This is a genomic window from Pseudoalteromonas sp. SG41-5, from assembly GCF_014164495.1.
Taxonomy (GTDB): domain Bacteria; phylum Pseudomonadota; class Gammaproteobacteria; order Enterobacterales; family Alteromonadaceae; genus Pseudoalteromonas; species Pseudoalteromonas rhizosphaerae.
Genome location: NZ_JACJFH010000015.1, coordinates 1 through 57671, shown reverse-complemented (window position 1 = coordinate 57671; position 57671 = coordinate 1). Strand labels below are relative to the sequence as shown.

Annotated in this window: 58 protein-coding genes (1 of these 58 running past the window's edge); 27 read left to right on the top strand and 31 right to left on the bottom strand. The window is 40.5% G+C overall.

Features of this window, described 5'->3' with window-relative positions:
• Positions 1–1443: the 5' portion of an aerobic respiration two-component sensor histidine kinase ArcB gene (gene arcB / locus H5232_RS06370; protein WP_182717014.1), read on the bottom strand. Its footprint begins 882 nt before the window's first position; only the first 1443 of its 2325 coding nucleotides appear in the window; its start codon is at positions 1441–1443; the stop codon falls past the left edge of the window.
• Positions 1444–1656: 213 nt separating this feature from the next.
• Here arcB and folE2 point away from each other — a divergent pair, with 213 nt between their 5' ends.
• The 4 genes from folE2 (at position 1657) to H5232_RS06350 (ending at position 5021) form a co-directional block, all read left to right on the top strand.
• Positions 1657–2577, top strand: a complete 921-nt coding sequence (gene folE2, locus H5232_RS06365) for a GTP cyclohydrolase FolE2 (RefSeq protein ID WP_182767522.1) — start codon at positions 1657–1659, stop codon at positions 2575–2577.
• Between the two features lie 91 nt (positions 2578–2668).
• Entirely contained in the window at positions 2669–3262 is a 594-nt protein-coding gene (locus H5232_RS06360) for a DUF2726 domain-containing protein (RefSeq protein ID WP_145237569.1), read from the top strand.
• 102 nt (positions 3263–3364) lie between these two features.
• On the top strand, positions 3365–4072 hold the full coding sequence (gene mtnN, locus H5232_RS06355) for a 5'-methylthioadenosine/S-adenosylhomocysteine nucleosidase (protein WP_182761647.1): 708 nt from the start codon (positions 3365–3367) through the stop codon (positions 4070–4072).
• A 1-nt stretch (position 4073) separates the two neighbouring features.
• Positions 4074–5021 (top strand): cobalamin biosynthesis protein, encoded by a 948-nt coding sequence (locus H5232_RS06350; RefSeq protein ID WP_182830661.1) that lies wholly within the window; start codon positions 4074–4076, stop codon positions 5019–5021.
• A gap of 63 nt (positions 5022–5084) precedes the next feature.
• Here H5232_RS06350 and tyrS read toward each other — a convergent pair whose 3' ends face one another.
• Positions 5085–6284 carry a tyrosine--tRNA ligase gene (gene tyrS, locus H5232_RS06345; protein ID WP_145237578.1) on the bottom strand — a complete coding sequence of 400 codons (1200 nt, stop codon included), beginning with the start codon at positions 6282–6284 and terminating at the stop codon, positions 5085–5087.
• Positions 6285–6434: 150 nt separating this feature from the next.
• Between tyrS and H5232_RS06340 the strand changes: the two genes are divergently transcribed.
• Positions 6435–7748, top strand: coding sequence for a peptidoglycan DD-metalloendopeptidase family protein (locus H5232_RS06340; RefSeq protein WP_182717010.1), 1314 nt, complete (start codon positions 6435–6437; stop codon positions 7746–7748).
• Between the two features lie 208 nt (positions 7749–7956).
• The gene (locus H5232_RS06335) at positions 7957–8451 is read left to right on the top strand and encodes a tetratricopeptide repeat protein (protein ID WP_182717009.1); all 495 of its coding nucleotides are present in this window, start codon (positions 7957–7959) and stop codon (positions 8449–8451) included.
• Positions 8452–8722: 271 nt separating this feature from the next.
• Here the strand turns inward: H5232_RS06335 and H5232_RS06330 are convergent, their stop codons facing one another.
• From H5232_RS06330 to H5232_RS06315, 4 genes are all read right to left on the bottom strand, one after another.
• Positions 8723–8899 (bottom strand): hypothetical protein, encoded by a 177-nt coding sequence (locus tag H5232_RS06330; RefSeq protein WP_167542971.1) that lies wholly within the window; start codon positions 8897–8899, stop codon positions 8723–8725.
• Between the two features lie 401 nt (positions 8900–9300).
• A complete protein-coding gene (locus H5232_RS06325) occupies positions 9301–10431 on the bottom strand; it encodes a sodium ion-translocating decarboxylase subunit beta (protein WP_145237582.1) in 1131 nt (376 codons plus the stop codon).
• An 11-nt stretch (positions 10432–10442) separates the two neighbouring features.
• Positions 10443–12227, bottom strand: coding sequence for a sodium-extruding oxaloacetate decarboxylase subunit alpha (gene oadA / locus H5232_RS06320; RefSeq protein WP_182830660.1), 1785 nt, complete (start codon positions 12225–12227; stop codon positions 10443–10445).
• Positions 12228–12237: 10 nt separating this feature from the next.
• Positions 12238–12486 (bottom strand): OadG family protein, encoded by a 249-nt coding sequence (locus tag H5232_RS06315; RefSeq protein WP_182717007.1) that lies wholly within the window; start codon positions 12484–12486, stop codon positions 12238–12240.
• Positions 12487–13004: 518 nt separating this feature from the next.
• Between H5232_RS06315 and H5232_RS06310 the strand changes: the two genes are divergently transcribed.
• The 3 genes from H5232_RS06310 to H5232_RS06300 all read left to right on the top strand — a co-directional run bounded on the left by H5232_RS06310 (position 13005) and on the right by H5232_RS06300 (position 16645).
• Complete coding sequence (locus H5232_RS06310; RefSeq protein ID WP_145237585.1) at positions 13005–13178, top strand: DUF1328 family protein; 174 nt, start codon at positions 13005–13007, stop codon at positions 13176–13178.
• 54 nt (positions 13179–13232) lie between these two features.
• Positions 13233–13424 (top strand): hypothetical protein, encoded by a 192-nt coding sequence (locus H5232_RS06305; protein ID WP_149980895.1) that lies wholly within the window; start codon positions 13233–13235, stop codon positions 13422–13424.
• A 257-nt stretch (positions 13425–13681) separates the two neighbouring features.
• Complete coding sequence (locus tag H5232_RS06300) at positions 13682–16645, top strand: TonB-dependent receptor domain-containing protein (RefSeq protein ID WP_182717006.1); 2964 nt, start codon at positions 13682–13684, stop codon at positions 16643–16645.
• Between the two features lie 70 nt (positions 16646–16715).
• Here H5232_RS06300 and pdxJ read toward each other — a convergent pair whose 3' ends face one another.
• From pdxJ to rpoE, 10 genes are all read right to left on the bottom strand, one after another.
• On the bottom strand, positions 16716–17447 hold the full coding sequence (gene pdxJ / locus H5232_RS06295) for a pyridoxine 5'-phosphate synthase (RefSeq protein WP_182717005.1): 732 nt from the start codon (positions 17445–17447) through the stop codon (positions 16716–16718).
• 62 nt (positions 17448–17509) lie between these two features.
• The gene (recO, locus tag H5232_RS06290; protein ID WP_145237591.1) at positions 17510–18199 is read right to left on the bottom strand and encodes a DNA repair protein RecO; all 690 of its coding nucleotides are present in this window, start codon (positions 18197–18199) and stop codon (positions 17510–17512) included.
• A 17-nt stretch (positions 18200–18216) separates the two neighbouring features.
• On the bottom strand, positions 18217–19149 hold the full coding sequence (gene era, locus H5232_RS06285) for a GTPase Era (RefSeq protein WP_145237593.1): 933 nt from the start codon (positions 19147–19149) through the stop codon (positions 18217–18219).
• Positions 19139–19816 carry a ribonuclease III gene (gene rnc, locus H5232_RS06280; RefSeq protein WP_145237595.1) on the bottom strand — a complete coding sequence of 226 codons (678 nt, stop codon included), beginning with the start codon at positions 19814–19816 and terminating at the stop codon, positions 19139–19141. Before rnc ends, era begins: the two co-directional genes overlap by 11 nt.
• 2 nt (positions 19817–19818) lie before the next feature.
• Positions 19819–20754 (bottom strand): signal peptidase I, encoded by a 936-nt coding sequence (gene lepB / locus H5232_RS06275; RefSeq protein ID WP_149980897.1) that lies wholly within the window; start codon positions 20752–20754, stop codon positions 19819–19821.
• A 39-nt stretch (positions 20755–20793) separates the two neighbouring features.
• Positions 20794–22581: a translation elongation factor 4 gene (lepA, locus tag H5232_RS06270; protein WP_182830659.1), complete on the bottom strand. Its 1788-nt coding sequence runs from the start codon at positions 22579–22581 to the stop codon at positions 20794–20796.
• Between the two features lie 69 nt (positions 22582–22650).
• Positions 22651–23100 (bottom strand): SoxR reducing system RseC family protein, encoded by a 450-nt coding sequence (locus H5232_RS06265; protein ID WP_149980899.1) that lies wholly within the window; start codon positions 23098–23100, stop codon positions 22651–22653.
• Positions 23101–23112: 12 nt separating this feature from the next.
• Positions 23113–24069 (bottom strand): MucB/RseB C-terminal domain-containing protein, encoded by a 957-nt coding sequence (locus tag H5232_RS06260; RefSeq protein ID WP_149980900.1) that lies wholly within the window; start codon positions 24067–24069, stop codon positions 23113–23115.
• A 4-nt stretch (positions 24070–24073) separates the two neighbouring features.
• A complete protein-coding gene (locus tag H5232_RS06255; protein WP_149980901.1) occupies positions 24074–24685 on the bottom strand; it encodes a sigma-E factor negative regulatory protein in 612 nt (203 codons plus the stop codon).
• 1 nt (position 24686) lies between these two features.
• Positions 24687–25268: an RNA polymerase sigma factor RpoE gene (gene rpoE, locus H5232_RS06250; protein WP_064666393.1), complete on the bottom strand. Its 582-nt coding sequence runs from the start codon at positions 25266–25268 to the stop codon at positions 24687–24689.
• Positions 25269–25531: 263 nt separating this feature from the next.
• Between rpoE and nadB the strand changes: the two genes are divergently transcribed.
• Positions 25532–27157 (top strand): L-aspartate oxidase, encoded by a 1626-nt coding sequence (nadB, locus tag H5232_RS06245; protein ID WP_182717003.1) that lies wholly within the window; start codon positions 25532–25534, stop codon positions 27155–27157.
• Here the strand turns inward: nadB and H5232_RS06240 are convergent.
• Positions 27117–27488 (bottom strand): hypothetical protein, encoded by a 372-nt coding sequence (locus H5232_RS06240; protein WP_310736225.1) that lies wholly within the window; start codon positions 27486–27488, stop codon positions 27117–27119. The genes nadB and H5232_RS06240 overlap by 41 nt on opposite strands.
• A gap of 40 nt (positions 27489–27528) precedes the next feature.
• Complete coding sequence (locus tag H5232_RS06235) at positions 27529–27780, bottom strand: succinate dehydrogenase assembly factor 2 (protein ID WP_054205400.1); 252 nt, start codon at positions 27778–27780, stop codon at positions 27529–27531.
• A 130-nt stretch (positions 27781–27910) separates the two neighbouring features.
• Between H5232_RS06235 and ygfZ the strand changes: the two genes are divergently transcribed.
• Complete coding sequence (gene ygfZ, locus H5232_RS06230; protein ID WP_182717002.1) at positions 27911–28822, top strand: tRNA-modifying protein YgfZ; 912 nt, start codon at positions 27911–27913, stop codon at positions 28820–28822.
• 12 nt (positions 28823–28834) lie between these two features.
• The gene (locus H5232_RS06225; protein WP_182717001.1) at positions 28835–29320 is read left to right on the top strand and encodes a peptidylprolyl isomerase; all 486 of its coding nucleotides are present in this window, start codon (positions 28835–28837) and stop codon (positions 29318–29320) included.
• A 69-nt stretch (positions 29321–29389) separates the two neighbouring features.
• Here H5232_RS06225 and H5232_RS06220 read toward each other — a convergent pair whose 3' ends face one another.
• The 5 genes from H5232_RS06220 to H5232_RS06200 all read right to left on the bottom strand — a co-directional run bounded on the left by H5232_RS06220 (position 29390) and on the right by H5232_RS06200 (position 35458).
• Positions 29390–29842 carry a hypothetical protein gene (locus H5232_RS06220; protein ID WP_182717000.1) on the bottom strand — a complete coding sequence of 151 codons (453 nt, stop codon included), beginning with the start codon at positions 29840–29842 and terminating at the stop codon, positions 29390–29392.
• A gap of 16 nt (positions 29843–29858) precedes the next feature.
• Positions 29859–30674: a DUF481 domain-containing protein gene (locus tag H5232_RS06215; protein WP_149980906.1), complete on the bottom strand. Its 816-nt coding sequence runs from the start codon at positions 30672–30674 to the stop codon at positions 29859–29861.
• A 61-nt stretch (positions 30675–30735) separates the two neighbouring features.
• Positions 30736–31056 carry an HI1450 family dsDNA-mimic protein gene (locus tag H5232_RS06210; RefSeq protein WP_145237630.1) on the bottom strand — a complete coding sequence of 107 codons (321 nt, stop codon included), beginning with the start codon at positions 31054–31056 and terminating at the stop codon, positions 30736–30738.
• A 107-nt stretch (positions 31057–31163) separates the two neighbouring features.
• On the bottom strand, positions 31164–34280 hold the full coding sequence (locus tag H5232_RS06205) for an efflux RND transporter permease subunit (protein WP_182767520.1): 3117 nt from the start codon (positions 34278–34280) through the stop codon (positions 31164–31166).
• A gap of 11 nt (positions 34281–34291) precedes the next feature.
• Entirely contained in the window at positions 34292–35458 is a 1167-nt protein-coding gene (locus H5232_RS06200; RefSeq protein WP_182716998.1) for an efflux RND transporter periplasmic adaptor subunit, read from the bottom strand.
• A gap of 303 nt (positions 35459–35761) precedes the next feature.
• Between H5232_RS06200 and H5232_RS06195 the strand changes: the two genes are divergently transcribed.
• From H5232_RS06195 to H5232_RS06180, 4 genes are all read left to right on the top strand, one after another.
• Positions 35762–36553: a crotonase/enoyl-CoA hydratase family protein gene (locus tag H5232_RS06195; protein WP_182716997.1), complete on the top strand. Its 792-nt coding sequence runs from the start codon at positions 35762–35764 to the stop codon at positions 36551–36553.
• 97 nt (positions 36554–36650) lie between these two features.
• Positions 36651–37037, top strand: coding sequence for a CidA/LrgA family protein (locus tag H5232_RS06190; RefSeq protein ID WP_182830658.1), 387 nt, complete (start codon positions 36651–36653; stop codon positions 37035–37037).
• Positions 37030–37737: an LrgB family protein gene (locus H5232_RS06185; RefSeq protein ID WP_149980912.1), complete on the top strand. Its 708-nt coding sequence runs from the start codon at positions 37030–37032 to the stop codon at positions 37735–37737. Before H5232_RS06190 ends, H5232_RS06185 begins: the two co-directional genes overlap by 8 nt.
• A gap of 35 nt (positions 37738–37772) precedes the next feature.
• On the top strand, positions 37773–38609 hold the full coding sequence (locus H5232_RS06180; protein WP_182797427.1) for a mechanosensitive ion channel family protein: 837 nt from the start codon (positions 37773–37775) through the stop codon (positions 38607–38609).
• A gap of 64 nt (positions 38610–38673) precedes the next feature.
• Here H5232_RS06180 and H5232_RS06175 read toward each other — a convergent pair whose 3' ends face one another.
• Positions 38674–40833 (bottom strand): TonB-dependent siderophore receptor, encoded by a 2160-nt coding sequence (locus tag H5232_RS06175; protein ID WP_182830657.1) that lies wholly within the window; start codon positions 40831–40833, stop codon positions 38674–38676.
• 101 nt (positions 40834–40934) lie between these two features.
• On the opposite strand from H5232_RS06175, the gene H5232_RS06170 reads away from it, so the two are divergent.
• The 3 genes from H5232_RS06170 (at position 40935) to H5232_RS06160 (ending at position 44158) form a co-directional block, all read left to right on the top strand.
• Positions 40935–42077 (top strand): PepSY domain-containing protein, encoded by a 1143-nt coding sequence (locus H5232_RS06170; protein WP_182731867.1) that lies wholly within the window; start codon positions 40935–40937, stop codon positions 42075–42077.
• The gene (locus H5232_RS06165) at positions 42077–42544 is read left to right on the top strand and encodes a hypothetical protein (RefSeq protein WP_149980916.1); all 468 of its coding nucleotides are present in this window, start codon (positions 42077–42079) and stop codon (positions 42542–42544) included. Before H5232_RS06170 ends, H5232_RS06165 begins: the two co-directional genes overlap by 1 nt.
• Before the next feature lie 201 nt (positions 42545–42745).
• Complete coding sequence (locus H5232_RS06160) at positions 42746–44158, top strand: family 43 glycosylhydrolase (protein ID WP_182830656.1); 1413 nt, start codon at positions 42746–42748, stop codon at positions 44156–44158.
• Positions 44159–44202: 44 nt separating this feature from the next.
• On the opposite strand, the gene H5232_RS06155 is transcribed toward H5232_RS06160, so the two are convergent.
• Positions 44203–44940 carry an RIO1 family regulatory kinase/ATPase gene (locus tag H5232_RS06155; RefSeq protein ID WP_182716992.1) on the bottom strand — a complete coding sequence of 246 codons (738 nt, stop codon included), beginning with the start codon at positions 44938–44940 and terminating at the stop codon, positions 44203–44205.
• An 87-nt stretch (positions 44941–45027) separates the two neighbouring features.
• Positions 45028–45492 (bottom strand): MarR family winged helix-turn-helix transcriptional regulator, encoded by a 465-nt coding sequence (locus H5232_RS06150; protein WP_149980919.1) that lies wholly within the window; start codon positions 45490–45492, stop codon positions 45028–45030.
• A gap of 131 nt (positions 45493–45623) precedes the next feature.
• Between H5232_RS06150 and H5232_RS06145 the strand changes: the two genes are divergently transcribed.
• Together H5232_RS06145 and H5232_RS06140 are read left to right on the top strand one after the other, a co-directional pair.
• Positions 45624–46790, top strand: a complete 1167-nt coding sequence (locus H5232_RS06145) for a hypothetical protein (protein WP_182830655.1) — start codon at positions 45624–45626, stop codon at positions 46788–46790.
• 240 nt (positions 46791–47030) lie between these two features.
• The gene (locus H5232_RS06140; protein WP_182830654.1) at positions 47031–49007 is read left to right on the top strand and encodes a phytase; all 1977 of its coding nucleotides are present in this window, start codon (positions 47031–47033) and stop codon (positions 49005–49007) included.
• Between the two features lie 29 nt (positions 49008–49036).
• Here H5232_RS06140 and H5232_RS06135 read toward each other — a convergent pair whose 3' ends face one another.
• The 4 genes from H5232_RS06135 to H5232_RS06120 form a co-directional block, all read right to left on the bottom strand.
• Complete coding sequence (locus H5232_RS06135; RefSeq protein ID WP_182830653.1) at positions 49037–49621, bottom strand: YqaA family protein; 585 nt, start codon at positions 49619–49621, stop codon at positions 49037–49039.
• Positions 49622–49820: 199 nt separating this feature from the next.
• Complete coding sequence (locus H5232_RS24140; protein WP_259398212.1) at positions 49821–50714, bottom strand: GGDEF domain-containing protein; 894 nt, start codon at positions 50712–50714, stop codon at positions 49821–49823.
• A gap of 161 nt (positions 50715–50875) precedes the next feature.
• Positions 50876–51208: a PBPRA1643 family SWIM/SEC-C metal-binding motif protein gene (locus H5232_RS06125; RefSeq protein WP_145237663.1), complete on the bottom strand. Its 333-nt coding sequence runs from the start codon at positions 51206–51208 to the stop codon at positions 50876–50878.
• A 118-nt stretch (positions 51209–51326) separates the two neighbouring features.
• Positions 51327–52190, bottom strand: a complete 864-nt coding sequence (locus tag H5232_RS06120) for a PA4780 family RIO1-like protein kinase (RefSeq protein WP_145237666.1) — start codon at positions 52188–52190, stop codon at positions 51327–51329.
• A gap of 211 nt (positions 52191–52401) precedes the next feature.
• On the opposite strand from H5232_RS06120, the gene H5232_RS06115 reads away from it, so the two are divergent.
• From H5232_RS06115 to H5232_RS06095, 5 genes are all read left to right on the top strand, one after another.
• Positions 52402–52620: a hypothetical protein gene (locus tag H5232_RS06115; RefSeq protein WP_145237669.1), complete on the top strand. Its 219-nt coding sequence runs from the start codon at positions 52402–52404 to the stop codon at positions 52618–52620.
• A gap of 84 nt (positions 52621–52704) precedes the next feature.
• Positions 52705–53595, top strand: a complete 891-nt coding sequence (locus H5232_RS06110; protein WP_149980923.1) for a dienelactone hydrolase family protein — start codon at positions 52705–52707, stop codon at positions 53593–53595.
• Positions 53596–53727: 132 nt separating this feature from the next.
• On the top strand, positions 53728–54096 hold the full coding sequence (locus H5232_RS06105; protein ID WP_179959150.1) for a hypothetical protein: 369 nt from the start codon (positions 53728–53730) through the stop codon (positions 54094–54096).
• Positions 54093–54473: a hypothetical protein gene (locus H5232_RS06100; protein WP_149980924.1), complete on the top strand. Its 381-nt coding sequence runs from the start codon at positions 54093–54095 to the stop codon at positions 54471–54473. Before H5232_RS06105 ends, H5232_RS06100 begins: the two co-directional genes overlap by 4 nt.
• Positions 54474–54619: 146 nt before the next feature.
• Positions 54620–55186 carry a DUF2799 domain-containing protein gene (locus tag H5232_RS06095; protein ID WP_182830652.1) on the top strand — a complete coding sequence of 189 codons (567 nt, stop codon included), beginning with the start codon at positions 54620–54622 and terminating at the stop codon, positions 55184–55186.
• Between the two features lie 264 nt (positions 55187–55450).
• On the opposite strand, the gene H5232_RS06090 is transcribed toward H5232_RS06095, so the two are convergent.
• Complete coding sequence (locus tag H5232_RS06090) at positions 55451–56206, bottom strand: SDR family NAD(P)-dependent oxidoreductase (protein ID WP_182830651.1); 756 nt, start codon at positions 56204–56206, stop codon at positions 55451–55453.
• Between the two features lie 148 nt (positions 56207–56354).
• Here H5232_RS06090 and H5232_RS06085 point away from each other — a divergent pair, with 148 nt between their 5' ends.
• The gene (locus H5232_RS06085; RefSeq protein WP_182830650.1) at positions 56355–57248 is read left to right on the top strand and encodes a LysR family transcriptional regulator; all 894 of its coding nucleotides are present in this window, start codon (positions 56355–56357) and stop codon (positions 57246–57248) included.
• The last annotated feature ends 423 nt before the right edge of the window (positions 57249–57671 follow it).

The following is a 57671-nucleotide window of genomic DNA, read 5'->3' as shown; positions in this document are numbered from 1 at the left end:
TCCTTTCATTGCAGTAACCAATGCCTTAGTGACAGCTAAACCGATACCTGATCCTATCGCATTAGTACCATTTAAATCTGGCGCTTTATAATACATATCAAAAATACGATGTAATTGCTCTTGTGGAATACCTTGCCCGGTATCTGTTACTTTCATGACTAACCACGCGCCATCCGCACGGTTTTCCCGAACACACGCTAATTGAACTTTACCTTGTTGGGTAAATTTAACCGCATTATTTATTAAATTCCACACCACTTGGCGTAATCGGGTCGGATCTAGTTGCGCATAAATATCCAACATACCTTTGCGCTTAATTTCAAACTCTAGGCCTTTTTGTTCAGCAATTAATCCAGCAAAGTTAACCACATCATTAATAAAGTCGGAAACATTTATTGAGTCGGTAACAATATCGAGTTGCTCGCGGTCTATTTTATCTAAATCTATAATATCATTAAAAATATTTCCTAATGTTTCAGCACTAGAAAATACTGTATTACACCAACTACGTTGCTGCTTATCCAAGTCGGTGTCTAGCAACATCCGGGTTAAACCCACAATACCATTGAGCGGAGTTCGTAATTCATGACTTAGGGTGGCAATAAATTTCCCCTTGTCTTTATAAGCGGTTTCAAGTGCTTGAGCAGCTTCTTTACGGCTGGTGATGTCGCGGCCAAACGCTAATAAACCAATGTAGTCACCGTCATCATTAATAAATGGGAGCTTGCGCATTTCAAACCAACGGTTTTCATTGCCTACAGGGTATTCAACATCAAGCGTTAATGCGGCGTGAGTTTTTTCGACTTTGTTATCAGTTAGTAATACTTCCGGTAAGAATTGCGTTGGATAAATTTCCTCTGCAGTTTTACCTATTAACTCGTCACTTGATTTACCCATCACCTCTTCAAACATTTTATTACAACCGGCAAAAACACCATTGTTATCACGGTAATAAAATAAATCAGGCGATGAATCAACAATAGAGCGCAGTAACATGCCTTGTTGAGCAAGCTCTTGCTGGGTTTTTTTACGCTCGACGATTTCTCGTCTGAGTTCTTCGATTGCACGGTGTTTGGCATGAAATGCCATTTTACGTTCATCTATCTCTACATTTAAGCGATTGATATTATCTTTTAAAGTTTGATTTAATAATTTTTCTTGCTTGGTGGCACTATCTAAATACGCATAGGAAGCATCTAACTGGCGAATTGAATTGATCAACACACTGATAATAATGGGCGACACTACTGCAGTAAAAAACATTACGGCAAGCACATCAACGAGCATCACCTCGCCCACTGCAACATAATAAAACATACACGACAATATTAATGCCAAGACTAATAGTAATGCATAACAGATAGTTGCGGTTTTGAATTCACCGAATCGAGTAATTAAACTGGAAAGTGTTCGAGCCCATGGACTCAAAGAGGAATCGATCATATATAAATCTGTCTCTTAACTATACATATAAGTATATAAAAAATCAGCTGACTACACAGCTACAAAAAAACCACTAGTGCTAATATGTTAGCATTTTTGCATTAACTATTTTCATGTTCCGCGACGAAAACAGAAAATTTTCATCTACCACGTATTTTTTATTTATTTCGTGTAAAATATCGCGCTTTACAATTGCCAATAACGAGATTTTTCATGCAAAGCAACATGCCCGATATAGCAGATACGGCTCCCGCCTTACAAACAGGTAAATTAGACTGGGTTGGTATGGCTGATATTGAACTGCCTTTTTTATTTGAATCTCGTGATCTTGCGCCTATTAATGTCAACGCTAAAGCTCGTGCTTTTGTTAATCTTCACAAAGAAGACGCAAAAGGTATTCATATGTCGCGGTTATTTTTAGCGCTCGATACCCTGTCAACTGAGCAACACGTTAACCCGCAAACTATTGCACAAGCGCTCGATAGCTTTATCTCTAGTCACACAGGATTAAGCGACCAAGCTAAAATTGAATTTAAGTTTGAACTACCGCTGCGCAGAAAATCACTCCTTAGCGGCAAAGCGGGTTGGAAAAGCTACCCGTTGACCATAGTGGCAAAAATTGACCGCGGTGTACTTAGTTTTGAATTAAACCTTGATGTAACTTACTCATCAACTTGCCCATGCTCAGCGGCATTAGCTCGCCAACTTATTCAACAAGCCTTTGTTGAAAAGTTTCAGCAGCATACTCTTAGCCATGAAGAAGTGGTCAACTGGCTTGGCAGTACCGATGGCATAATCGCCACACCGCATTCTCAACGCTCTATTGCCAATGTAAAAGTCAAACTAGATAGCAGCATCCGTGAGTTTGATATTTTGAGCTTGATCAATACTCTTGAAGATGAGCTTAAAACCCCTGTACAAGCGGCAGTTAAGCGTGAAGATGAGCAAGAATTCGCCCGTTTAAATGGTCAAAATCTGATGTTTTGTGAAGATGCTGCGCGTAAAATCAAAGCCGTGTTAGAAGATGCACAATACGCCGATTACTGGTTACAAATAAACCATTATGAATCTCTGCATGCCCATGATGCTGTTGCGATTGCAGTAAAAGGAATTGCTGGCGGATACCAGCCATAACTTAGCTGTTATAAAGTGTAACTTCATTACAACTGGGCACGTAAATTGCTAAGTAATTTATAGTGTCAATTTGTTGTTGTGGAGTTACCGTATGGAATTCGCTTTATTATCAATTTTAGTATTAGTCGTAGGGGCATCTGTTGTTGCGTCAAAGTTTACCGATGATGGCGGAAACCCTTACCCATTCACGCGTAAAACCAGTGTATTTACGCAAGTTGAAAGCTCATTTTTAAACCTTTTAGAACGTGCTGTAGGCGATCAATATAAAATTGTTAGCCGTGTAAAATTAATCGATATCATTGATTGTAAAAAAGGTTTATCTGCTAAAGCTAAACGTGCTGCAATCGCTAAAGCAAAAAACAAACAACTGGATTATGTGCTGATTGATAAAGAAAAGATGACGATTGTGGCAGCGGTTGACTTAGTAAACAACGCCAATAAAGATGGTCATAAAGCCCAACGAGACTGGTTTGTTAATGGTGCACTTGAAGCTGCTGGCATTCCACATATCCGTATGAAAGTTAAATCTGGCTATCGGCCATCAGAAGTACGCGAAGCAATTATGTTTAAGCTTGGCAAGCCGACAGCACAAAGTAGTCGCCCGACACGCAACCGTGTTACTAAGCCGGCGGTACTATCTCCTTCGCAAGCTAAAGCCCATTCCACAGCTTTAGCTGAAATATAAGTTTTCTTAAACGATAAAATGCGAGCTTTTAAGCTCGCATTTTTGTTTTTTATCGCTAACTTCACGTATAATCTAAACATCTAATTAGAGGAATTTAAAATTATGAATGTCGGTATTATTGGCGCGATGGAGCCAGAAGTTAAAATTTTGCGTGAAGCAATGCAAAATCCACAAATTCTAACTAAAGCAGGTTTCACTTTTTATACAGGTGAATTAGCTGGTAACACTGTGACTTTAGTGCAATCAGGTATTGGTAAAGTCGCATCTAGTATTGCAACAACGTTATTGATTGATAATTTTCAACCAGACTGTGTGATCAACACAGGCTCTGCCGGTGGTTTTGATCCATCTCTGAGTGTTGGCGACGTGGTAATTTCATCTGAGGTACGTCATCATGATGTTGATGTAACCGCTTTTGGTTATGAAATTGGCCAAGTACCACAGATGCCTGCTGGTTTTGCCGCTCACCCTAAATTAATCGAGGCTGCACAACAAAGTGTTGAAAGCATCAGTGACGTGAAGACCCTGATCGGCTTAATCTGTACTGGCGATTCATTTATGTGTGATCCGGTGCGTATTGATAAAGCCCGTGCGGACTTCCCTACTATGTTAGCTGTAGAAATGGAAGGCGCTGCCATTGCACAAGTATGCTTTTCTTTAGCTACACCGTTTGTAGTGATCCGTTCAATGTCTGATATTGCAGGTAAAGAGTCACCACAGTCATTTGAAGAATACCTAGAAACCGCTTCAATAAACTCATCAAAAATGGTGATCGCATTACTAGAAAAGCTGACTACGGTAACGCTATAAGGTGTTACTCAATTTAGTTCAGCAACATTTGGACTTTATTGTATTTATATTAGCGCTCATTGCTGAGCGCTTTTTACCTTTGGTAAGCTGGTATCACCCAAATACATTTTTAATTGCGGTATTTAGAGCACTTGGGAAACGCGTTTTTCGAAAGAGTGAACCTGCAAGTTACCAATATTTGTCATCTTCGTTATGTTTCACCTTAGTCATTTTAGTGATCATGACCTTGGTAATCTTACTGCTTGAATTTGCATATTACCCTGAACTATTAGCTGGGTTAATTTTATACCTCAGCCTAGAGTGGCGAAGTGTAGAAAGTAAAGCGCTGCGTATTGCACGACTCGTTAAACAAAATCAAAAGTCTACAGCCCGAGAGTTATTAAAACCACTACTTGCTCGCCAGGTTGATAAATTATCAGGCCCTGGTCTTTGCAAAGCCATTATGGAAACGCTGATCTTAAGAGTGGCTCGTCATTACTTTAGCGTTATTTTCTTTTATCTACTATTTGGCCCTATGGCTGCACTGGCTTATCGCCTACTGACTTTGATCCACCAAGCTTGGCGCAAAGATATTTTGCCTAATAGCCCATTTTTAAAATCACTCAGTTGGCTATTATATATTCTTGAGTGGTTACCTACGCGGATATTGGCGCTGACTGTTGCAGCAAGTAAAGCCAGTAAATTGAGCGTTCATTATATTAAGCATTATGGACGGCATTTTTATCAAACAAATAGTGGCTGGTTATTAAGTTGTTGTTCGGCCTCTGTTGGTGTGCAACTCGGTGGCCCTGCCATATACCAAGATACTCGATTTGATAAAATGCGTATTGGTACTGAGCGTTTACCACAGGCTGATGATATTGCGGTATTGATCAATCGGCTAAATCAAGCGCGCGGCTTTTGGTTACTGGTTATATTTGGCATCGAAATCATTAAAACAATGTTGTAGATCACAAAGAGTAAAAAACCAGCCGAAGCTGGTTTTTAAAACTGAATTTTCATTCTTTACCTATTAAGCACAGGTAATATTTGCAAACTTACGTTTGCCAACTTGATAAATAGCTGTGCTGCCTTTTGCAATTTCAAGCTTAGTATCAGTGACCTTTTCTTCGCCATTGATTTTAACTGCGCCTTGTTTGATCATTCGCATAGCTTCTGACGTACTCGCAACTAAGCCTGCTTCTTTAAGCAAATTAGTAATAAATACGGTATCTTCATCAATCGTTACTGTCATATCTGGGATATCATCCGGTAACGCATTTTTTTGAAAACGTTTAATAAAATCTTCATGCGCACCAACAGCTGCTGCATCGCTGTGAAAACGAGCAATCATTTCTTTTGCTAAATCGATTTTAATATCACGCGGATTAGTACCTTGTGCAACCTTTTCTTTAAGCGCAGCAATTTCGTCAATTGATAAGCTACTTAGCAAATCATAATAACGCCACATCAGCTCATCACTAATAGACATGATCTTACCAAACATATCGTTAGGAGCATCAGTAATACCAATGTAGTTACCTAATGACTTAGACATTTTTTGCACACCGTCGGTGCCCTCAAGTAAAGGCATCATTAATACGGTTTGTGGCTTTTGGCCTTCGTCTTTTTGTAGCTCTCGACCCATTAATAGATTAAAGCGTTGATCAGTACCACCGAGCTCAACATCAGCTTCAAGCGCAACTGAATCCCAACCTTGCACTAATGGATACAAAAACTCATGAATCGCAATTGATTGTCCGCCAGCATAACGCTTTTTAAAATCATCACGTTCTAGCATACGAGCAACAGTTTGACGTGCTGCTAGCTTGATCATCCCTGCAGCGCCTAAATTCTCCATCCAAGTTGAATTAAAAGCAACCGTGGTTTTAGCCGGATCCAGAATTTTAAATACTTGTTCTTTATATGTTTCAGCATTTGCCAATACATCTTCACGGGTTAGTGGCTTACGAGTTACATTTTTACCCGTTGGGTCACCAATCATACCGGTGAAATCACCAATTAAGAAAATCACTTCATGACCTAAGTCTTGGAAGGTTTTCATTTTATTAATTAGCACAGTGTGACCTAAGTGTAAGTCAGGTGCAGTTGGATCAAAACCAGCTTTGATCTTTAGCTTTTTACCAGACTTTAGCTTTTCGACTAACTCGTCTTCAATTAATATTTCTTCAGCACCGCGTTTTATCTCTGCTAGAGCGGTTTGTAAGTCCACTATGTATTACTCCAAAAAATTCAGTCAATCTGGTGATTCTAGCGTAAATCCGCGCCAGTTTAAATCTACAAAACACTGGTATTAACGCTTTATTAAGTATATCCTGCAATATTAGTGATTAATTATCTTGACAGCAGGAAAAGGCACGTTATGGTTCGCGTTGTGCACACTCTCCCAAAAAAACACAAATTGCTTATTCTAGGCTTGGTTTCTGCTATTGCTGCTTTAACACTCATTCCTTCAGAAAAAGCCACCGCCTCTAAAGACAATAGCGCTGATGCGCTAGAAATTGGCAAGCGCTACGAATTACAAATTAAAGTTGATGATAACGAAAAATTAACTGAATTAAATTCGCAAGAAGATGCAGCAAAATTCCCAGAATACAATCTAGTCGATTTTGAAGTAAAGAACGGTGACAATTTAGCACTTATTTTCAAACGCGCCGGCTTTTCAGCGCAAACCGTTCATAAACTGCTTAATACCAATGCAGAAACACGTAAACTTAGTAAAATTCACCCTGGTGAAACATTAAGCTTTGCTACCGCCGAAGATGGTTCTTTGGCACAGTTACGTTATGTGATTTCAAAAACAGATACCCTATTCGTTACATTAAATGAAGAAGGTAACTACGATACGTCTATTGATAGTAAAGAAATTGAAACATTAACTAAATCAACAGGCGGAGAAATTACCAACAGCTTTTGGACCTCAGGTATTGCTGCTGGTTTAAGTGAACGGCAAATAATGAACTTTGCTGACATATTCGGTTGGGATGTGGATTTTGCCAATGATATCCGTAAAGGCGATCAATTTGGTTTAATCTATGAATCGCATTATGTTGATGGCGAGTTTATTGGCACAGGTAAAATTATAGCTGCTGAGTTTATTAACCAAGGTCAACGTTACGCGGCTATTCGTCACAGCGATGGTACTTTTTACACGCCTGAAGGGCGTAGTATGAAAAAAGCATTTTTACGTGCACCGGTTAACTTTAAATATATAAGCTCAAGCTTTAATCCGCGTCGCTTACACCCTGTAACAGGACAAGTAAGAGCACACCGTGGGATTGACTACGCAGCTCGTACTGGAACGCCAGTAGTTGCCTCTGGTAATGGTAAAGTAATTAAAGCCGGATACAGTAAGTATAATGGTAACTATATATTTATTAGTCACGGCACACAGTACGTCACTAAATACCTACACCTTAACAAGAAACTAGTTAAAACTGGTCAAAAAGTTAAGCAAGGTCAACAAATTGGTACTGTCGGCTCCACAGGTCGTGTAACAGGCGCACACTTACACTACGAGTTTTTAGTTAACGGCGTTCACCGTAACCCTAAAACGGTTAAGTTACCGAAGTCAGAGCCACTGCCTCGCGACGAGCTTGCTAAGTTTAAACCAATCGCAGATAACTTCTTAGCGCAGCTAGAGCGCAACCGAGAGCTACAGTTAGCGCTTAAGTAAAGCGGTCAGCGAAAAATATAAGCCGTTGTTATGTAAATAGCAACGGCTTTTTGTTGAACTGTTTGATGTGATGCGCTCCGGTTGTATTCGCAAATTAATGTTGCAATAGAACTTGCATGTGCTGCCTCATATCTACTTTTATAGTTTTGAAAGTTAAGCAAACGTCACCTGATAAACGGCTATGAGCGAAAATTGAATATTTTATTGATTGAAATTTAGCCATGCGATTATTAATATCGCAATTTTCTCCGATAACATTAGTGACCGCCGTTTTGGTGTGCTAAAAAACCACCAAAATGGGACAAATAGATTGTTACGTTTCAGAATGAGCATTGAAGATATAAACAAAAAAGCCAAATCATTAATAGATGAAACTTGGAAAGATAACTCCAAGTGGCATCAAAACTTTGATGAGGCAAAAAGCATTCTTGAGCAAGTCTTACATAACCATACTGATGATGAGCTAACTCTCATAAACTATGGAACTGTTCTATGTGATATGGGCAAACATCAAGAAGCGGCTGAATATTTTAAAAAAGCAATAGATCAAGGCAGTAATAACAAACATGCATTTTACAATTTAGGTGTAGCGCTTATGAATTGTTCAACTGACGAAAATGCAATGTTCTACATGAAAAAAGCAAAATCAAAACAAGCTTGTGCTCTAACCTGGGAGGCTTACTTTGATCCAATGGGGCACTAATAACTTAACAAGATGGGTTTATTATCCATACAAAGCGTTTAAACATCGTTCAGACCATGTGGCCTTCACGGGAAACCCAAAGCTGCGTGACTGTTGTGGGATCGCAGAGTAACGAGCATAGATAAATATTCAAAGATTGATATCTACCGTTACAATTTTTTCGTTGTGTTTCGCGGTGCTCAACCCAACCTACACAGTCCATTTAAACACGAGCTTATCACTTACAACTTAAAGCTTACCGCTCCTAGACCTTAAAACTGGCAGCTACGCTCTACCTCACCAACACATAAATCAATTGCACAACCAATGAAATCATCACTAATGGCCAAATGTATTTGGCGTATTTAGTCGCACCATCTAGGCCCATTTTAGACTGATACTTTTCAAGTAGTGGCACAAGAATGATTAATGCAACAAACAGTGAAATTAAAATCACGAAGATATTCATACCATTCCTATTTAATAAAATATCTATCGAGTATACCTAGGGTCTGTTTATCTTTCGAGGTTAAATTTGCAGCTGCGCGTTTGGTTTTTAGGCAAGGCAGAGCCTATGTAGTGTGGTTATTCCCCATAAATAGGAGATAACTCGGCATAAATGCCAAACACGCGCTGCCCGAAGGGTTCTGCCTAGGGGCGATTAACTCTTTGTTGCTCGATTTTTACTTAGCCCACTAGGTTACAAATCTCGCGCCGTGATTAAATCGCCCCTAGTTTGAACAAATTTTAACCCTGAAAGGTCAACAGACCCTAAGCGCAAAAAAAAAGCGCAGTAAATACTGCGCCAGTCGGTTGGAAGTAAAAGTTACCTCACCATACTCAGCTCGCTGGGTATGGTTTAAGATTTGTTTAACCTACCAGAGCTAACAAGATACCTGCAGCCACAGCACTACCCAGTACTCCCGCAACATTTGGTCCCATTGCATGCATTAATAAGAAATTATGCGGATTATTCTCCAGACCCACTTTATTAACTACGCGTGCAGCCATTGGCACAGCTGATACACCAGCCGCGCCGATGAGTGGATTGATTGGTGATTTAGAGAACTTGTTCATACCTTTTGCCATAAATACACCTGAAGCTGTACCAATTGCAAAAGCCAAGGCGCCGAGTACCAAAATACCAATTGTTTCTACGGTTAAAAACTTATCTGCAGCAAGCTTAGAGCCTACAGCTAAACCAAGGAAAATAGTGGTGATATTTATGATCTCGTTTTGTGCACTATTACTTAAACGGTCAACCACACCAGACTCTCGCATCAAGTTTCCTAAACAGAACATGCCTACCAGTGGCGTTGCTGCAGGTAAAAACAAAATCGTTAAACTCAATACCATTAACGGAAAAATAATTTTTTCCTTTTTTGATACGGTGCGTAACTGTGGCATTTGAATTTTACGTTCTTCTGGTGTGGTTAAAGCCCGCATAATTGGCGGCTGAATAATTGGCACCAACGCCATATATGAGTATGCAGCTACGGCGATAGCACCCAATAAATCAGGAGCAAGTTTTGAGGCTAAGAAGATTGCCGTCGGGCCATCTGCACCACCTATAATCGCAATTGCTGACGCATCTTGTAAAGAAAACTCAAAACCTGGTACATAGTTTAGTAAAATTGCGCCAAACAAGGTTGCAAAAATACCAAACTGAGCTGCAGCACCTAGCAATAACATACGAGGATTAGCTATCAAGGCACTAAAATCAGTGAGTGCACCAACACCCATAAATATTAATAATGGGAATACACCGGTATCAATCCCAATATGATAAACGTAATACAGCAAACCACCGGGGTCTGATAAGCCCGCTACGGGGATATTTGTTAATATTGCCCCAAAGCCAATTGGTAATAATAATAACGGCTCAAAGTTGCGCGCAATTGCCAGATACAACAATAAACACCCTACTGCGATCATAATAAGCGCAGGAAATGTAAAATTAGCAATACCTGTTGCTTGCCAGAGGTTTAATAATGCTTCCATCCTCTGAGCTCCTAAGCTAGTGCTATCATAGCGTCACCCGTTGCCACTGAATCACCTTCAGCAACAAGAATTTCAGCAATAGTACCGGTGTGGGTTGCACGAATTTCAGTTTCCATTTTCATCGCTTCCATGATGATCACTACATCGCCTTCATTTACCGTTTGACCCGCTTTCACCTTGATTTTAAAGATGTTACCAGCAAGTGGAGCGTTAAGTGTTTCGCCGGAAGCAACTGACGCCGATTGTGGAATATGCTCACTATCTTTAAGTGTTACTTCTTTAAGCTCACCGCCTTGTGCAACCACTACATCATAAACTTTACCATCTACTTTTACGCTGTACTGCTCTGCTTTTACTGTGTTGCTGTTACTTTTTTTATTGCTAACTGGTTGTTCTTTATTAGCAGATTCAGCACTTGGCACAGCTTCGAATGCATCTGGGTTATTACGATTCTTAATGAATTTCAACCCAATTTGTGGGAATAATGCATACGTTAACACGTCATCAATCTGCACATCCGCTAAGCTTAAACCTTGCTCTTGTGCTTCTTTTAATAGCTCAGCTTGGAGTATTTCTAGTTCTGGTTGCAATAAATCAGCTGGGCGGCAAGTAATGACTTCTGCGCCATTAAGTACGCGCTCTTGTAACTCTTTATTCATCGGCGCAGGAGTTACGCCATACTCACCTTTTAGCACTCCGGCAGTTTCTTTGGTGATAGTTTTATAACGCTCGCCCGTCAATACGTTTAATACTGCTTGTGTACCAACAATTTGTGATGTTGGTGTAACTAACGGTAAATAACCTAAGTCTTCACGTACACGTGGGATCTCAAGTAATACTTCATTCAATTTATCCGCAGCACCTTGCTCTTTAAGCTGGTTTTCCATATTAGTTAACATGCCACCAGGCACTTGCGCTAATAAAATACGGCCATCAACACCTTTTAAGCTGCCTTCAAACGCGGCATATTTTTTACGAACATCACGGAAATAAGCAGCAATCTCTTCGAGTTGATTTAAATCCAGCTCAGTATCACGTTCAGTACCTTCAACAATCGATACAATCGTTTCAGTTGCGCTGTGCCCGTAAGTCATACTCATTGATGAAATTGCGGTATCAAGCATATCAATACCAGCATCAATCGCTTTTTGGTAAGTAGCAGTACTTAAACCTGTTGTGGCATGACACTGCATTGCAATTGGGATAGAGACTGTTTCTTTTAACGCTTTGATTAACTCTTCTGCATCGTATGGTTTAAGCAAACCGGCCATGTCTTTAATACAAATTGAATGACAGCCTAACTCTTCAAGCTGCTTGGCAAGCGTTAACCACATATCAAGTGTATGAACCGGGCTTACTGTGTACGAAATTGTACCTTGTGCATGTGCGCCAACTTTAATTGCAGCTTTAATAGCCGTTTCAAGATTACGAACATCGTTCATCGCATCAAAAATACGAAACACATCAACACCATTTTTGTGCGCTCGCTCTACAAATTTTTCAACAACATCATCGGCATAATGACGATAGCCTAAAAGGTTTTGACCACGTAATAACATTTGCTGTTTAGTATTTGGCATAGCTTTTTTAAGAGCACGAATACGCTCCCAAGGATCTTCACCCAAATAACGAATGCATGAATCAAAAGTAGCCCCACCCCATGATTCGATCGACCAATAACCTGCATCATCTAATTTTTGTGCAATCGGTAGCATGTCATCCAAACGCATACGCGTTGCTAATAATGATTGATGCGCGTCCCTAAGTACTAATTCTGTTAATTTTAATTTAGCCACAAGTAACTCCTTATAGTTTTTGTTTATTTTTGTATTGAGCTATGGCTGCACTTATCGCAGCGATGTGTTCACTTGATACACCTGATGCTTTGATTGACGGTGTACGCGTTGGCGTTGTTGCAACCGGCTGTTCAAAACGACTCGCTAATTTAGACATAATGGTAATTGCTGAAATCAACAACGAAAGAAAAACGAAAACGCCCACCATCCCGGTGATCATTAAGTTTGCTGCTGTAGCAAGTAACTGACCTATATCCATCCTGCTCCCCCCTGATTATTTCCACCCAGCCCCGCTAGGTAAAAAATCACTTTATTTAAATAATTATGCAACAATCATAACAAAGAAAAAGACCAAGTCCAACACTTTGTAAATTGGTAAAACCAATTAATACAAAGCTAACATATGCTCAGCAAAGTTAACACTCTACATTTTGCTATAATTTCATAGGATATAGATGATAAAAATACTGAATATAGCTATAACTTATAAGTAAAAGCTTATCCGCAGCTGGAAAACCTACCGACTGAACGACTGAACAACCGCTTGATTAAATACAAAATGGCTCAAAAATGAAATTGGTCTTACCAAAAAACGACTTAAATATTGATTTTTAGAGCGTCGAGTATAAGTTACAGATAAAGCTGTAAATAATTCCCACCTAATTTATGAAGAGAAATGAAATAAACCCCTATGATATTGATAATAAAGGATTTAAATACATGGCATGTAACTAGCATTATTTACTCCGAACAAATTTACAAACCAAGGAGACGACAATGTTACGCTGGACAATTACATTTCTAGTTATTGCACTTATTGCTGCAGTGTTAGGTTTTGGTGGTATCGCAGGTGCCGCAGCAGGAATTGCTAAGATTATCTTTTTTATCTTTATTGTATTGTTAGTTATTTCACTCGTTTCAGGTGCATTGCGCGGCAATGTCCCTAAGTGATAACAATTTATTTTAAATAACAACACATTTATTATTTTTACAAGGAATTACATTATGAAATCGACAACTATTAAAACCGCTGTGATCGCTTTATTCGCTAGTTTTTTTATCATGGGTTGTGAAGACAATCATGCAGAAGAGGCCGGTGAGCGCATCGATGAAGCTGTTACCGACGTACAAAACAAAGTAGAAGACGCCTGTGAAGAAGTAAAAGAAGGCGTTAACGCTAAAGAGACTAACTGTTAATAAATATATTCAAGATTAAAAAGCGGCTTCCGAAGCCGCTTTTTTATTTAAGCTACTGTTTAAAAACAATCTTTTTATCTACCCTGCCGTATTTCATTCGTTTTACATTTCAAACTTTTCAAAATTTTATATTTTGACGCTTTAAATTATTTGTATGTCCCAACTTAATGACTATCTTTAAAAAGCTAAGAGGAAGCATCTGCAATGTGCTTCCTGTTGTATTTAGCCTAATTATTATAAATATTTGGGAGATTACAATGTTAAAAAGTAGAATTTCATCTGCAGTGAAATATGCACTTAGTGCAGGGGTTGTCTCAACCGCACTCATCTATTCACCACTTTCCACAGCACAAGAAACTGAAGTCGACAAAGACGTCGAAGTTATTTCTGTTACAGGTAGCCGTATTCGCCAACCAGGAGCTGTTTCCGCTAGTCCTATCATTTCCATTGGAGAAAAAGAACTTGGTTTTCAACAAGAACCTGAAGTTGAACAAATATTAAGAAACTTACCAGCAACAGTACCTGGTGATGGTAGTAACGTTAATAATGGTTCTGGCGGTGCAGCTACAATAAACTTACGCGGTCTTGGTGCTCAACGCTCATTAGTATTAATGAATGGCCGTCGTATGATCCCATATAACTATAATGGTGCCGTAGATAGTTCAACCATCCCCAGTGCATTAATTGAACGAATTGATATTGTTACCGGTGGAGCATCTGCCGTTTATGGTTCTGATGCAATAGCGGGCGCTGTCAACATAGTGCTAAAAGATGATTTCCAAGGGGTGGTTTTTGACGCCAAACATTCAGAAACTGGCGATGGTGACGGTGATAAAGACAGCTTCAGTATTACTCTGGGTTCTAATCTTGAAGATGACAAAGGTAATGTAGTGTTATCGCTAGGTTGGACACAACGAGATCAAATTTTATTAGGTGATAGACCATTAGGCCTGCTAGGAATTGAAACTAAAACGGGTGCTAACTATGAACAATTCTTAAATGGCGAGCCGCCAATCCCAGCTCCTGATGCATGTAGTGGTCCAAACTCCGTCGAAAGTGGTGGATCTACCACCGCTTTTCCTACTCGATTTACAATTGTTGGTGCTGGCGGTAATGGTAGTGGCCAATTCAGAAATGATGGCACATTAGCCGCTACTGAGTGTAGTGTATTCAACTTCAACCCATACAACTTCTATCAAACACCATCTGAACGCTATTCAGCAACAGCTATTGGTAATTACTACCTGACAGATGATCACCAAGTTTATTCATCTGTGAACTTTACTAATACCAGTGTTGATACCCAAGTAGCTCCTTCTGGTACTTTTGGATCTGTGTTCAATTTACCATTAGCCAATCCATTAATAGGCGATCAAGCAAGGCAATTTATGATCGATGGCGCTACGGCTGCTTTAGGTGAAGGAAGTTTAGATACATCTAATTGGCAAGACATAAATGGCAATGGTATTGTTGATGAAGCTGACTACCTGTCAGTTCAACTTAGAAGACGTACATTAGAGCTTGGCGCTCGAACAGAACGATTTGACAGCACTCAATTTCAAATGGTGACTGGGGTTACAGGTTACTTTTTAGATGATTGGCAATATGATGCAAGCTATCAATATGGTGAATCTAACCGAACAACTGTTCGTGGTGGTTACACCAACTTAACTAACATTCAAAACGCGCTTGATACTACAGATGGCGTTACTTGTAAAAATGGTGATTCTAGTTGTGTTCCTATCAACTTATTTGGTGGTTTTGGTTCAATCACCGAAGAAATGGCAGGTTATGCACAAGCAATTGCATTGCAACAACAAAAATACAGCCAAGAAGTTTTCACTGCTAGTGTAAATGGCTCATTCGACTTTATTGAAATTCCGGGCGCTGGCGCACCACTGGCAATGAGTTTTGGCTATGAAAAGCGTAAAGAAAAAGGCTTATTTGAGCCTGACGAATGTTTAAAGCTTGCTCCAGCAAGCTGCCAAGGTGGTGCTGGCGGTAATCAACTTCCAATCTCTGGCGGTTTCTCCGTTGATGAGTTATTTATGGAAGGCTACTTGCCGGTATTAGATGGGTTACCAGGTGCTGAAACGCTTGATGTTGAGTTTGGTTTTCGTTGGGCTGATTATGATACAGTTGGTAGCAATGAAACCTGGAAGTTAGGCTTTAATTGGCGTCCAGTCAGCGATATTTTAGTCCGCGTCATGCAACAACAAGCTACTCGTGCACCTAATGTTGGTGAGATTGCATCCCCTGTAGTCACAGGATTAGATAATGCTCAAAGTGACCCGTGTTCAGTAGCTAATGCAGGTAATATTGATGAAACATTAAAACAGCTTTGTATATCAACTGGAATGACTGAAGCGCAAGTTGGTAATGTGCAAAATGTTATTTCAGGGCAAGTACAAGTTATTAGCGGTAGTGATCCTCTGAATCCTCCGGGGGCCGAAGAAGCAGACACATTTACAGCAGGTATTGTGTGGACGCCTGAGTTTGATGCGCTTGAAAACTTTACAATCACATTAGATTACTATGATATTGATATTAGTAATATTATTGGCAACTTTTCTGCTCAAGAAATTCTTGATGCTTGTTATGTACTTGGCGATACCAATGAGTGTGCAAAAATAAATAGAATTGGTGGTGATTTAACAATTGCTGGAGCTGGTATAGAACAGTTCACCACTAACTTGAAAAGCCAACGTGCTGAAGGTATCGAACTTGGTTTTAACTTTGCTGTACTAATGGACGAAATGGGCGAATTGCAATTTTCAGGTAATATCAATAAATATCTAACACAGGAGTCACAAAGCTCAGACACAGCTAGAATAATCGATTGTAAAGGTTACTTCAGTACCAGTTGTGACCCTGTATCAGAGCTTCGTTGGGTGCAACGTACTAGCTGGGTATGGGAAGATTTAACAATGTCATTACAATGGCGTCATATAGATGGCGTTGAAGTAGAGCCGATTGAAGCCCCGAATGTTTTTGAAGATTTTAGAAGCATTGACAGCTACGACTACTTTGATTTATTTGCTAGTTATTACGCAACAGAAAACATTGTAGTTAATTTCGGTATAGATAATATTTTTGAAAAAGAACCACCTGTCGTTGGTGGTGAAGCTGGCGATACCAGCTCTAACTCAGGTAATACATTCCCAAGTAACTATGATGTACTTGGCCGCAAATTTAAAATGGGCATTAAAGTCCAATTTTAAATAAATCCTTTCAGTTGCATTAACATGCACCGCACTTTATGCGGTGCATGTTTATAATTTATTACAATGGCTATGCTCTCGCTTCTAGCATTAGTCGCTTCATGTCACGTACTGCTTTATCTAATCCATCAATGGCTGCGCGCGCTATAATTGCGTGACCAATGTTTAATTCGTAAATTTCTTTCATAGCAGCAATCGGTTTCACGTTATGATAATGAAGACCGTGGCCGGCGTTTACTATCAAACCCAAACTTGCTGCATACTTTACGCCTTGATGAATATGCTCAAGTTGTTTTTGTATCTCGGTATCAGTTTGCGCATCCGCATAAGCGCCAGTATGAATTTCAACATAAGGGGCATTACAGGCTTTAGCTGCATCTAGTTGTGCTTTGTCTGCATCGATAAATAATGATACTTTAATACCGGCGTCAGTTAATTTTGCTGTCGCGGCTTTAATCTTATCTAGATTACCAACAACGTCTAAACCGCCTTCGGTGGTCAACTCTTCGCGTTTTTCTGGTACTAAGCAAACATAAGCTGGCTTAACATCTAAAGCAATATCAATCATTTCATCTGTAACCGCTATTTCAAGGTTCATTCGTGTTTGGATTGTTTTAGCCATCACATACACGTCACGATCTTGAATGTGACGACGGTCTTCACGTAAATGAATAGTGATCCCATCAGCGCCAGCATGCTCAGCAACACTCGCAGCATGTACTGGATCTGGGTAATTTGTACCCCGAGCTTGGCGTAAGGTAGCAATATGATCAACGTTTATACCCAAAAGAATATCTTTCATTTTTTTACCTGTAAAAATAACGGTTAAAAATACCGTATTAAGATTGTTGGTGAATACCCAAACTATTTGGATATAAACAGCTCGCGACTTTTTAATGGTTTTTTGCCTAATAAAGGCTTCATTAAATGACGACTTAATTGTTTTGCCATATATAACACATCCGGCGCACTAAAGTCATGAGCTGCAATTGCATTTAACTGCGCGCCAGAAAAGCCACTGCCTTGATTTTCTTGGGCAACAAAGCCGTATTCAGCAAAGTAACTATACGTTTGCTCTGCCGAAATTGGATCGCCTGCGGCATCAAAACTAAAGTCAACGCCATAGCCTAATAATTCTAATAGTTGAAATTCATAAGAACGTAATACAGCTTGTAAATTAGGGTGCTGGTTAAGCTGTTGTAGGTGAGTTTTATACAATTGATAGGCATGATCAATCGGTTCATTAATTGGTACAATGCGGTTGGTTAGTTCATTGAGGTAAAACCCACAATAAAGCTGATCCCCAACTAGTGTGGATTGCGTGCCATGTAGTTCAAATCGTTGGATATATTTCAGGTCGTGTTTACCGGTATAATTTACCAGTAAGGCTTGGAAGGGTTGTAACTGAGCTTTGTATTTTGTTGCTTGGCGACCGCTAATTCGCGCCAGCATGCGCAACTGGCCAACGCCTTCTACTAACATATCAAGCATTACTTGTGAGTCACTAAAAGGACGTCGGTGTAATAAATATGCCGTGTAGAAGTCGCTATCCATAAATATCGCTTAGGCTATTAATCTTCACCATAGCCTAAACTGCGAAGTGCTCTCTCGTCGTCAGCCCAACCTGATTTAACCTTCACCCAAAGTTCTAAAAACACTTTATTATCAAGCATTTCTTCGAGATCTTTACGGGCTTCGCGGCCAATCACTTTAAGCTTTTCGCCTTTATTACCAATAACCATACGTTTTTGCGTTTCACGCTCAACTAAAATCAAGCCATTGATATGCCAAATGCCATTTTCTTGCCATTTAAATTGCTCAATTTCAACGGTAACTGAGTAAGGAAGCTCCTCACCCATAAAGCGCATCAACTTTTCACGGATCACTTCGGCTGCCATAAAGCGCATAGAACGATCTGTTACGTAATCTTCAGGGAAGTAAAATTCACACGGTGGTAAACGCTTAGTTACTTCATCTTTGATCAGGTTGATATTTTTACCTTGAGTCGCAGATACTGGCATAATGCCAACAAAATCAAACTTTTCGCCTAACCACTTCATATGCGGTAGCACAAGGTCACGGTCTTTTACTTGATCAATTTTGTTCATCACAAGTAATACCGGTTTGCCATTTTGCTTTACTTTGTTAAGCACCATTTCATCGTCAGCATTCCAATGAGTACCTTCAACAACAAAAATAACTAGCTCAACATCACCTAATGAACTTGAAGCAGCACGGTTCATTAAACGGTTAATGGCACGCTTTTCTTCAACATGCAGGCCTGGTGTATCAACATACACGGCTTGGTGCTTACCTACAGTATGAATACCCATAATACGGTGGCGTGTGGTTTGCGGTTTACGCGAGGTAATACTTACTTTTTGCTCAATAATTTCATTAAGCAAGGTAGATTTACCAACGTTTGGGCGGCCAACAATAGCGACCATGCCACAAAAAGTATCTAAATCACGCGTGTGCGGTTGGATCAATGTATCAAGATTCATTTTTAAGTATCTTCAACGCTTTTTCAGCGGCTTTTTGTTCAGCTTTACGACGAGAACTGCCAACTGAGATGATGCTATCCATACCTTCAACAATACATTCAACCGTGAACGTTTGATTGTGTGCCTGACCTTTAGTATCAACTACAGTATAGCCTGGCAAAGGTAATTTGCGGGCTTGTAAGTATTCTTGTAGCAATGTTTTAGGATCTTTTTGGTTTAAACCTGGCGAAATGGCATCAAGGCGAGATTCATACCACGCTAAAATCAAGTCTCCACAAACATCAATGCCAGCATCTAAAAATACCGCACCAATAATTGCTTCAACCGCATCAGCTAAAGTTGATTCACGTCTAAAACCACCACTTTTAAGCTCACCCGGCCCTAAGCGTAAGTAATCACCTAGGCCAAACTCTAAACCAAATTCAGCTAAGGTTTGTCCACGCACAAGCGTTGAACGCATGCGGCTAAGATCGCCTTCACGCGCTTTGGGGAACTTACTATATAAAGCATTGGCAATGACAAAGCTTAAAATGGAATCGCCCAAAAACTCTAAGCGTTCATTGTGTTGTCCTTTATGGCTGCGATGGGTCATCGCCTGCTCAAGCAATACTTGATCAATAAAGGTATACCCTATTTTGCTATATAACTCTGTTACATTTTTTTTCATTGTTACTGAATATTACCTAGGCGTTCAAAACGAACACCAGTTGGAACCCAGCCTGGTAAAATGTCATCTGGGCCATTCTCAAATTCAAAACTCATCCATATAAAGACAGCTTTACCCACCAAGTTTTCTTTTGGCACAAAGCCCCATACGCGACTATCTTGGCTGTTATCGCGGTTATCACCCATCATAAAATAATGATCAGCCGGCACTACCCATTCATCAGAACGTGTACCCGGTTGTTGATAGTAACGCCCTTTCATTTCCAGCGCTTCAGGGTTAATTAAAATATTATGTTTTAGCGTAGTCAAATTTTCATCTAACCGAACTAAATCCATAGAGCCTTGCTTAAATTCATCGCGATTAATGATCTCCATGTCAATTTTATTAAATTCATTACACAATAAGTCACCTTGTTGTGTTTGTCCTTGTTCGCAATTTGGCTGAATGTATAAACGCTTATCACGGTAAACGATTTTATCACCCGGTAAACCAATCGCACGTTTAATATAATCGATACTTTCATCTAATGGGTATTTAAATACCACAATATCACCACGTTCTGGCTCTGCCACATCAACTAATTGAGTACGCCAAACAGGGTCTTTCACGCCATACGAATATTTCTGTACTAAGATAAAATCGCCAACTAATAGTGTCGGCATCATTGAACCTGATGGTATTTGAAACGGCTCGAATATAAACGACCTAAAAATCGTAATAGCCGCAATCATCGGAAAAATTGATTTTGCCGTTTCAGTAATCGTCGGTTCTGGCGCAATTAGTGCTGCAGTTTCTTCATCTAGCTCGCCGCCAGCAGAACTTTGCGCAAGAGCTAAGCGTTGCTGCCTTTTTGGTGCAAACATAAAATGGTCAATTAACCAAATTAAGCCTGAGCCTAAAGTTAACAACACTAAAAATATTGAAAAATAACCTGCCATGCATTAAATCCTTTATCTTACGTAATTTGGTTAAAAAACTTACTTACCAACTTTAAGAATAGCTAAAAATGCTTCTTGAGGCACTTCAACATTACCTAGTTGCTTCATACGTTTTTTACCATCTTTTTGCTTTTGAAGTAGCTTTTTCTTACGACTCACGTCGCCACCATAACACTTCGCGATTACGTTTTTACGTAACTGTTTAACAGTGGTACGGGCAATAACGTGTGCACCTATTGCCGCTTGAATCGCAATATCAAACATTTGACGAGGAATAAGCTCTTTCAATGCATCAGCTAGTTGACGACCACGCGATTGCGCACTGTCTCTGTGAACAATAATCGCAAGTGCATCAACACGCTCACCATTGATCAAAATATCAACACGTACCATGTCTGATGTTTGAAAGTGCTTAAAGTTATAATCAAGCGAGGCAAAGCCACGACTGGTTGACTTTAACTTATCGAAAAAGTCCATCACCACTTCAGCCATTGGCAGTTCATAAGTAACTGCGACTTGTTTACCGTGATAGTTCATCTTGGTTTGCATACCACGCTTTTCAATACAAAGCGTAATAACACTGCCTAAATACTCTTGTGGTACAAGAATATTAGCTTCAACAACGGGCTCACGAATTTCTAAAATATCATTTACAGCAGGTAAATCAGATGGGTTATCAATCTGAATCGTACCTTCCTTAGTTACAACTTCGTAAATTACCGTTGGTGCGGTGGTAATTAAGTCAATATCGTATTCACGCTCTAAACGCTCTTGAATGATTTCCATGTGCAACATGCCCAAGAAGCCACAGCGAAAGCCAAAGCCAAGTGCTGTTGAATTTTCTGGTTCGAAGAATAACGACGCATCATTTAAGCTTAGTTTATTAAGCGCATCACGGAATGATTCATACTCATCCGAGGCAATTGGAAACATACCGGCATAAACTTGTGGTTTAATTTTTTGAAAGCCCGGTAAGCGCTCAGGTGCTGCATTTTTTTGATGGGTAATAGTGTCACCTACTGGCGCACCATGTATTTCTTTAATACCCGCAATAACAAAACCTACTTCACCAGTTCTTAAAATACCGGTGTTGGTTTGCTTTGGTGTAAAAACACCAACCTGATCTGCAGTGTGTATATGCTCGTTCGACATAATTTTTATCTTGTCGCCCGTTCTTAATTCACCGTGCTTAATACGCACCAGCGATACTACACCTTGATACGGGTCAAACCATGAGTCGATGATAAGCGCCTGTAGCGGCTTGTCTTTATCACCCTCTGGTGGCGGTACGTCCTTAACAATCATTTCAAGAACTTCGGCAATACCCACACCTGTTTTAGCGCTACATTGCACGGCATCTAGGGCATCGATACCAATAATATCTTCAATTTCTTCGGCTACACGAAGTGGATCAGCTTGTGGTAAATCGATTTTATTTAATACCGGAATTACTTCTAAATTCATTTCGATGGCGGTGTAACAATTCGCTAGAGTTTGCGCTTCAACACCTTGACCGGCATCAACAACTAATAATGCACCTTCACACGCTGCTAGTGAACGCGATACTTCATAAGTAAAGTCAACGTGTCCAGGGGTGTCGATAAAGTTAAGTTGGTAAGTATCACCATCGTTGGCTTTATAATTTAGAGTTACACTTTGCGCTTTAATGGTGATACCACGCTCGCGCTCAATATCCATTGAATCCAATACTTGCTTTTGCATTTCGCGGTCTGTTAAACCACCACAAACTTGGATCAAACGATCTGAAAGGGTCGATTTACCGTGGTCAATATGGGCGATGATCGAAAAATTACGGATATGCTTCATAAACTGGATTCTAAACTTCTATTTTAATGGACTGAGTGTATAAAGCCGTAATTTTACATTTAATTGGCTTCAATCACCATCTATTTGAGTTAAAGGAAGGCTAATAGGGTGAATTTTTATTACTTTAACATCATGCTTTAGGCTTTTCACTCGGCTTTTAGCGATGCCAAAGCCAGTAAAACCACCAGCTATAGCGGCAATGATTTGCAACCATTCAGGCACAGAAAAAACCTCAGCAGCCACTAACGCAAATACCAGACTTAACACCAAAGGCAACATATACACTGCAAAAGCATGCTTTACCATGTGGCTATCATCCAGTGCTAGGGTTACTTTTTGCCCAACCACAACAGGGATTTCAAATCGATAGGGGAAGGTTTTTTTAGCAGTGCCAAATAGCTTACTAAAAATTTGTGAACCACAACGGCCATTACACCCTTCACAGGCTTGCTTTTGCTGGGCTTCTAAATGCGCAGTGGCGCCTTGAATCGACACCACTGTAAGAGTTTGTTCTATCATTATCAGCTTATATTACAAGGGTCTTGCAACCGATTCAGCAATTGCTTTTGCAGTCATTGCTGGAATATTCCCCACCACTGACACATCAAAACTACCGCTATTATGCACATATACTGTCGTGGCACCGGATGACAATGCACCGCTTGGTCTGCGACCTGGTAATGGTCTTTGTACGAACACTGAAATTTCGACAAAACCATCTGAGTATAAATAATAATCCGTCAGTTCATTGTTCAAATCAAGCTTATGACGGTCTGATTTTAGTAAACTAAACCCCTCCGGTAACCAACCTATTTGCCAATTATTACTTCCTGTATTTGCTTCATTTTTGGTAATTGCCGCTGCCGGTAGTGGCGTTGGAAATTTACGATTAAGCATTTCAAGTAATAACGCAGCGGGCTCTTCGGTTACACTAATATGGGTTAACTGTAGTTGTTCTAACATCTCACCGGCATGATTAACATAAGCAGATTTTAGTAATAGTGATGACTCTGCATCAAGCCACAGCCAATAATTAAACTTATACTCGTCTTTTGATTCGATGCGCACAAGCTGCGCAGCACGCCCTGCAATACGGCCTTTACCACCGAGTACAAAATCGTAATGCTGACTTAAGCGCTCAACATCTTTGAATAACACTTCTGGGATTGGGCCTGCTATAGAATCAGTATCTATTGAATAAGGCTCAGACTGTGGCTCAAAATAAGTAACTTGGTCATCGATACGAACCATCTCAAGGCCTGCGCCATTGAGTAAGCTCAAATGTTCGAGTTCTGTATTACCTTGTTTTGCATGCAACCAACGATATGGTTCCATTGACTTTCCTTTAACGACCACAAATGATGCGTCAAAGTTACGATTATGAACGGCGTCAGCCATTTTGAGCAGTAGCTCTTTTGCGGGGTTTTCGTCGTCAGCAAAGGCTGGAGCCATTAATACCAACGACAAAATAAAAGTAATTACTTTCATTTAATTAGTTTTTTTCCTCTTCGGCTTGCGCCTCAGTGTGAGCTTTTTCTAATGAATATGCAACTCGTGCTTGGCGTTGATGTTCTAATACTAACGCGCCAATACGCTGTTGCTGTAACTCACGCAAACCTTGCTCTGCATTTTGTAAAGCGGGTTCTGACGAATAGCTAACTGGTGATGCCATTCCTGTTACTGGTGTTGTTTGTAACATCGGAATTTCATTGCTAGGTGAGTTTTCACCTTGTGGCAATGTTTGTACACCAACAATTGCAAACATGGCGACACTTGCTGCAATTGCAAGTTGTGCAACTGGTTTGCGCCAGTTAAATGCCACTACATTATCGGTGCCCGTTGCAGCCAATGGTGTTGGCTGTGCCGCTGGTTGTGTGAAATCAGCATAAACTGGCTCACTTTCCAGCGCTTGCGCAACACTATCGCTTATATCAAAGACGAACGCATCTTCTGACTCAGCACGCATTACGTCACCTATTAGCGCATAACGTCCTAAGGTTGCCGCATCTTGCTGGGCAATAACCTCATCAGTTAATGATTGTTCGCCGTCAAGTAATGCGGATAAATGCTGATTATCCAACTTGTTAACGTGTGCTTTTGTCATATTAAGACTCGCCTATTAATGGGTTTAATTTGTTATCTATTGCTTCACGGGCACGGAAAATACGCGAACGCACCGTCCCGACTGGGCAATCCATCACCACGGCTATTTCTTCATAGCTCATCCCTTCGATTTCTCGTAGAGTGATCGCGGTTTTAAGATCTTCAGGCAAACTATCAATGGTGTTAAAAATCACTGCGCGAACTTCTTCGCTTAATAACAAGTTCTCAGGGGATGCGTTTGAACGCATTGCATCAGCACCATCATAAAACTCTGCATCGTCAGCATCTATATCATTTGCTGGCGGTTTGCGGCCCTGAGCCACTAAGTAATTTTTAGCACAATTAACGGCGATACGGTATAACCAAGTATAAAAGGCACTGTCCCCTCTAAAGTTTGGAAGTGCGCGGTATGCTTTAATAAAAGCTTCTTGAGCAACATCAGCAATATCGCCTTGATTTGATACATAACGTGAAATCAAACCGGCTATTTTGTTCTGATACTTCTTTACTAAAAGATTGAAGGCATTTTTATCGCCCTGCTGGACCCTTTTTACTAGCGCTAAATCCAAATCCTGCTCGCTCATTCGAGCCGGTACTCCTCTGTCTGATTATTGCTTGTCATTCATATCCTGCCATTGTTTACAAATACTCTGACTGCTGCATGAATGAAAAGTTCTGTTTAATATTATTTTTTTATAAAATAGCATATAAATATATTGGCGAAAGTTGAAAATCACTAATAGTGTCGCGCCAAATATGATACATATACGCCTATCATAATATTATTATTTGCTCATTACTGTTTATACATTAGTATCTGGGCATTGTAACCGCAAAGACCACGGACATGAACCAAAATAAACACCATATCACGGATGTCGCTATTATTGGCAGCGGCGCAGCTGGCCTCTCATTAGCATTATCTTTAGCTAATCACTGTAAAGTTACCGTGATCAGCAAAGGTGAATTGACGGAAGGTTCCACACTTTATGCACAAGGCGGCATTGCTGCCGTGTTTGATAAAAAGAATGACAGCATTGAATCTCACGTACAAGATACCTTAGATGCCGGTGGTGGTTTATGTGACAAAACCGCCGTGCAATACACCGCAAGTAATGCCCATGACTGCTTGCAATGGCTAATCGAGCAAGGCGTGCCTTTTGATATGGAGTTTGATAGCAAAGGCAAAGAGCGCTTTCATTTAACCCGTGAAGGCGGCCATAGCCATCGCCGAATTTTACACGCTGCAGATGCCACCGGCCGAGCAGTGCAAACAACGCTAATAAGCCAAGTACAAGCGCACCCAGAAATTACCTTATTAGAACAATACAACGCGATAGATTTAATTGGTGATAAAAAACTAGGCCAAAACGGTAAACATATTCATGGCGTATATATGTGGAACCGAGCGGCAAAGAAAGTCGAAACAATTTCAGCTAAGTTTGTAGCCTTAGCAACCGGTGGTGCCAGTAAAGTATACCTTTACACATCCAACCCTGATGTATCCAGTGGTGATGGTATCGCCATGGCTTGGCGGGCAGGTTGTAGAGTAGCCAATATGGAATTTAACCAATTCCACCCGACCAGTTTATATCACCCAGAGCTACAAAACTTTCTGATCACCGAAGCGATGCGCGGTGAAGGTGCTTATTTAAAGCGCCCTGACGGCACACGATTCATGAAAGACTTTGACGAGCGTGAAGAGCTCGCACCACGCGATATTGTTGCCCGCGCTATCGATTTTGAGATGAAGCGCTTAGGTGCTAACTGTGTGTATTTAGATATTAGCCATAAAGATAAAGACTTTATTATTGAGCATTTCCCGACCATTTATGCAAAATGCTTAAGTGTCGGGCTCGATATCACTAAAGATCCAATTCCAGTGGTTCCTGCGGCACATTATACCTGTGGTGGAGTCATGACTGACTTTAACGGCAAGACCGATCTAGATAACTTATATGCGGTAGGCGAAGTCGCTTATACGGGGCTACATGGCGCTAATCGCATGGCCAGTAATTCATTACTAGAGTGCATTGTATTTGCTCACGCCGCAGCAAAAGATATTTTAGCAAAAATACAACATAGTCCAGCATTAAAAGTGCTGCCGATGTGGGATGAAAGCCGCGTAACTAACTCAGATGAAGAAGTGGTGATCACCCATAATTGGCATGAACTAAGACTATTTATGTGGGACTATGTTGGCATTGTGCGTTCAACTAAACGCCTAGAACGTGCGTTACACCGAGTTGAATTACTACAGCAAGAAATTCGTGATTATTATGCAAACTTCCGCGTTTCGAATAACTTGCTTGAACTGCGTAATTTAGTGCAAGTAGCAGAGCTTATAATTCGCAGTGCAATGGAGCGAAAAGAAAGCAGAGGCTTGCATTATACCATTGACTACCCGCAGTTAAATGATAATCCAACGCCCACTATTTTAACTCCGCTTGCTCATGACGAGCAGCCAAAGTAAGACGTTTCAAGCGCACAAAACTCAGTTCATCAACCCCGCTGGCATTAATAATCAGCCAGTGGGAGCTTGCAAAGCCATTAATATATAACCAAACACTGCTTTGATAAACACGGCTTTTGTTGCTGATATGGCCATTTATTTTTAGCGTATTATTTTCAAAACGACATTGCGTAGAATCTAATATAAAAACGCCTTGCTGAGGATGGGATTTTTTATACCAGTGCCAACTTACATAGCCAAAAATAGTACTACTGGCGACACAAATAAATTGCGCTAATACGCTAGTTAAAAATAAGCTATAACACACTGCGAACAAGCTAAAGTAGACCACAAAAGGTCTGTGGTCTGGAACATTATTAGTAACCCTAAACCTATACACGAACTCGGTCTAAAATCAGTTGTACCATCTGTTTAAGCTCAGGATCTTTACATTCTTGATGGCCCATAAACCACGCAAATAGATCGGGATCATCCGCTTCAAGCAAACGTTGAAGAACAGCTTGCTGCTGTACAGATAACGAATCAAATGCCTCATCTACAAATGGCATAAATAACACATCTAGTTCTAACATGCCGCGGCGACAAGCCCAGCGGATACGCGCTTTATTGTGAATTTCAGTCATTTTTTACCTCGTACTAAGTTGCTTAGCAGTTTAACAAATTGCACCTGAATAAACAGCTATTTATGCATCTATACCAGCAGCGCTAACTACGGTATTATACGCGCCTACATTTCTTGTAACGCAGGTTTTTATGTCAACAGTACACGCATGCCCTTTATCACATCAGCTGATCCGCATTAGCGGTGTTGATAAACTCGCCTACCTTCATGGCCAAATTACCCAAGATATTAATAAGCTCAACCAAACCAACTTCTTATGGGCTGGGCACTGTAATGCCAAAGGTAAATTATGGAGTGTAGCCAAGCTCTTTGCTTATCAAGATAGTTACTATTTAGCAGCATCAGCGGTTGAAACCGCTCAATCTTTAACTGAATTAAAAAAGTATGCGGTGTTTTCAAAAGTTGAAATACACGCTGCTACCAGCAAGTTAATTGGTTTAATCGGTGATGATCTAGCTGCAACCTTAAATGCGTTGAACATTCATTTTAATGAGCAAGATAGCGCTTGCGATTTTAGTCATGGTAAAGCACTAAAATTAGCAAAAAACCGCATTTTACTGATGGTTAATGACGAATTTTCACTGCCTGATGAGGTTATCGCCCTTGAAAACGACGCGCTGTGGCACCAACATAGTATTTTAGCGGGTGAGCCTGAGCTCAATGAAGCGGCACTCGGTGAATACGTACCACAAATGGTTAACCTGCAAGCTATCGGTGGAGTAAGCTTTCGTAAAGGCTGTTACACAGGCCAAGAAACCGTTGCCCGCATGAAATACCTTGGTAAAAATAAACGCGCTATGTATATCGTATCAGGGCACAGCGATGGAGAATTAGCTGAACCAGAGCTTGAAACCCAAATGGGTGAAAACTGGCGTCGTGCTGGCAAATTAATAAGCCAAGCCTACAATCAACAAAGTAAAACCTTATTTGGCCTTGTTGTGTTGCCAAACGACAGTGAAACTAGTCAGTTACTGCGTGCAAAACATGCCCCAACGGTAGAGCTATCAATCCTTCCTCTACCCTACTCTCTCGAAGACGAATAAATAGGAGTGACTATGATCGTTGCAACAAATAAAGTGGTAAAAATGCATTATTCAGTCATGGATAATGACAAAAACTCTATCGATAACTCATTTGATGGTGAGCCACTGATCTTTATCGTTGGTACCGGTTACTTAATTCAAGGCCTAGAAGATGCCCTGCAAGGTAAAAAAGCGGGCGACACACTCAGCGTTACTGTGCCACCAGAGCAAGGTTATGGCGAACGCCATGATGATCTGATGCAAGCAGTACCTAAGTCGATGTTTGAAGGCATGGAAATTGAAGTTGGTATGCAATTTCGTGCCTCAACAGATGACGGCGATCAATCTGTAATGATCATTGATATTCAAGAAGACGATGTAATTGTTGATGGTAATAATCCACTCGCTGGCATCACTTTAAACTTTGATGTAGAAATACTTGAAGTGCGTGATGCAACAGCAGACGAGCTAGAGCATGGCCATGTCCATGGTGATGGTGGCTGTGGTCACGACCACTAATATCGACTTAGTGGACTAAACCGACAATAAAAAAAGCGCTACTGCGCTTTTTTTATATCTATAATTTAATCAAACGGGTGTAGGCTCTGCTATTGGCTCACTTATCTTACCCGCCAACGCTGCCAGTAAACCATCTTGGTCGTTAGTTCCCAAGCGATATTGGCTGCCATCTTTTAAAGTTAGCTGTACCGCGCTAAATCCTGACACTGTGTATACCCAACCATCATGGGTAATACGTAAGCCAATACCATGACGAAAAGAGTTTTCTACCGCTTTAGCTTCAATAATATCCACTAACTGTAACTTATCACCAAACACACCAGGACCAAACCCCCAGCTAATTTGGCTGTCATCAACTTTAATGGTTAAACCATGGAACAAAAACCCCACCAGCACTAAAATCGCTGCAAATACCATTAACGGCATATCGGCACCAATTAAATACCAAGCTAAACCAACAAAGCTGGCAATCCAACTTAGAATAACAAAAATGAACAGTGCAAATTGCTTATGCTGATACATAACACTCTCTAAAATATTAAAAACTATAAACTAATGTCGCACTTAGTTCTGAATCAAACTTTAACTTATCGTCTTCCGGCTTAGAATTATAACGATATAAATAAGTAAACTTTAATGATACAGCGCCCATTAGTTGGCTGATCAGTGATGTTTCTGACTTTAATCGTGAGTTCAATCCTGACAATGACTGTTCAATACTTAAATCTTGATTGAAACGTGTTCGAGTCGAGACCGTACGCTCCCACTGCAGTGCTAAACGTAATAAATAACCGGTTTTGGTTTTGTCTTGCTCATCTTCAAGCTCAGCATCATCTTGTGCTACCGAGCGGTATAAACCAGGCCCTATATCAAAATCAACTTGGTTTTTTACCCCTTGATATAAACGATTACCATAACCTGCCGCAAGTGTGCTTTTAAACTCAAGACCACTGAATTCATCTTCTTCATAATCACCATACATAAAGAATGAGGCATTTTTTACCCCAACTTTATAGTTGCCCTGCGCAGAGAAAAATATACGGTTTGCCGAGACTTCATCATTGCCAGTGGTGTCGTTACGATCACGTTTATATAAACTATCTATTTTGAATTGATTACGCCAATTCTCAAGATCTTGATATAAGTTACCTTTGAACTTAAAACTGGTCGAATTAGTATTACCGCGACTAACAATAAATCCAAATTCAGTATCGCCGTATAATAGTTCGCCTTGATGGATTTTATGGATCTCTTCATCTGAGAGTTGACCATACTCATGAAAGTCTTCAAAAGGATCAACCGCCCAGACTCTAAAGCTAAGCAGACAGCCCAACAACAGCAGTAACCTAATCACTGTTCGCTCACTGTGTTGATATTTAAAACAAGGCTGTTTTCACTAAGATACTGCATCGAGATTATTCGCTATCTTTCCATAATATATGACAAAACGGCGCGTCTTTATCACGGCTAATCAAAATTTTAGCAAATAAAATATCTTGATTATCGAATTCAAGTCCCACTAACACCTGAATAAATAATTCTGGCTCTATTTCTAATGCGACAAAATCTTGCCATTGGTCATCAGGCTCACCTTCTTCAATAAAGCCAAGCTCTTCACGATGCTGGTTAAAATCATCAACATCTTGCTCACTAAGGTTATCTGGGGCTAACTCTAAAAAGATATCGTAAGCTTGATGCGTTACTTCTTCTTCACTGTATAAACGGGGTCCTGTCATTGCCATAAACCTTTCATGATGCTAATGCCAGATATAGTATCAAACCTCAGCAAATTTTTGACAAAAAAAAGCCAGGTTTCCCTGACTTTTTTTATACAGGGCTTATTTTACGTTTGCGTTGTCGCTGTGCCCTTTACTTTTTCGCGCATTGACTGCACCAAACTATAAAATAATGGCACCAGCAAAGTACCCAATATAGTCGCGGCTAACATGCCGGCTAGCACAGTGACACCAAGCGATACGCGGCTTCCAGCACCCGCGCCAGTTGCAAATACTAACGGTAATACACCTAATACAAATGAAAGAGCCGTCATTAATACCGCACGAAACCTCATTTTGGCTGCACTAAGAGCCGCATCAAAAATACTCTTGCCGGCAAGCCGTTCTTCCATCGCAAACTCTACAATCAAGATTGCAGTTTTGGTCGACATACCTATAAGCAGTACTAACCCCACTTGTGCATAAATATTATTTTCCATACCCAGTACGTATAACGCTAACATTGCGCCAAACATCGCCAGGGGAATTGCGGCTATAACTGAAAAAGGGATCGTCCAACTTTCATATTGTGCAACCAAGAACAAGTAAACAAAGATAACGGCCAAAGCAAATAGCAACGGTGCCATATTGCCAGCTTCAATTTCTTGTTTAGATTGCCCTGCCCATTCAAATACATAGCCATTAGGTAACTGCTTAGCTAGCTCTTCCATGGCAGCTATTGCATCACCACTTGAGAACCCCGCAGCTGCTTGACCACTGATACTCGCACTACGATATAAATTAAAGTGCTTAAGGGTTGTTGGCCCAAGAATTGGTTCAAGTTTAGCAAGTGTCGTTAATGGCACCATGTCGCCTTCATTATTACGCACAAAATAATGCTGTAAGTCGGAAGGATTTTTACGGAACTCACTCTCAGCTTGCATGATTACTTTATAAGTACGACTAAACTGATTGAAATCGTTAATATATAATGAGCCGAGCTGGGCTTGCAGCGTTAAGAATATGTCACTTAATGCAACCCCTTGAGCCTTTGCTTTATTGCGATCTATCTCTAAAAAGTACTGCGGTACATTTGCTCTAAAAGTACTGTACACATTACTCAAGCTTGGATGTTGGTTCGCTTCATATACCAGACCATTAAGTACTTGCGCCAATTCAGTCGGATCCCGACCTTCACTGTCTTGTAGGCGAAACTCAAAACCAGCGCTATTACCTAAACCAGGAATTGGCGGCGGGTTAAATACCATTATCTGCGCATCTGGCATGGCCCACATTTTCCCCATCAAACGACCAATCACTGACTTTAAGCCTAGTTCAGCACTAGTGCGTTCTTCCCAGTCTTTTAAAATAACAATACCTAAAGCATTATTTGAGCCCGCCCCGCCAATCAAAGAAAAACCGGATACCGCAATAAAATCAGTTGCTGCAGGTTCTTGTTTAATAATGTCACCTATTTTATGCATCACATCAGCAGTGCGACCAGAAGCCGCCGCATCTGGTAATTGCACATCTACAAACACAAAACCTTGATCTTCGGCTGGCACAAATCCTGTTGGAACGCTTTTAGCCAGCCAGCCTGCCGCCACAAAAATAACTAAGGCAAAAATACCCACTCGTGCCGAGCGTTTTAAAATAAAGTGGATGATTTTAGAATAGATGGAAGTTGATTTAATAATGCCTTGCTCAACTGGCGCCAGCCATTTTATCGGTTTCATTGACTTTTCTGTTAACAATAGCGCACATAAAGCTGGACTTAGGGTTAATGCGTTAACCGATGAAATTAATACCGCAAACGAAATCGTTACAGAGAACTGCTTATAAAGCTCCCCGGTAATACCAGGCATAAAGCCTACAGGCACAAATACGGCTAATAACACCAAAGTGGTCGCAATAATAGGCCCGGTTACTTGCTCCATCGCTTTAGTGACAGCCTCTTTGATCGGCAGCTTTTCTTCTTTGAGGATCCGCTCAACATTCTCAATTACAATAATTGCATCATCTACCACAATACCGATCGCTAGCACTAAACCAAATAAGGTGATTAAGTTAATTGAGTAACCCATAGCCATCATAAAAGCAAACGTCCCCACCAACGATACTGGAATGGCAATAGTTGGAATAAGTGTCGCGCGCCAGTTTTGTAAAAACAAAAACACCACTAAAACAACTAGGCCAACGGCTTGAAATAATGTGATAACCACTTCTTCGATTGAGCGATTGATAAACTCTGTCGTATCGTATGGTATTGAGTATTCAACACCATCTGGTAATTGCTTAGCAAGCTCTGCCATGGTGGCTTTAACATCACTTGCCACTTGCGTTGCATTGGCATCGGTTAATTGGTAAATAACTATAAAAGCGGTATCTTGCTGATTTAACTTAGCGTTAATACTGTAATCAGCTGAGCCAAGTTCGATGCGGGCAATATCAGTTAAACGTACAAAGTTACCATCTTGATTAGCACGAATAATTGTTTGGCCAAACTCTTCTGGAGTTTTTAAACGCCCTTTAGCTTGAATTGAATATTCAAACTGCTGACTTGGTAAACTCGGTGCAGCACCTAATTTACCAGCTGCCACTATGGTATTCTGCTCTTGTAATGCTGCTCTAACTTCGCCTACTGTCAGCCCTAACGCCGCCATTTTATCTGGACGTAACCACAATCGCATTGAATAGGTTTTCTCACCCATAACCTCAGCCGATGCCACGCCTTTAATTCGTCCCAGCGGTTCCGTTAAGTAATTTGTTGCATAGTTACTTAAAAAAATAGCATCAATGTTTGCTTGGCTAGAATACAAGTTAATACCCAATAACATTGAACTGGATTTTTTCTTAACCGATACACCTTGGCGTGTTACTTCGCTGGGTAACCCCGGCTCAGCTAACGCGACACGGTTTTGTACATTGACTTGAGCAATATCAGTATCCGTGCCCACCTTAAAGTATGCAGTTATCGTAGCAGTGCCGTTATTGCTGGAGCTGGACTCGATATACATCATATCTTTTACACCATTAACTTGCTCTTCAATGGGTCTGACCACAGACTCTTCCACTATTTGCGCACTGGCGCCAGGGTAAACTGCGGTGATCTGTATTTGCGGTGGAGTAATCTCGGGATACATATTAACTGGCAGCAAACCCATGGAAATCAAACCCGCTAGCGTAATCACTATCGAAATAACGAGGGCAAATTTAGGCCGCGCGATAAACGTTTTACTTATCATGTGCGTTTCCTTTAGTTTGCAGCGTCTGATTGACTAGAAATTGTACCAGTGGTGTGATCGACCTTTTTTTCAACTGGTTTAACTTCGACCCCTTGACGTACTTTTTGTAAACCTTCAACAATCACTTGCTCACCTTCTTCAAGGCCCGATTGAACGACCCACATCGCATTAATGCGCCGTCCTAGTTGCACAATGCGCGTAGCAACTTTGTTATCTTCACCCACCACGAGTACAAATTTACCTTGTTGATTTTCTTGTACTGCTGCTTGAGGAATAAGTGCTTGTAATTTCTTATCTTTACTTTCAACAATTAAGGTGACAAACAAGCCTGGCATTATAATGTTTTGTGGATTGGCAAATGTCGCTCTTAATTCAACAGTGCCAGTACTGCGATCAATTTTCGTATCGGCAAAATCTAACTGCCCTTTAGCCCCCAAGTCCGAGTTATTTGGCAAACGCAGGGATAAATCGATTGGTACATTTTGAGGGTTATTAGCACTGTCTTGATGTTTTTGACGATAACTAATGTAATCACCTTCTTCTACTTGAAAATTGACATAAATTGGATCCACATCGGTCAATTCCGCTAGTTCATTTGAGGAAGGACTAACAATATTGCCTACATCGTAATTAACCTTACCAATACGCCCTGCAAACGGCGCTTTAATTTCGGTGTAACTTAAATTTAATTTTGCTTTTTCAAGGCTTGCCCTTGCTGAGATAACAGCCGCAGCAGCTTGCTCATACTTAGTGGTTAATTTATCCAAATCAGATTGTGAGATAAACCCTTGTGCAGCAACTTCTTTACCGCGTTTTAAATCGCGAGATGCGCCATCTTCGCCAGCAAGCTTACTTTTTAAGTCCGCTTCAATTTCAGCAACAGAAGATTGATATTCACTTGGATCGATTCTCAGTAGTAGCTGTCCTTTTTCAACAAATGAGCCTTCATCAAAATGACGTTCTATTAATTCACCCTCAACACGAGCGCGAATTTTCACTTCCTGATGAGCTTCCGTGCGAGCAACAAACTCTCGATAATTCCCCACCTCTTGGGTAACAACATTAAATACTGAAACCGCAGGAGGCGGAGCGACTTGTTTGGTAGCATTATCATCTGAGCAACCAGCTAAAAAAGCGATTAATGTTGTACCAACAACCCCTTTGATCGCTAATGACATGTAAGTTCCTAAAATGCTAGGCGTGAACCTTTTTAGCATGGTTTATCTCCTTAGTAGCTGCGCGCACTACCTTTATATGTTTATTTTAAATTGTGTTTAAACGCCAAGTTACGTTCAGAGGCTATTATGGGTCGATCATATAACAAGCCACCCGATTAAAAATATAGACCACTTTGTAATCATTTGTATCTGAGGTTCACAATAACAGGCTATAAAATAGCTTGCTTTTCAAACAAGAAAGCCACGCTTTACATCAATTCAATTAGCTCGTAAGCTAAACTGAAACAGGTCAGAGGAGTTGACATGATTAATTTTGAAACACAGCAGGCTATCGCCTTCGTTACATTATCCCGAAAAGATAAACAAAATGCGTTGAATTTTGTCATGTTCAAACAGCTGACAAGTATCATTAAAAAAATTAAAAAAGACCCGACTATCCGCGCTGTCGTTATTCAAGGTGATGGTGAGCATTTTTGTGCTGGACTGGATGTTGCTGCCGTTATGAAAAGTCCCATAAATATTGCCAAGTTGCTATTTAAATGGTTACCGGGTAACTGTAATTTAGCGCAGCAAGTTGTGCTGGGTTGGCAATCACTAAGTGTGCCGGTATTCGCAGTTGTCCAAGGTAATTGCTTTGGTGGTGGCCTGCAAATAGCTCTTGGGGCTGATTATCGGATTGTGCACCCAGATGCTAAATTAGCCATTATGGAAGCGCGCTGGGGACTATGTCCTGATATGGGTGCAAATGTTGTACTACCTAGCTTACTAAAACGTGACGATGCCATGTGGCTTGCCAGTCATGCAGATCCTATTAGTGCTGATAAAGCGCTGCAATTAGGGTTAATAACCGAAGTAAATGCGGATCCAAAGCAACGCTGTTTAGCAATGATCAATACCTTATTAGCTCGCTCACCGGATACTTTAGCGGCAATCAAACGCGTTACCCAACAAAGTTTTAACACTCCAAGAAGACAAATTTTAGCAAAAGAAACCATTAGCCAAATTCGTCTGCTTATTAACAGCAATACAAAAAAGGCCATTGCAAAAGCCAAAGGCGCCGACAACATCGAGTATCAAAATAGTAAACGTTGGTAACAAATTCACTTAATATCAACGCTAAGCAATAAGTCGCATAGTTTTCAACAAGCAAATATGCTGAAGTATAATACGACCTGTAGTGAGTAAATAATCAATGGATCACCAAACCCCAGTGCTTAAAAAAATCTTTCCTTATTTACTCAGCAGCTGTTTGATTTTGGGTTGCTTGGCGATAGCAAAAATAATCATGCACTGGCTGCAAGGTAGCTTTCCAGCCCCCCTATTAGCGATGCTAATGCTACTTACGTTACTTTTAACAAACGTAGTTAAAGAGCATCACTTAACTCCCTGTGCTAAGCCATTATTAAATGTCATGCCGCTTTTTTTCATCCCTGCTGGGGTTGGTTTTATCGAACACCTTGAAATCATCGCCCTGCAATGGCAATTTCTCAGTGCAGTTTTCATTTTAGTGCCATTGACCAGCTTACTGCTTATCGCAGCAGTGATCAGTGTATTTAAAGGCAGGATTGAACATGATTGATCTATGGTGGTTAAGTATTCCTGTAATTATCACGCTGTTTTTAGGGTTAAGGAAGCTCAATACAACCATTAACAATCCTTTATTAAAAGCGCTGACTAATCCCGTTTTTATCACTATTACGCTTATAGCCATATTACTAGTGAGTTTTTCACTGCCTTATTCGCAATTTGCTAGCCATAGCCAGCTATTAAGCTATTTACTGGAGCCTGCCATTGTTGCGCTTGCATTACCGCTATATCAACAATTTGTGCATATACGAAGAAATCTCTTGCTGATTGTTGGCTGCTGTAGTCTGGGCATAATCAATGCCACTGTGGTTGCAACCTTACTCAGTGCTGCATTTAATGTGCCTACACAATTAGCAGCATCTGTTGCCGCTTTATCGGTCACTACTCCCATTACTCTGCTAGTCACTGATTCACTCGGAGGCATCGCTTCGCTGGCAGCTGCGATGGTGATTTTTATCGGCTTATTAGGTGCTTTGTTCGCGCTACTTATTCTTCGTCAGGTGGGCATTTATAACCATCAGGCACAAGGCGTTGCGATTGGTACTGCATTTCATGCAATAGGCACCGCCGCCGCACTTGTTGAGCATCCGCGTATTGGTGCATTTGCTTCAGTGGCAATGGCATTGAGCGCATTACTTACCGCTTTAATCGTACCATTACTTTATCCTTTTTTGAGTCAAGCTCTGCTATGATGAAATAGTTTAACCACTTTATTTATGGATAATAGATGATCAGTACAGAAATCCAACAAGTTGAAAAATACTACACCATGATCACTGAGTACCTCGTTAAGTACAGCATGCAATTAGTTGGCGCATTGTTGATCTTGATTTTTGGTTTGTGGGTGGCACAAAAAATATCTAAGATGATTGCCGCTTTAATGGCGCGTAACAATATTGATATTACTCTCACTAATTTTGTCAGTAATGTAGTGAAAGTATTGTTTATCGTTATGTTCATTATTATTGCGCTAGGTAAAATTGGCATAAGTGTCACACCTTTTGTTGCTGCAATTGGTGCCGCTTCTCTTGGCGCTGGTTTAGCATTGCAAGGGATGTTATCAAATTATGGCGCAGGCTTGGCTATTATTGCCACCCGCCCCTTTATTGTTGGTGACACGATTGAAGTTAAAAATGTCAGCGGTCAAGTAAAAACCATTGAGTTAGGCTACACCATTTTGATCAACGAAGAAAAAGTCGAAATTACTATTCCTAACAAACATATCGTTGGCGAAATACTACATAACTCATTTAATTATTCATTGGTCAAAGGTGAAATTGATATTGCCTATAACGCCACTGCTGAGCATGCTATAGAGCTTATAGAAGACGTATTGAAAGACCATGAGTTAGTCGCAAGTGAACCGCTATCACAAGTTGGCATTGAACGGTTTGCTGAAAGTGGAGTAACAATTAGTTACCGCTACTGGGTGCCGACGACGAAAATAATAGAAACCAAGCTGGCCGTAAACGGTGGCGTATATAGTGCGATTCAAGGTGCGGATATTGAAATTCCATTCCCACAACGAATTGTCACAATTAACCAACAAAGTATTGATAGCTAGGCTAGCAATACTGCAAATAAAGGGAGCTAATTGCTCCCTTTATTTATACTAAATCTTAACTTCATTAAAACTTATAACGTACATTCGCTGTTACTGTTCTGCGTTGACCATAGAAGCAATCTCCACGCGCTAAACATGAGGTGATCACGGTCTTATCAGTAATGTTTTGTGCTTGCAAACTGAAACTGTATTGCCCAAAATCATAGCCAATCATAGCGTCAAAGAGTGTGTAATCGGTAGTTTTAATTGGATCAACTACTAAGCCATCTCGCTCACCATAGACACTACCGTCAGATGTCTCTCCCACATAGCGCGCACCTAAGCCCATTTTAAAACCATGCATAGTTTCTGGTCGCCATGTCGTCCAAATTGATGCTTGCTGCTTTGGTAACGCTGCAAGTGTTGCACCATCTTCACGTTGTTTATTGCTCTGACTGACGTAACCATCGCTGTATGCGTATGACGCATACACATCGACACTTTGCCAAGCTAATTGTGCTTCAAGTTCAAGTCCTTTTACCGTCACCTCGCCCTGTTCCACTTGGCCGTTTGGAGAAATTACTTTGCTATCTGTGGCTTGCTCTGCATTAAATGGGGTAGTGCGATTTTGCTCTACAATATGATATACGGCGGCCGTAAGTAGATGCTCTGTTCCGGCAGGTTGATATTTGATACCGGCTTCAACTTGCTCACCTGTTTTTGGTACAAACGCATTACCAAAGGCATCATAGCCTAGCAATGGTTCAAATGATTCACTATAACTTGCATACGGTGAAACCCCTGAGTCAAATAAATACATCAAGCCTAAACGACCGGTGGTCGCATACTGTGACTCACTTTTGCCGTTTTCAGGATTTGTTGTTGCTTTATCACGGCGTAGTGCTGCTGATACAATCCACTGCTGGGCTATTTTCATGCTGTCTTGAATATATAGGCCAGTTTGATAAGTCTTTGATGGGGGAGCGTCAATCAAATCACCCGCTGTTGGTAAATTATCTACTTTACCGTATACAGGACTAAATAAATCGAGCGTGCCAGCAAGTCCAGAAACAGAGTCGTTATCGGTATAAGCATTTTGATAATCGAGCCCCATCACTATTGTGTGCTCAATATTACCGGTTATTATATTGCCATGAAACTGGGCATCACTGGCAATAGCCCGCGAATCAGCGGAGCTAAGATAAGACACTCGCTTGACGCTGCGCCCATCTTCTAAAAATTTAGGTGGCCAACCATAAATCGTATGATAATCAGCATGACTATCGGTGTAACGCGCAGCAAGTTTAAACTGCCAATCAGCATTAATATTTTGCTCTAAAATCGCAGTGATTGACGCTTGCTCAGTATCATAACGATCAAAACCCGGCTCAGAAACAAAACGGTTTGATGGAATTTTGCCGTTTTCGTTTTCTAAAATAGTGCCTGAGTGAGGTAAGAACGAGGTACTCGTGCCTGATTCATTCTTTTGCCAATTAGTTAATAGCGTTATTTTTGTATCATCAGTGGCATACCAGGTTAATGATGGAGAAAACACAATACTGTTATCTGGCACATAATCGGTTTGGGTATCACTCTCTCGCCATAAACCAATTACTCGCCCTTGTAATGAAGCATCATCATTTAATGCACCGGTAATATCTCCCGCAACTTGTTTGCGCGAGTAATTACCAACTTGCCCCCAAAGCTGTCCTGATGTTTCAGCTTCTGGTTTTTTACTGACTAAGTTAACAATCCCGCCAATTGACCCCTGTCCATAAAGTACTGAGCTCGGCCCTTTGAGTATTTCAATTTGCGACAATCCATAAGGGTTAGTACGAACATTATTATAACTACCATACAACGATTTTAAGCCATCTAAGTATTGTACGGGCGACACACCACGAATAACCGACCAATCGCCACGGGTATCAACACCGTATGGACCGTTATATAAACCAGACACATAACCAATTGCATCTTGAATAGTTAGTGCGCCTAGGTCTTCAATTCGCTCTTGCGTTAAAACTGAAACAGACAACGGAGTTTCAATAATTGGCACGTCTGATTTTGCACCAGACGCACTCATGTATGAAATCAAACCTCGTTGGCTTTTTACCGTAATAACTTCTAAATCGTGACCTTCACTCACAGCTTGCTGTTCGGCAACAGCATTAGAAGGATTTAACAGTGAAAGAAGAGTCAAAGATAAAATACTTAACGGTGTATTTATTCCACTTAACTGCATTAATATTCCTTAGGACAAATTGAAATTGCAGGCAGTTTAATAGTACAATTATTGAAATGCAATATGAATGATAACAAATATCATTAACAATAGGTTTCACTATGGCTAAAGTAAGCAAGCGATTTTGGTTTCAATTACATGGCTGGTTCTCATTGCCTGTATGGGTTTTATTCTGTTTTATTTGTATTACAGGCACTCTCTCTGTAGTGAGTCATGAGCTTACCTGGTTAACCAACCCTGCTGCTCGAGCAAGTAATCCTAACAATTTGCCTGCAAAACCAATCGATGAATTAATAGCAGCAGTAGAACAACAACATCCAACTGCTGATATCACATCAGTATTGGTGTATGAACCGTATTTAGTAAACGCTATTATATTTACAGATCACAATAAACCCCAAGCAATTGCCTACGTAAATCAATACACAGGGCAAATACAAGCAGTTAATCAAGGCATCACCTTTATTGGTTTTATGCGCGCGTTACATGGTTGGCTGTTGTTTCCATGGCAAGCTGGTTATAGCGTCGGTTATTATCTTGTATCTGCAATGGCAATAGTCATGTTTGGCGCATTAGCCACCGGGCTGATTATTTATAAAAATTTCTGGCGTGCTTTTACTCAGCCTAAATTGCGCTTCAATCAAGGTAAAAAAACCTTACTAAAAGATTTACATAGCTTAGCTGGCGTCTGGTCTATGTGGTTTTTACTCATTATGAGCTTAACGGGGTTTTGGTATTTAACTCAAGCAATTATGTGGCATAACGAAATTGATATTGAAGAGCATCCGCCGCTGGTAAGCATAGCTGATTTGCCCACCTCTAAAACGGTACCGGCCATCAGTCTAAGTCAGGCTCTACAGCTCACTAAGCAGCAGTTTACTGACTTTGAACCTCATTACATCATGTTCCCAGAACATAGCCGAGGCATGTACAGTATCAGCGGCTCGAACAACACTATTTTCTATGATGACTATGCGTTCTCAACGACGATAAATCCTTGGACAGGCGAATTAGCACAGACTAAAAGTCCCGGATCAATGAACGCTCTACAAACTATTTCTCATATTGCAGACCCTTTGCATTACGGCACAATTGGCGGGATCTGGACCAAGCTAGTTTGGTTTATTTTTGGCGTGATCTTAAGCGGTATGTCTATTACAGGCTTTATGATGTGGCGTAGTAAGTTAGCTAAGACAACAAAGGCGCAGCTGCTAACGACTGACTATATTCAGGAGGCACAATAATGGCGCGACTTAAAAGTACTTGGTGGCAACGCTATAAGTATCTACTACATGCTAGTATTTTAATTTTACCATTTTGGTTTTTATATCAATCAATGATTCTCATATTTCCTGACTCATGGGGCGAGCAAACAATGGGAGAGTTTACCCTTGCACCCATGCCACTTAATATGGCGCCCCCCTATAGCCACCATGGTGAATACGTTAAAGATTTTATGGTAATGTTTAATAAAGGAAAAATAGCAGATGTACGCCAAGGTTACATGAATATTGGCCCCACTCCTTTACCACTTAGTCAGTTATCAAAAGCCGATGAAGGTATTTTACATGGCACGCGTCATGGTCAACATGTGCACGCTATTGCACCAAAATTAATAACCAGCAAAGATAAGGCATGGATCACACTCCAAACGTGGCAAGGTGAATTGCTAGTTCAAAGCTGGGAAATTCCAAGCCAGTTTATTAACTAACAACAATGGGGAGCAAAACATGCTCCCACGCCCACCCAAACCCAACTTTTATTTAACTTAAATCACCATTTATCTTTACAAAAGTAATAATATAATAAAGTATTATAATTAACCTTTTAAAGGTTAATCGTTGAGCTGCTCATCGAATGCTAAATTTGCTTGAGCTATCGGATCATACACACACAGTACTTTGGAGATAAAATGAAATTTTCCACACAATTACTTTGCTGGCTTAGTTTAGCCGCCAGCCCATTTTTTAAAAATGCATTCGCTATCGATAATGGTGTCTATACCATAAAATCAAAATATAGCGCCAAATTTGTCGAAGTCGCCAATGCATCAACTGCGGATGGCGCGAATATTAGCCAATGGGCTAATACTAATCACGATACCCAACGTTGGCTCATTACTCAGGTTGAAAATAATAACTACTCTGTAATAAACCTTAACAGCGGTAAAGCAATGGAGGTCTTTGAGTGGTCAACTAGTGATGGCGCAAACGTAGTGCAATATGACTATAGCGCTGGTGCAACGCAGCATTGGCAAATTAATAGCGAAGGCAACGGCTATGTGAGCTTTATCAATGCCAATAGCCAAAAAGCGCTCGATCTGTATGACTTTGACGGCAATGACGGGGCTAATATCAGCCAATGGGCATACAATGGCAGTGATGCACAGCTTTGGCAGCTCAATAAACTGGCCAACGTAGAATCCGCTCCCTTTGATCCTTCAACTACCAATGGCGCAACGGATCATTGGCCATTAACCGGTAGTTTAGTCACTCACGATCCAACCATCAGTTACGAAAATGGTACGTGGTGGATATTTCAAACTGGGCCTGGCATCGCTGGAAAGTGGTCAAATGATGGCGTAGCATGGAATGATGCGGCAGCGATTTTTCCTAATGGCTTAAATTGGTGGTCTAACTATGTGCCTGAACACGATGGCATTGATGTTTGGGCGCCTGAACTTAAAAGCTACAATGGGCGTAGCTGGCTTTATTATGCAATATCAACCTTTGGCTCGCGTGTTTCGGCAATTGGTTTAGCCTCAGCAAGTAGTGTCTCTGCCGGTAATTGGCGTGATGATGGTTTAGTGATAAACACCACCAACAGCAATAACTACAATGCCATTGACCCAGATTTAGTCGTCGCCAAAGATGGTGCGCCATGGCTAACATTCGGTTCGTGGAATTCAGGTATCAAGTTAATGCGGATCAACCCAATAACGATGAAACCATTTGGTGAGCTCTATTCCCTTGCTAGCCGCTCAGGTGGCATTGAAGCACCAACGATCATCTATCGCCAAGGATACTACTACCTATTTGTATCTGTTGGTAAATGTTGCGCAGGAACCGATAGCACCTATCGTATCGCATATGGGCGTGCAACGGATATTCGTGGTCCTTACTTAGACAAGAATGGCAACAATATGCTCTCTGGTGGTGGCAGTATTTTAGATGCTGGTAACAGCCAGTGGGCCGGACCTGGCGGCCAAGATATTCTTAATACCGATGTAATGGTTCGCCATGCTTATGATAAAGGTGACAACGGTGTGCCAAAACTATTGATCAGCACACTAAATTGGGACTCAAATGGTTGGCCAAGATTTTAAACCAGCCAACTTAACAACATTTATAAAGCGTGTAATAACGCGCTTTATAAAAAACGCTCCATGATGGCAGCGGCGATTTGCGTAGCTATTCCACATCCCCACATATATGCACGTTGGATCGGGTAACCTCTAAAAATCCAACGCTTTCTAACATGATTAAAATTACTTAAATAATCAGCTTTGGCATCTGGCAGAGGTTGATCAGCAAGCTTTGCCCATGCTTTATAAACACCCGACATATCTGCACCACGCATAAATTGCTGTAACCAACGAGGAAATCGAGCGTACCGTATCGTCGACTGAAAATCGATGATATACGGTTTACCATCATCACTACAAAGCACATTACCCAAATTACGCAAATCTAAATGTACAACCCCTCGGCGGTGCATTAATGCAACCAGTCGTTCAAAATCTTTAAAAAAACTAACGGGTAGCACTTGTTTTTGTTGTACTAACTGTTTAAGTGGTGTGCCTGTAATATAGTCATAGGCAACAGCAATCGGCGATAATCGTAAAAATCGCCCACTCACTCCAGTTATGCCTGCTAAACGAGCCAACCCTTTATACTCTTGATTCACCGACAAAGGCGCAAAGGTTTTTCTGATCCACCATGGGCTATGTTGAAAATCTTTAATTACTAAATCGAGTTGCTGATCGGTATAACGATAGACAATAGCATTTGCAAAACGTCCAGTATGAACAACATTTAAATTTTCGGCTGCAAACTGATGTTCTGGAAATTGCTGCTGTAACTGCATTAATAAAGTAGCTTCGATCATAACACCCTGCGATTTGTTAAATATAAATGCCTAGGCAACTATATTATCAAATCTCTGCACTCACAGCAATATGACCCTTAGCTAGATTTACGATTTCAAATTATGAATTGCTCTAAATAACAGCTTTGCCAACAATTTTTTTTCATCATCAGAAAAGTCGATTAGTGCTGTGCGGTAAATATTATTCACAATAGGGAGTATTTCAGGGTAAAGCTGTTGGCCTTTTTCAGTAAGGCATAATAGCGTAGAGCGGCGATCTTCTGCGGATTGTTGTTTTGCAACTAAGCCTTTTTCTTCTAAACGAGACAACAAACGACTCATCGCGCCACGATCATAAACCATATGCTCACATAGCTCTGCCAAAGTATGCACTTTGCCTCGAGCTAATAGCACCACAACAATATATTGCGCCGAAGTTAAATCCATTGGCGTAAGGCCAGCATCTAGATGAGTTACTAAATTTGACCGTAAATAAGCAACTAACCGACCCAGATCTTGAACGGGATCAAGATCATCAATACAACATTGTACAAGTGAAGCGGATTCTTTCATAAATTCTCAAAAACTGCGTGAAGGTCACTCATTGACCGTTAATAGCTATAATAATTCAATCAAACATAATTGCGTAGTGACACCTAATTAGTGTAGCGTCGAACAAGCTAACTAATGTTATTGAGGAATACATGCAAAGTAAACAACGAGATGTTATCAAGTATATTGCCATACTTATACTGCTACTACTTTGCTGGTCAGAGCAATTTAACAGCTACATCATGGATTTTCTTGACCAAACCTTAGTGCAGTCATCATTAGTTTATGCTTCTGCACGCAGTGTTAACGGCATTATTTCTTTATTACAGTCGGCTGAAGTCGGTATTGGTATAGCAAGCATAGCGCCTGCGCAATTGCTTGATCCGGTGAACGATTTAGCCGAATACATTGCCGATGCGATGCGCATATCATTAGGCTCACTGTTTATCCAGCGGATTTTATTTACTATTTCATCAGGGGTATTTTTTAGCGCCTTGTTTACCGCCAGCGTCATTAGTTATTTAGTCTGTGATTATTTTGGGTATTTAAAACAGCTTAAAGGTAAGTTACTCGCTAGCCTGATTTTAGTACGGTTTTTAATTCCATTTGTGGTACTTGCAACTGGGCTTGCCAGCCAAGCCTTTCTAGATGAAGAAATCAATTATCAAAATCAATATGTTGAAAAGACCGTTGACACACTTAGCGTACAGGCTAATGCAACCTCCACATTATCAGCACAACTGAGCGCAAAAATTAACAGTGACAAGCAGACAACCCTCGATGAACTCGAACTTATTGCCGTTCAGCAACAACAATTAAAAGCAATTATTACAGATAACCAACAGCAGCTTGAGCAATTAAATAAGCAAATTGACGCCATTCAAACGACCCGCAGTTTAGCCGAAAAACTCACCTTAACAGAGCTTCCCGAGGCTAAACCATTACTGCAAAAACAGCGCGAGTTAAAGCAACAACAAGCATCTATCAACAATCAGTTCGCCGCGTTATATCAACAGAAAGCTCAGCTGCAACAACAGCTGCATGATTATAACGACCAACTAGCAGGTAATTCTGGCAATTTAATTAGCAAAGTCGTTGATATCGTTACGACTGGCATTACAGATATGGCTAATTCTTTAGAGGGCTTATTTATTGAGTTTTTAAACTTAGTGTCGTTACTAATCATCAAATTATTTATTATGCCTTTGCTATTCTTATATTTATTTAGTAAAGCATTTAAAGCTATTTGGCAACGTTCCGTGCTACAAGCATTAGCGCAAATGAAAACAGAAATACACACCGCCATCACAGAAAAATAACCGCTATATCATGCTTAGGGTCACATCAGCTCAGCATGATAGCGATGCCCTAATGGGTCATTTAAAAACTAACAATTAAAAATAAAAACGAATAAAAACAGATAGATAAAATAAAAAGCATTGAATGAAAGGAAACCTAAATAGCTTTACTCTCACTGCAGAAGTCTTTCTTTTGTCACGGTTTTGTCATAAAAGTTATTTAGCTTGCATCGCATACATGGCTAACTTAGGACTTTACTTGTGCCAACACTTAAACCACTTGCTTATGCACTGAGCATATTAACACTCACAGCAACATTAGGCGCTTGCAGCAGCCAAGATGTTAATTCCACTCAACCAAGCCAAACTACATTAAAGCTTAACAGCGCACCATTTTGGCAACAAAATAATATTCAAGGATCGCAAGCTGCTTGGCTTTTTGATGATGCTTGGTTACTAGCCAGTGAAAGCCAAGGCTTAATTGTTGTAGAGCAAAATAAGCAACATAGCGAAGTACTTAAAGCGGGTAACTTTGAAACTCTGTCAGTGCGTACTATTGGCGATAATCGCTTTTTAGTGACCAGTATTGATAACGAACGTGATCTGGTTGCCGTTTTCACCCTAACTCAAAGTAACGGCAACTGGCAACTAACGGAGCACGCACCGATTGTTGCACCACAAGCAAAACCTGAAGCGGTCTGCCTATTTAACAATCACAATACCGGGAGTATTTCTGCTTTTGTTGCTGATGTTCGCGGCTTAATGCGCGAAACCTTAATTTATAACTTTGCCACAGAGCAAACCACTAACATTGCGGTCCGAGAATTTGCCGGTGTAAATGAAGCTGCGGGTTGTGCGGTTAATGATGTAAGCCAACAATTATTTATCAGTGAAGAAGAACTTGGCATTTGGCAAATGAACGCCAATGCAGAATCTTCAGCGAGTAAACAACCCCTTACCATGGTTGCTCCCTTTGGTGAACTGGCCAGCGGTATTGGCGCATTAACCACCAGCACTGATGGCAGCCTCTGGTTTACTAGCAGCAGCAATAACACCCTATACCGATATAATCCAGAGCAAGGTATACAACAAAAGTGGCGTGTCTCTGGAGATCTCAGTATTGGTTCTGTGGTAATTGATAATAACGCCACTACTGCTCAAGCCATTATGTATGACGATGAAAGTGGCGCGTACCGCAGCAGCCAGTTAATTTTAGACCCAATCACCAGTACGACAAAAACCAACACCACCACTGCAAAAACAGCACATGTGTATGCAAAAGTGCAAACGACACCAGTTGCAGCATTTGGTGATGCCGCAGACGATCCAGCCATCTGGGTGCATCCAACCGACGCTGCTAAAAGCTTGATCATTGGCACCGATAAACGTCGCGGACTGATGATCTATAACTTAGCTGGAGAGCAAATTCAAAGCCTTGACGTCGGTAGAGTTAACAATGTTGACGTTCGTCAAAGTAGTAATATCAACAACCCAACTCACACGCTAATTGCAGCCAGTAACCGCAGTGAAAATAGCATTAGTTTGTTCACTGTCGACATACAAAACAGCGTACACCACTTAGGTAGCGTGGCTACCAATTTGAGTGAGATTTATGGCTTATGCATGTATTCATCGAAATCTGGTGACTATGTATTTGTGAATGATAAATCAGGGTTATATCAGCAATATAAAATAACCAGCCAACAGCAACAAGTCTCGGGCAAACTGGTGCGCGAATTTACTCTACCTAGCCAGCCAGAAGGTTGTAGTAGTGATGATAAAAACGGCGAACTTTTTGCCGGTGAGGAAGACGCTGGTATTTGGTTTATCCAAGCAGAGCCTGATTCACAGCAAGCGCCTATTTTATTGCAATCCGTGAATGAAATGCTAGTTGATGATGTAGAAGGTATGGAGATTTATCATGGTAAAGACGAGCGCTTATTAGTGGTATCTAGCCAAGGTGACGATAGTTATGTCGTGTATCGCATAAATAAAGGTGAAAAACACCCTACCCTTGAGTTTGTCAGTAAGTTTAATATTCTTGCAAACTTAAATAACGGTATTGATGGCGTGTCAGAAACCGATGGCTTAACCGTTACAGCCAAACCGCTGCCTGGCTACCCTCTTGGCGTATTAATAGTGCAAGATGGCTACAATCGTATGCCACAGCAGCCACAAAATTTTAAACTGGTGGATTGGCGCCAAGTACATTCACTTATCCATGGCGACGTTAAGTAAACGAAACAAATATAGCCGTCACTTGGCGGCTATATTACCGTTGTTAACAACCAAATAACTAACACCAACACAGTCAAACCAAGCATTGCTTTGGTTTTATGTTTTGTGATAATTCGCTCTGCTTGATTGCCAGCATAATACACCACCAGCGCCAGACCAAAATACCGAATTGAGCGGGCAATAGTCGTTGCAATTAAAAACATTATTAATGAATATTTGGTCGCGCCCGCTGCGAGCATAGCTATTTGAAAAGGGATTGGCACTATCCCCAACATTATTACAAACCAAAAACCTTGCTGCTGCATTTGTTGTTCTACGTGTTCAAACTGCTCTGGATTTGAAAAGGTATTGATCACCCAATCGCCAACCGCATCAAACAAGTAATAGCCAAGCGCGTAACCAAACAAAGCCCCAATAATACAGCCTAAAGTCGCCATTAAGGCTATCAGCCAAAGCTTTTCACGCCGCGCTTGCATCAACGGCACCAATACTGCTTCGAGAGGGATAGGAACTATCGTTGACTCTAAAAATGAAGCCGCCGTTATGCTGGTTAACATATGCTTTGAATCAATAAATTGTCGTGTTTTTTGCTTTAAGCGCTGCATAACAGCCATAGTATCACCTTGGTAGTGCTTATAAGTTATATTTATAAGCATATTGCAAGCTCAATACCAGCCTTGCATAATTAATAAGTACATTGTTTTATAAGCATTTTTTAATAAAATTTAACAGGGACAGGCAAATAAATTTAACTGATAGTGTAAAAACCCCCAATTAAAATTGTAAATTTTACTGTAATCAATCGCTTAGGGATTAAGCAATGTAATATTGGCTACGGCCGCTATTTTTCGCTTTGTACAAGGCTTGATCAGCACGTTTAACTACCTCATTAAACGCTTCTTCTGGGGCCTTAAATGACACACCAATACTTACACTTACCGTTCGATTAGCAGCAAGTTCAATGGTATGTGCAAGTGATAGTAATTGCTCACTTAAATCGCAGGCTTTTGGTCGGTCATCGCCGGGCAGGTATATTGCAAACTCTTCACCACCTAAACGTGCAAAGACACTATTATTAGGTAAAGCTTTGGCATATAAAGATGATAATTCGATCAGTACTTGATCCCCCCTATCGTGACCAAACTGATCATTAATCACTTTAAAAAAATCGATATCAATAAGCAAAATTGTATACGGGGCTGATTGATTTTTTTGCATATATTGATAAAAAAATTGGCGGTTCGCTATTTGGGTTAAGTAATCAGTGATCAGCTCTTTTGATAACTGCTGCTGCACACTTGTTAAATCGCCTATAGTTAACTTTAAACCATAACAAGTAAACAACATGCCTGCAGTACGTAAAACATCCTCAACATAAATACCAATAAACAAAGGCTGGATCAGCACTTCATCAAGTAGATCAAAGGTTAAACCCGCTGACCACAATAATAAACCGATGCTTAAATTAACATAAGCAAAAACTGATAAGTTGGCCCTTTGGACAATGATAAAAATAGCCACCACAATTAATAGGTTAATTGCGTCGGTAAGTACACCATTAAAAAAAATACTGTTATCTAATTCAGGATAGAAATAAATATACGAGGTAACTATTAAAAACAGAGTAACTACAAATACAGCTGAAAACACGGGTTGTAAGGTGTTTTTTGCAGTTTGTTGTTGAAGTTTATTATCACTGTATTTCATACACGTTTCGCTGATTAAGTGAGCGCTATATTAAATAACGCTATCACAAGCTAATGAATATATAGCTTTTAAATACAACTGCCGTTTTATATCACTGGAGCTGATTTTTTAAGTTCCTAACACCAGCACCAACCTGAGTTTACACACCTAAACAAGGTATTTTAACCACAGCATTTTTTGTATTTTTTATTACTGCCACACGAACATGGATCATTACGTTGTGGTGTTTTTTCAAAAACTTGAGTAACAGGTTTATTAAGTACAATATCTAAAGGAGTAATATCTTCAGCAAGCGTACTATCAACACGAATATCTGCAAATAAATCATTAGCTATCAAAATAGCGTTTATTTCAAGCTCACGTGCAGCGCTTTGCACCTGTAAAACGAGCGGATTTTCTTCGCTACCAGGTTTTACTTTCGGTTTAGGCTGATAAGTACCTTGATTATTTTTACCCATAATATCGGGCTTACCACGATAGAAAAATTTTGACACCTGCGTTCCTAACTGTCATTTAAAGCAACTCACCGCGAGTAGCTAAAGGCTGCGCAGTCTAACAGAATTTAATGCTGTTAGCGCGCATCTTTAAAATCGATAATGAAGCTAATAAACTTTAGTCGTCTTCAGGTGCTTGTGCTGCTTTTATTCGCTCTTGGTTTTCTTGCATTTGCTCAAATGCAGCTTTGATTTCATCAAGCACTGAATCAACATCAGCCTCAGCATGGTTATCTGCAACCTCACCGTAAAGAACAGTTTCTGCTGTTAATTCACCCGCTTGATACAAAGCCCACATTTCTTCACCAAAACGCGTATCGAGTATTTCTGGTGCGTACTGCCCGTAATACAAGCGCATATTGCGTACATCACGTAAAAACATTTCTTGCGCATTGTTATTCGCCGCCGCATTTACTGCCTGCGGTAAATCAATCACCACCGGACCGTAGCTATCTACTAACACATTAAATTCAGACAAATCACCATGCACAATACCCGCACATAGCATTAAGCGAATGTAATGAACCATAGTAGCGTGATCTTCAATTGCCTGCTCAGCAGTTAAACTCACATCATTTAAACGCGGCGCAACATCACCATCATTATCGGTGACTAAATCCATGATCAGTACACCATCGTAACAACCATGAGGTTGTGGTACTTTTACGCCAACCCGAGAAAGCGTGAAAAGCGCATCTACTTCCGCATTTTGCCACACGTTTTCTTGTTCTTTACGACCAAACTTAGAGCCTTTTTCCATCGCACGACCGCGGCGACTATTGCGTACTTTACGTCCTTCTTGGTATTTTACTGCTTGTTTAAAACTTCGGTGTTGTACATCTTTGTACACTTTCGCACAGCGAATATGCTCGCCACAGCGAACCACATAAACCGAGGCTTCTTTTCCACTCATTAATTGGCTGATGACTTCATCAACGATACCGTCTTCTATTAACGGTAAAATCTGTTTTGGCGTTTTCATGACACTCTTATACCGTACTTAGGCATACCTTGTAATCTTCTCGCAAACTATTTTATCTGACAGACCCTTACGTTAAAGCAAAAGCAGACGAAAACCAATGCTAATAAGCGCACAATTGAACTTATCAAGCATGTTAAAGAACAAAAAACTTGACTAAATCGGCTAAATCCACAAACTGCGAAGTTAACAGCCCAAATTATACTTACTTTATATGAATTCAGAAATACGCTATCGCTTCCAATCTGGTCAAATCGCTAATCGTTTTTTAAACGAATTAAAGCATTGGCCTGTCGCCCGAGTAAAAACAAAACTTCTTAATGGTGGTTTTGACGTTAAAGTAAATTATCAATTCGATGGCGCGGGGTTTGATTACACTTGCGCAGAACTTGATGAATTAGCCGCAAAACATGCCGGTGAAGAAGTTAGCTAAGTATATTAAGCATACAGCAATATACATTTTGAGTTCTCTCAGCTATGTTATTAAATCTTAAATCAATAACATATAGGCACTGCAATGAATAACCCACATTCAGATCACATCCCTCAAGAAGCCTTTGATTGGTACGATGAATACGCTCATGGCAAAATGGATAGACGCACGTTTATGAAAAAACTTGGTGGCTTAGTCGCCCTTGGTTATTCAATGACAGTGCTCACGTCAGCGTTATTACCAAATTATGCCTTAGCCGAACAAGTTTCGTTTAATGATGAATCAATTAAAGCAACTTACCAAAGTTTTGATTCTCCCAATGGTCATAGCAAAGGACAAGGTTATTTAGTAGTGCCAACACAATTAAAGGGCAAGCGCCCGGTAGTCTTAGTGGTGCATGAAAACCGAGGCTTAAACCCTTATGTAAAAGATGTGGCCCGTCGTTTAGCCAAAGCGGGTTTTGTCGCTTTTGCACCCGATGCGCTATTTCCGCTAGGTGGTTATCCGGGTAATGATGACGAAGGGCGAGCCATGCAAAGCTCAATGGATAAAGAGAAAATTCAAAATGATTTTGTTGCCGCAGCCCACTATTTAAAATCACACCCACTCAGTAATGGTAAACTTGGTGCCGTTGGATTTTGTTTTGGCGGTTATATTGTCAATTACCTCGCTGCGGTTGATTCATCATTATTAAGCGCTGGAGTACCATTTTACGGCACGCCCGCCAGCGAAGCTCTGCGCAAAAATATTAAAGCCCCGTTAATGATCCAATTAGCCGAGCTTGATGAGCGCGTAAATGCAACATGGCCTGACTATGAGCGCGATTTAAAAAGTCTCAATGTAGATTACAAAATGTATATGTATAAAGATGCCAATCACGGTTTTCATAATGACTCAACGGGCCGTTACGATAAACCGAATGCAGAACTTGCATGGCAACGAACTTTAGCATTTTTTGAGCAACACCTTGTTTAATTATATCTTGTTTAATTGCATCTAGTTTAATTGCACCTTGATTAATTGCATAATGGTTAGTGCCAAGCATAATAAGCTAGCACTAACTTCATTCAGAATTAAGTACTTCAGTTAAGAAAAATCACCGACTCTATGACTAAATTTTTTCTCCTAAAATACATCGCTTTTTTTAGTGGATGTGTTGCTTGTTTTACCCTTCATACGCAATTTGCAGTGCCTGCGGTTATTGCATCTTGCCTAACCGGACTTATTGGCAGCTTTATTCCTTTTCCAAAACAGTATGCAAATCATCCTTACGCAGCTGTTTATGCTGGTAGTTTTGCTGGAATGTGCTCTCAGGGGTTGATTAATACCTATTGGGAATTAGCAATTATTTCATTGATTGGGGCTATTTTATACGTACTGACGACTAAAGTGTTTACTGGCTTTGGTGGTAAATTAGGAAGTATTGCCTTTATTAGTGTTGCTTTGTTTGTATTAGCTAAAGGGCTCGCGGCATGAGTTTATCATCGGTAACACTTGCTTTACTTGGCGCGTTTTTGACCTTTTATTTAGCTAAGCATAACCGTCTAGATGCGATTAGAGCATCAGCAATTTTAGCTATTATCGCTTACCTTATTTTACTTACCACCGAGTTCAACGCAGAGCTATATAGCAGCATTTTTTTTGGTGGCACATTTATAGGCATGAGCGCACCAAAACGCTTTGGTATTTACACGCTGTTTTCTGCCAGTGTTATTTTTTCGATTTTGTTTGATAATTTAGTGCCTTACCTTAGTAATTTTGGCGGAGCTTTGGGCATAAGTGGATTTTTGTCGATATGTGTCTGCCAAATAGCGATTGTACTAGGCGCTCCTCGCAGTAAAAAACGCCACTAGTTGAGATGCGCTTTGTAGCAATTAAACTAAATAAAACACATAATTTTTTACTTAAAATAGTCTACAAATCAGCTTAAATTGTAGATTTTTAATAACGATAAAACGTATTATACCGTATTGATACAGAGCGAAATAACAGGATAGTTATGCCAAATCGTTTATTTATATTAAGTTGTATAGCACTACTAAATGGCTGCACAACGTTAAGTCAAGATGAGTGTAAAGTCGCTAATTGGCAAAGTTTAGGTTATGAACACGGCGTAAACGGTGGTGATTATGCCGATGGCATAACAAAGATCGCGACGTGTAACGATTACAATATTACCCCAAACATAGCACAATTTAAAAGTAGCTACGAAAGTGGTTTAGCGGTGTATTGTCAACCTGAAAACGGCTTTACTCTTGCTATGCGTGGAGTCTCGTATAACGGTGTATGTAACAGCCGTGCATTTCGAAAAGCGTGGGAAGAAGGTAACGACCGTTATCAAATTCAGCAACGTCGTATAGAAATTGATAACCGTATAACCGAGCTAAAACAACAACTCTCTGAACTTAATCAGCAATTAAACAGCAATAACATCACGCAAACGCAGCGTAAAGAGTTAAATACACAGCAACGCCAATTAGAACGTGAGTTAAAGGACTTAAGACGCGAAAAATCCTTATTACCACTATTGAATAAAGCCTCAACATTTGAAATTACCTTTCCTTAATTACCTTCTGCCCAGCCTGTAATAATAGGGCTGGGTTAATACAAAAAGCTAAAGCAAAATTTAGATAAAAAAAAGCCACTGTAATTTATGTGAATAAGTCTTAACTTGAACTGTCAAAGCAAGTCTGAGCCAGTAAACACTGCTCGAGTTTAACTAATTCTGACAATATATTAAGAGCTTTATAGTAGCGATGAAAGCCCTCACGCAGAGGGCTTTGAATCCTTATAAAAAATAATGCGGCAGAGCACTAAGATTAGCGGTAAATTAAAGAAACATACCGCCAGACGCTTCTATACGCTGTCCCGTAATCCAGCCGCTGTCTTCACTCAGCAACATTGCAACGGCTTTACCAATATCGTCAGCCTCCCCAACCCGACCCAAAGCGGTAACAGATGCCACCATTTGGTTCACTTGTTGGTTGTCACGCACATTACCACCGCCAAAGTCTGTCGCAATAGCACCGGGTGCCAAGGTATTTACACGAATTTGTCGGTTTGCGAACTCTTTTGCCATATAACGTGTCATGACTTCTACTGCACCTTTGGCCATCGCGTAGGCACTTGAACCTGGCATACTAAACCGTGTCAAACCTGAAGAAATATTGAGAATATGACCGCCGTCTTTAATATGCGGTAATAATGCTTGCGTTAAAAAGAAAGGTCCCTTTACATGGATTGCCAGCATATTTTCTAGCTCTTCATAAGTGGTTTCTTCAACACTTGCCCGTAAACCTACGCCAGCGTTATTTAACAAATAATCGAAATCGCTTCGTGCAAATTCATTGCTCAACAATCCGTCAACCTGACTAACAAATTCAGGAATGGCATCAAAATCGCGCGTATCCAATTGAAGGGCAAAGGCTTTTTGGCCTTTTTGTTGAATCTCTTCAATCACATCTTGTGCCGCTTGAACATTATTGTGATAAGTAAAAATAACGTCTATGCCTTTGTCAGCTAACGCTAAAGCACTGTTTCTTCCTAACCCACGGCTAGCACCAGTAATAATTGCTAATTTATTCATCACTCTCTCCAATCTATTCTGTAACAATTTTAAAACCTTAAACCATAGCGGCTCTGACCACGTAGAACAGAGTAGATAATTTATTGTGTTCGATATACATGACAAAAGTGATAACATTGTTCGGATAAAACAAACAAAGGTAGAAGATGTGGACAAATTTGAAGCCATGCAGCGCTTTGTATTGGTTGCGCAATTTGGCAGCTTTACCAAGGCAGCAGACGCACTTGGCCTACCAAAGTCAAGCGTATCAAGTGCTATTCAAGGGCTTGAAAGTGAATTAGGCACGCGGCTTTTTCATCGCAGCACGCGCAGCGTCACCTTAACTCAAGACGGCGAGACTTACTTACCACAGTGCCAAGCACTGCTCGCCGAGTTAGACGCTTTGGCAAGCCAGTTCCAACGCAACTCTGATGATGTTCGCGGGGTACTCAGAGTAGACATGCCGAGTCGTTTTGCCACTACGGTTGTCATTCCGCATTTATCCGACTTCCTTGAAAAATACCCGAACATACGCCTAAAGATCAGCAGCGCAGATTATCGAGTAGATATGATTAAAGAAAGCATTGATTGCGTCATTCGAGTGGGTAATCTTGACGATAGCAGCCTTATCGCTCGCCCATTAACGCTGTACCGAAGCGTAAACTGTGTGTCGCCAAGCTATGTTGAAAAATATGGTATTCCACAGAGTCTTGCAGAATTAGCCAATCATAAACTGATCGAATATTCTCATACGCTCGGTAATCTCGATGCCCAATTTGAATACATGGAAGGCGACAAGGTAAAACAACAATCCATGCCAAGTAGCCTAGTGGTTAATGGCACAGATGCTTATTTAGATGCTTGCTTAGCAGGGCTTGGCATTGCCCAACTCCCCGCGATTGGTGCAGAAAACCTCATCAAGAAAGGCCAGCTCATTTCTGTCCTACCTCAATTTGAAGCCGAGCCAATGCCGGTGTCTTTACTCTATTCATCACGTAGACAACCAACTAAACGCCTAACTGTATTTATGAATTGGCTGCAATCAATCACCCTAGCAAGATAATAAAAGTCACAGCGCTTTGGGTCACGTTATTGAAAAACACCTATTGTGAAAAACGCCTTATACATGTTCCAAAAAAGTTTATTTGAAAATATTTTAATAACTAAACCTTTTAAGTAGTCACACTCTCAATATAATTCTCTGCTTCCCAGTTAAGGGCACTATGAAATATAAACAGCATTTTTGAAATCTTGAGGGTTATCGCTCACAGCCGTAATATCGGCAAAGTGGTAGAAGCGGACATTGATGATTCTTGATGTGTGAAGTCAAGATTTGACCCCTCTGGCTTGACCTTGATGTGTGAAGTCAAGATTTGATAATCATATAGAAAGCTCCTCGAGTTTTTCGATACAGTTGTGTTGACCAAAACATAAACTGAATCCGAGGAGCTTGGTATGAAACTATATGGTGGAATTGACTTGCATT

What these genes read in the sequence shown, in the direction of transcription:
- ygfZ (WP_182717002.1), top strand. Translation starts at nt 27,911, where the DNA reads ATGTCAACAGTACACGCATGCCCTTTATCACATCAGCTGATCCGCATT.
- rnc (WP_145237595.1), bottom strand. Translation starts at nt 19,816, where the DNA reads ATGAAAAAAAATGTAACAGAGTTATATAGCAAAATAGGGTATACCTTT.
- pdxJ (WP_182717005.1), bottom strand. Translation starts at nt 17,447, where the DNA reads ATGAAAGATATTCTTTTGGGTATAAACGTTGATCATATTGCTACCTTA.
- recO (WP_145237591.1), bottom strand. Translation starts at nt 18,199, where the DNA reads ATGGATAGCGACTTCTACACGGCATATTTATTACACCGACGTCCTTTT.
- folE2 (WP_182767522.1), top strand. Translation starts at nt 1,657, where the DNA reads ATGCAAAGCAACATGCCCGATATAGCAGATACGGCTCCCGCCTTACAA.
- H5232_RS06310 (WP_145237585.1), top strand. Translation starts at nt 13,005, where the DNA reads ATGTTACGCTGGACAATTACATTTCTAGTTATTGCACTTATTGCTGCA.
- rpoE (WP_064666393.1), bottom strand. Translation starts at nt 25,268, where the DNA reads ATGAGCGAGCAGGATTTGGATTTAGCGCTAGTAAAAAGGGTCCAGCAG.
- H5232_RS06175 (WP_182830657.1), bottom strand. Translation starts at nt 40,833, where the DNA reads ATGCAGTTAAGTGGAATAAATACACCGTTAAGTATTTTATCTTTGACT.
- H5232_RS06135 (WP_182830653.1), bottom strand. Translation starts at nt 49,621, where the DNA reads ATGGCTGTTATGCAGCGCTTAAAGCAAAAAACACGACAATTTATTGAT.
- H5232_RS06225 (WP_182717001.1), top strand. Translation starts at nt 28,835, where the DNA reads ATGATCGTTGCAACAAATAAAGTGGTAAAAATGCATTATTCAGTCATG.
- H5232_RS06255 (WP_149980901.1), bottom strand. Translation starts at nt 24,685, where the DNA reads ATGACAAAAGCACACGTTAACAAGTTGGATAATCAGCATTTATCCGCA.
- H5232_RS06325 (WP_145237582.1), bottom strand. Translation starts at nt 10,431, where the DNA reads ATGGAAGCATTATTAAACCTCTGGCAAGCAACAGGTATTGCTAATTTT.
- H5232_RS06360 (WP_145237569.1), top strand. Translation starts at nt 2,669, where the DNA reads ATGGAATTCGCTTTATTATCAATTTTAGTATTAGTCGTAGGGGCATCT.
- H5232_RS06200 (WP_182716998.1), bottom strand. Translation starts at nt 35,458, where the DNA reads ATGTCATTAGCGATCAAAGGGGTTGTTGGTACAACATTAATCGCTTTT.
- H5232_RS06220 (WP_182717000.1), bottom strand. Translation starts at nt 29,842, where the DNA reads ATGTATCAGCATAAGCAATTTGCACTGTTCATTTTTGTTATTCTAAGT.
- H5232_RS06210 (WP_145237630.1), bottom strand. Translation starts at nt 31,056, where the DNA reads ATGACAGGACCCCGTTTATACAGTGAAGAAGAAGTAACGCATCAAGCT.
- H5232_RS06090 (WP_182830651.1), bottom strand. Translation starts at nt 56,206, where the DNA reads ATGAATAAATTAGCAATTATTACTGGTGCTAGCCGTGGGTTAGGAAGA.
- H5232_RS06095 (WP_182830652.1), top strand. Translation starts at nt 54,620, where the DNA reads ATGCCAAATCGTTTATTTATATTAAGTTGTATAGCACTACTAAATGGC.
- H5232_RS06195 (WP_182716997.1), top strand. Translation starts at nt 35,762, where the DNA reads ATGATTAATTTTGAAACACAGCAGGCTATCGCCTTCGTTACATTATCC.
- H5232_RS06180 (WP_182797427.1), top strand. Translation starts at nt 37,773, where the DNA reads ATGATCAGTACAGAAATCCAACAAGTTGAAAAATACTACACCATGATC.
- H5232_RS06100 (WP_149980924.1), top strand. Translation starts at nt 54,093, where the DNA reads ATGAGTTTATCATCGGTAACACTTGCTTTACTTGGCGCGTTTTTGACC.
- H5232_RS24140 (WP_259398212.1), bottom strand. Translation starts at nt 50,714, where the DNA reads ATGAAATACAGTGATAATAAACTTCAACAACAAACTGCAAAAAACACC.
- mtnN (WP_182761647.1), top strand. Translation starts at nt 3,365, where the DNA reads ATGAATGTCGGTATTATTGGCGCGATGGAGCCAGAAGTTAAAATTTTG.
- H5232_RS06315 (WP_182717007.1), bottom strand. Translation starts at nt 12,486, where the DNA reads ATGGATATAGGTCAGTTACTTGCTACAGCAGCAAACTTAATGATCACC.
- H5232_RS06190 (WP_182830658.1), top strand. Translation starts at nt 36,651, where the DNA reads ATGGATCACCAAACCCCAGTGCTTAAAAAAATCTTTCCTTATTTACTC.
- H5232_RS06265 (WP_149980899.1), bottom strand. Translation starts at nt 23,100, where the DNA reads ATGATAGAACAAACTCTTACAGTGGTGTCGATTCAAGGCGCCACTGCG.
- H5232_RS06155 (WP_182716992.1), bottom strand. Translation starts at nt 44,940, where the DNA reads ATGATCGAAGCTACTTTATTAATGCAGTTACAGCAGCAATTTCCAGAA.
- H5232_RS06185 (WP_149980912.1), top strand. Translation starts at nt 37,030, where the DNA reads ATGATTGATCTATGGTGGTTAAGTATTCCTGTAATTATCACGCTGTTT.
- H5232_RS06120 (WP_145237666.1), bottom strand. Translation starts at nt 52,190, where the DNA reads ATGAAAACGCCAAAACAGATTTTACCGTTAATAGAAGACGGTATCGTT.
- H5232_RS06235 (WP_054205400.1), bottom strand. Translation starts at nt 27,780, where the DNA reads ATGACTGAAATTCACAATAAAGCGCGTATCCGCTGGGCTTGTCGCCGC.
- era (WP_145237593.1), bottom strand. Translation starts at nt 19,149, where the DNA reads ATGAATCTTGATACATTGATCCAACCGCACACGCGTGATTTAGATACT.
- H5232_RS06260 (WP_149980900.1), bottom strand. Translation starts at nt 24,069, where the DNA reads ATGAAAGTAATTACTTTTATTTTGTCGTTGGTATTAATGGCTCCAGCC.
- H5232_RS06305 (WP_149980895.1), top strand. Translation starts at nt 13,233, where the DNA reads ATGAAATCGACAACTATTAAAACCGCTGTGATCGCTTTATTCGCTAGT.
- H5232_RS06110 (WP_149980923.1), top strand. Translation starts at nt 52,705, where the DNA reads ATGAATAACCCACATTCAGATCACATCCCTCAAGAAGCCTTTGATTGG.
- H5232_RS06340 (WP_182717010.1), top strand. Translation starts at nt 6,435, where the DNA reads ATGGTTCGCGTTGTGCACACTCTCCCAAAAAAACACAAATTGCTTATT.
- nadB (WP_182717003.1), top strand. Translation starts at nt 25,532, where the DNA reads ATGAACCAAAATAAACACCATATCACGGATGTCGCTATTATTGGCAGC.
- H5232_RS06330 (WP_167542971.1), bottom strand. Translation starts at nt 8,899, where the DNA reads ATGAATATCTTCGTGATTTTAATTTCACTGTTTGTTGCATTAATCATT.
- H5232_RS06150 (WP_149980919.1), bottom strand. Translation starts at nt 45,492, where the DNA reads ATGAAAGAATCCGCTTCACTTGTACAATGTTGTATTGATGATCTTGAT.
- H5232_RS06115 (WP_145237669.1), top strand. Translation starts at nt 52,402, where the DNA reads ATGAATTCAGAAATACGCTATCGCTTCCAATCTGGTCAAATCGCTAAT.
- H5232_RS06160 (WP_182830656.1), top strand. Translation starts at nt 42,746, where the DNA reads ATGAAATTTTCCACACAATTACTTTGCTGGCTTAGTTTAGCCGCCAGC.
- H5232_RS06105 (WP_179959150.1), top strand. Translation starts at nt 53,728, where the DNA reads ATGACTAAATTTTTTCTCCTAAAATACATCGCTTTTTTTAGTGGATGT.
- H5232_RS06165 (WP_149980916.1), top strand. Translation starts at nt 42,077, where the DNA reads ATGGCGCGACTTAAAAGTACTTGGTGGCAACGCTATAAGTATCTACTA.
- H5232_RS06145 (WP_182830655.1), top strand. Translation starts at nt 45,624, where the DNA reads ATGCAAAGTAAACAACGAGATGTTATCAAGTATATTGCCATACTTATA.
- lepA (WP_182830659.1), bottom strand. Translation starts at nt 22,581, where the DNA reads ATGAAGCATATCCGTAATTTTTCGATCATCGCCCATATTGACCACGGT.
- H5232_RS06205 (WP_182767520.1), bottom strand. Translation starts at nt 34,280, where the DNA reads ATGATAAGTAAAACGTTTATCGCGCGGCCTAAATTTGCCCTCGTTATT.
- H5232_RS06300 (WP_182717006.1), top strand. Translation starts at nt 13,682, where the DNA reads ATGTTAAAAAGTAGAATTTCATCTGCAGTGAAATATGCACTTAGTGCA.
- H5232_RS06170 (WP_182731867.1), top strand. Translation starts at nt 40,935, where the DNA reads ATGGCTAAAGTAAGCAAGCGATTTTGGTTTCAATTACATGGCTGGTTC.
- lepB (WP_149980897.1), bottom strand. Translation starts at nt 20,754, where the DNA reads ATGGCAGGTTATTTTTCAATATTTTTAGTGTTGTTAACTTTAGGCTCA.